At 61.3% G+C, this 57500-nt stretch carries 53 protein-coding genes (2 of these 53 only partly in view); 19 read left to right on the forward strand and 34 right to left on the reverse strand.

The features are described from left to right. The 5 genes in view from L2D14_13250 to L2D14_13270 are tightly spaced (at most 9 nt apart) and all read right to left on the reverse strand, a layout consistent with a single transcriptional unit that may run on beyond the window. Positions 1-1271, reverse strand: partial view of an MFS transporter gene (locus tag L2D14_13250; protein ID WNJ98832.1) — the 5' portion only. Its footprint begins 19 nt before the window's first position; the window shows 1271 of its 1290 coding nt (coding positions 1-1271); it begins with the start codon at positions 1269-1271; its stop codon lies beyond the left edge, outside the window. Then, positions 1268-2476: an MFS transporter gene (locus L2D14_13255; GenBank protein ID WNJ98833.1), complete on the reverse strand. Its 1209-nt coding sequence runs from the start codon at positions 2474-2476 to the stop codon at positions 1268-1270. The genes L2D14_13250 and L2D14_13255 overlap by 4 nt, the downstream gene beginning before the upstream one ends. Further along, positions 2473-3723, reverse strand: a complete 1251-nt coding sequence (locus tag L2D14_13260; GenBank protein ID WNJ98834.1) for an alkaline phosphatase family protein — start codon at positions 3721-3723, stop codon at positions 2473-2475. Before L2D14_13260 ends, L2D14_13255 begins: the two co-directional genes overlap by 4 nt. Before the next feature lie 9 nt (positions 3724-3732). Further along, complete coding sequence (locus tag L2D14_13265; protein ID WNJ98835.1) at positions 3733-5787, reverse strand: acetate--CoA ligase family protein; 2055 nt, start codon at positions 5785-5787, stop codon at positions 3733-3735. Further along, positions 5784-6956 (reverse strand): acyl-CoA dehydrogenase family protein, encoded by a 1173-nt coding sequence (locus tag L2D14_13270; GenBank protein WNJ98836.1) that lies wholly within the window; start codon positions 6954-6956, stop codon positions 5784-5786. Before L2D14_13270 ends, L2D14_13265 begins: the two co-directional genes overlap by 4 nt. A gap of 192 nt (positions 6957-7148) precedes the next feature. Between L2D14_13270 and hemA the strand changes: the two genes are divergently transcribed. The 3 genes from hemA to L2D14_13285 are packed head-to-tail and all read left to right on the forward strand — an operon-like array spanning position 7149 to position 9516. Further along, positions 7149-8360 carry a 5-aminolevulinate synthase gene (hemA, locus tag L2D14_13275; GenBank protein WNJ98837.1) on the forward strand — a complete coding sequence of 404 codons (1212 nt, stop codon included), beginning with the start codon at positions 7149-7151 and terminating at the stop codon, positions 8358-8360. A gap of 26 nt (positions 8361-8386) precedes the next feature. Continuing rightward, positions 8387-9193 carry an enoyl-CoA hydratase-related protein gene (locus L2D14_13280; GenBank protein ID WNJ98838.1) on the forward strand — a complete coding sequence of 269 codons (807 nt, stop codon included), beginning with the start codon at positions 8387-8389 and terminating at the stop codon, positions 9191-9193. 2 nt (positions 9194-9195) lie between these two features. Further along, positions 9196-9516, forward strand: a complete 321-nt coding sequence (locus tag L2D14_13285) for an antibiotic biosynthesis monooxygenase (GenBank protein ID WNJ98839.1) — start codon at positions 9196-9198, stop codon at positions 9514-9516. A gap of 22 nt (positions 9517-9538) precedes the next feature. On the opposite strand, the gene L2D14_13290 is transcribed toward L2D14_13285, so the two are convergent. The 6 genes from L2D14_13290 to L2D14_13315 form a co-directional block, all read right to left on the reverse strand. Next, on the reverse strand, positions 9539-9988 hold the full coding sequence (locus L2D14_13290; protein WNJ98840.1) for a CBS domain-containing protein: 450 nt from the start codon (positions 9986-9988) through the stop codon (positions 9539-9541). Further along, positions 9985-12135 carry an ATP-binding protein gene (locus L2D14_13295; GenBank protein WNJ98841.1) on the reverse strand — a complete coding sequence of 717 codons (2151 nt, stop codon included), beginning with the start codon at positions 12133-12135 and terminating at the stop codon, positions 9985-9987. Before L2D14_13295 ends, L2D14_13290 begins: the two co-directional genes overlap by 4 nt. A gap of 139 nt (positions 12136-12274) precedes the next feature. Beyond that, the gene (locus tag L2D14_13300) at positions 12275-13393 is read right to left on the reverse strand and encodes an FAD-binding oxidoreductase (protein WNJ98842.1); all 1119 of its coding nucleotides are present in this window, start codon (positions 13391-13393) and stop codon (positions 12275-12277) included. Next, positions 13390-14022, reverse strand: a complete 633-nt coding sequence (locus L2D14_13305; protein ID WNJ98843.1) for an aldolase — start codon at positions 14020-14022, stop codon at positions 13390-13392. The genes L2D14_13300 and L2D14_13305 overlap by 4 nt, the downstream gene beginning before the upstream one ends. Next, a complete protein-coding gene (locus tag L2D14_13310; GenBank protein WNJ98844.1) occupies positions 14019-15278 on the reverse strand; it encodes a four-carbon acid sugar kinase family protein in 1260 nt (419 codons plus the stop codon). The genes L2D14_13305 and L2D14_13310 overlap by 4 nt, the downstream gene beginning before the upstream one ends. Before the next feature lie 36 nt (positions 15279-15314). After that, entirely contained in the window at positions 15315-15767 is a 453-nt protein-coding gene (locus tag L2D14_13315) for a MarR family transcriptional regulator (protein WNJ98845.1), read from the reverse strand. 120 nt (positions 15768-15887) lie between these two features. On the opposite strand from L2D14_13315, the gene L2D14_13320 reads away from it, so the two are divergent. Continuing rightward, positions 15888-16577, forward strand: a complete 690-nt coding sequence (locus L2D14_13320) for a tetratricopeptide repeat protein (protein ID WNJ98846.1) — start codon at positions 15888-15890, stop codon at positions 16575-16577. A gap of 8 nt (positions 16578-16585) precedes the next feature. On the opposite strand, the gene L2D14_13325 is transcribed toward L2D14_13320, so the two are convergent. From L2D14_13325 to L2D14_13365, 9 genes are all read right to left on the reverse strand, one after another. Further along, positions 16586-17572 carry a type II secretion system F family protein gene (locus tag L2D14_13325; GenBank protein WNJ98847.1) on the reverse strand — a complete coding sequence of 329 codons (987 nt, stop codon included), beginning with the start codon at positions 17570-17572 and terminating at the stop codon, positions 16586-16588. 10 nt (positions 17573-17582) lie between these two features. Then, positions 17583-18584 (reverse strand): type II secretion system F family protein, encoded by a 1002-nt coding sequence (locus tag L2D14_13330; protein ID WNJ98848.1) that lies wholly within the window; start codon positions 18582-18584, stop codon positions 17583-17585. Next, on the reverse strand, positions 18581-20221 hold the full coding sequence (locus L2D14_13335) for a CpaF family protein (GenBank protein ID WNJ98849.1): 1641 nt from the start codon (positions 20219-20221) through the stop codon (positions 18581-18583). Before L2D14_13335 ends, L2D14_13330 begins: the two co-directional genes overlap by 4 nt. Continuing rightward, entirely contained in the window at positions 20211-21482 is a 1272-nt protein-coding gene (locus L2D14_13340; protein ID WNJ98850.1) for a P-loop NTPase, read from the reverse strand. Before L2D14_13340 ends, L2D14_13335 begins: the two co-directional genes overlap by 11 nt. Continuing rightward, entirely contained in the window at positions 21479-22213 is a 735-nt protein-coding gene (locus L2D14_13345; protein ID WNJ98851.1) for a CpaD family pilus assembly lipoprotein, read from the reverse strand. Before L2D14_13345 ends, L2D14_13340 begins: the two co-directional genes overlap by 4 nt. Beyond that, positions 22210-23631 (reverse strand): type II and III secretion system protein family protein, encoded by a 1422-nt coding sequence (locus L2D14_13350; GenBank protein WNJ98852.1) that lies wholly within the window; start codon positions 23629-23631, stop codon positions 22210-22212. The genes L2D14_13345 and L2D14_13350 overlap by 4 nt, the downstream gene beginning before the upstream one ends. Positions 23632-23642: 11 nt before the next feature. Continuing rightward, positions 23643-24587, reverse strand: coding sequence for a Flp pilus assembly protein CpaB (gene cpaB, locus L2D14_13355; protein ID WNJ98853.1), 945 nt, complete (start codon positions 24585-24587; stop codon positions 23643-23645). Positions 24588-24600: 13 nt separating this feature from the next. Beyond that, a complete protein-coding gene (locus L2D14_13360) occupies positions 24601-25107 on the reverse strand; it encodes a prepilin peptidase (GenBank protein ID WNJ98854.1) in 507 nt (168 codons plus the stop codon). Between the two features lie 263 nt (positions 25108-25370). After that, complete coding sequence (locus L2D14_13365; protein WNJ98855.1) at positions 25371-25553, reverse strand: Flp family type IVb pilin; 183 nt, start codon at positions 25551-25553, stop codon at positions 25371-25373. Between the two features lie 269 nt (positions 25554-25822). Between L2D14_13365 and L2D14_13370 the strand changes: the two genes are divergently transcribed. Both L2D14_13370 and L2D14_13375 read left to right on the forward strand, forming a co-directional pair. Next, positions 25823-26413 (forward strand): pilus assembly protein, encoded by a 591-nt coding sequence (locus L2D14_13370; GenBank protein WNJ98856.1) that lies wholly within the window; start codon positions 25823-25825, stop codon positions 26411-26413. Beyond that, entirely contained in the window at positions 26413-26988 is a 576-nt protein-coding gene (locus L2D14_13375; GenBank protein ID WNJ98857.1) for a pilus assembly protein, read from the forward strand. Before L2D14_13370 ends, L2D14_13375 begins: the two co-directional genes overlap by 1 nt. Positions 26989-27116: 128 nt before the next feature. Here L2D14_13375 and L2D14_13380 read toward each other — a convergent pair whose 3' ends face one another. Further along, positions 27117-28583, reverse strand: a complete 1467-nt coding sequence (locus L2D14_13380) for a pilus assembly protein TadG-related protein (protein ID WNJ98858.1) — start codon at positions 28581-28583, stop codon at positions 27117-27119. 134 nt (positions 28584-28717) lie between these two features. Next, entirely contained in the window at positions 28718-29218 is a 501-nt protein-coding gene (locus tag L2D14_13385; protein WNJ98859.1) for a hypothetical protein, read from the reverse strand. 189 nt (positions 29219-29407) lie between these two features. Between L2D14_13385 and L2D14_13390 the strand changes: the two genes are divergently transcribed. The 7 genes from L2D14_13390 to L2D14_13420 all read left to right on the forward strand — a co-directional run bounded on the left by L2D14_13390 (position 29408) and on the right by L2D14_13420 (position 38667). Beyond that, positions 29408-29959 carry a VOC family protein gene (locus tag L2D14_13390; GenBank protein ID WNJ98860.1) on the forward strand — a complete coding sequence of 184 codons (552 nt, stop codon included), beginning with the start codon at positions 29408-29410 and terminating at the stop codon, positions 29957-29959. A gap of 83 nt (positions 29960-30042) precedes the next feature. Continuing rightward, complete coding sequence (gene gabT / locus L2D14_13395) at positions 30043-31359, forward strand: 4-aminobutyrate--2-oxoglutarate transaminase (GenBank protein ID WNJ98861.1); 1317 nt, start codon at positions 30043-30045, stop codon at positions 31357-31359. Between the two features lie 108 nt (positions 31360-31467). Continuing rightward, on the forward strand, positions 31468-32424 hold the full coding sequence (locus L2D14_13400; protein ID WNJ98862.1) for a carbon-nitrogen hydrolase family protein: 957 nt from the start codon (positions 31468-31470) through the stop codon (positions 32422-32424). A gap of 33 nt (positions 32425-32457) precedes the next feature. Further along, a complete protein-coding gene (locus tag L2D14_13405) occupies positions 32458-35202 on the forward strand; it encodes an ornithine decarboxylase (protein ID WNJ98863.1) in 2745 nt (914 codons plus the stop codon). Positions 35203-35258: 56 nt separating this feature from the next. Next, positions 35259-36914 (forward strand): biotin carboxylase, encoded by a 1656-nt coding sequence (locus L2D14_13410; GenBank protein ID WNJ98864.1) that lies wholly within the window; start codon positions 35259-35261, stop codon positions 36912-36914. Positions 36915-36945: 31 nt separating this feature from the next. Next, a complete protein-coding gene (locus L2D14_13415) occupies positions 36946-37935 on the forward strand; it encodes a C45 family peptidase (GenBank protein WNJ98865.1) in 990 nt (329 codons plus the stop codon). Between the two features lie 78 nt (positions 37936-38013). Next, positions 38014-38667 (forward strand): hypothetical protein, encoded by a 654-nt coding sequence (locus L2D14_13420; GenBank protein WNJ98866.1) that lies wholly within the window; start codon positions 38014-38016, stop codon positions 38665-38667. A 60-nt stretch (positions 38668-38727) separates the two neighbouring features. Here the strand turns inward: L2D14_13420 and L2D14_13425 are convergent, their stop codons facing one another. After that, complete coding sequence (locus tag L2D14_13425; protein WNJ98867.1) at positions 38728-40116, reverse strand: aminotransferase; 1389 nt, start codon at positions 40114-40116, stop codon at positions 38728-38730. Positions 40117-40270: 154 nt separating this feature from the next. Here L2D14_13425 and L2D14_13430 point away from each other — a divergent pair, with 154 nt between their 5' ends. Further along, positions 40271-41014, forward strand: a complete 744-nt coding sequence (locus L2D14_13430; GenBank protein ID WNJ98868.1) for an SDR family oxidoreductase — start codon at positions 40271-40273, stop codon at positions 41012-41014. Positions 41015-41068: 54 nt separating this feature from the next. Here the strand turns inward: L2D14_13430 and L2D14_13435 are convergent, their stop codons facing one another. Beyond that, positions 41069-41902: a TauD/TfdA family dioxygenase gene (locus L2D14_13435; GenBank protein ID WNJ98869.1), complete on the reverse strand. Its 834-nt coding sequence runs from the start codon at positions 41900-41902 to the stop codon at positions 41069-41071. Positions 41903-42234: 332 nt separating this feature from the next. Between L2D14_13435 and L2D14_13440 the strand changes: the two genes are divergently transcribed. Continuing rightward, positions 42235-42663 carry a hemerythrin family protein gene (locus L2D14_13440; protein WNJ98870.1) on the forward strand — a complete coding sequence of 143 codons (429 nt, stop codon included), beginning with the start codon at positions 42235-42237 and terminating at the stop codon, positions 42661-42663. 6 nt (positions 42664-42669) lie between these two features. On the opposite strand, the gene L2D14_13445 is transcribed toward L2D14_13440, so the two are convergent. Further along, entirely contained in the window at positions 42670-44052 is a 1383-nt protein-coding gene (locus L2D14_13445) for an L-serine ammonia-lyase (GenBank protein ID WNJ98871.1), read from the reverse strand. Between the two features lie 206 nt (positions 44053-44258). Here L2D14_13445 and L2D14_13450 point away from each other — a divergent pair, with 206 nt between their 5' ends. The 3 genes from L2D14_13450 (at position 44259) to L2D14_13460 (ending at position 46956) form a co-directional block, all read left to right on the forward strand. Then, positions 44259-45224 carry a fumarate hydratase gene (locus L2D14_13450; GenBank protein WNJ98872.1) on the forward strand — a complete coding sequence of 322 codons (966 nt, stop codon included), beginning with the start codon at positions 44259-44261 and terminating at the stop codon, positions 45222-45224. After that, on the forward strand, positions 45185-45865 hold the full coding sequence (locus L2D14_13455; GenBank protein WNJ98873.1) for a fumarate hydratase C-terminal domain-containing protein: 681 nt from the start codon (positions 45185-45187) through the stop codon (positions 45863-45865). Before L2D14_13450 ends, L2D14_13455 begins: the two co-directional genes overlap by 40 nt. Before the next feature lie 74 nt (positions 45866-45939). Then, positions 45940-46956: a peptidoglycan DD-metalloendopeptidase family protein gene (locus L2D14_13460; protein ID WNJ98874.1), complete on the forward strand. Its 1017-nt coding sequence runs from the start codon at positions 45940-45942 to the stop codon at positions 46954-46956. A 3-nt stretch (positions 46957-46959) separates the two neighbouring features. Here the strand turns inward: L2D14_13460 and L2D14_13465 are convergent, their stop codons facing one another. Together L2D14_13465 and L2D14_13470 are read right to left on the reverse strand one after the other, a co-directional pair. Continuing rightward, the gene (locus L2D14_13465; protein ID WNJ98875.1) at positions 46960-47583 is read right to left on the reverse strand and encodes a trimeric intracellular cation channel family protein; all 624 of its coding nucleotides are present in this window, start codon (positions 47581-47583) and stop codon (positions 46960-46962) included. 110 nt (positions 47584-47693) lie between these two features. Then, entirely contained in the window at positions 47694-49733 is a 2040-nt protein-coding gene (locus L2D14_13470) for an NADH:flavin oxidoreductase (protein ID WNJ98876.1), read from the reverse strand. Positions 49734-50024: 291 nt separating this feature from the next. On the opposite strand from L2D14_13470, the gene L2D14_13475 reads away from it, so the two are divergent. Continuing rightward, positions 50025-50216 (forward strand): hypothetical protein, encoded by a 192-nt coding sequence (locus tag L2D14_13475; GenBank protein ID WNJ98877.1) that lies wholly within the window; start codon positions 50025-50027, stop codon positions 50214-50216. A gap of 94 nt (positions 50217-50310) precedes the next feature. Here the strand turns inward: L2D14_13475 and tcuB are convergent, their stop codons facing one another. From tcuB to ectB, 7 genes are all read right to left on the reverse strand, one after another. Beyond that, on the reverse strand, positions 50311-51405 hold the full coding sequence (gene tcuB / locus L2D14_13480; GenBank protein ID WNJ98878.1) for a tricarballylate utilization 4Fe-4S protein TcuB: 1095 nt from the start codon (positions 51403-51405) through the stop codon (positions 50311-50313). Then, positions 51392-52795, reverse strand: a complete 1404-nt coding sequence (tcuA, locus tag L2D14_13485) for an FAD-dependent tricarballylate dehydrogenase TcuA (GenBank protein WNJ98879.1) — start codon at positions 52793-52795, stop codon at positions 51392-51394. Before tcuA ends, tcuB begins: the two co-directional genes overlap by 14 nt. A 182-nt stretch (positions 52796-52977) precedes the next feature. Then, positions 52978-53559 carry a carboxymuconolactone decarboxylase family protein gene (locus L2D14_13490; protein WNJ98880.1) on the reverse strand — a complete coding sequence of 194 codons (582 nt, stop codon included), beginning with the start codon at positions 53557-53559 and terminating at the stop codon, positions 52978-52980. Then, positions 53556-54695 (reverse strand): NADH:flavin oxidoreductase/NADH oxidase, encoded by a 1140-nt coding sequence (locus L2D14_13495; protein WNJ98881.1) that lies wholly within the window; start codon positions 54693-54695, stop codon positions 53556-53558. The genes L2D14_13490 and L2D14_13495 overlap by 4 nt, the downstream gene beginning before the upstream one ends. Before the next feature lie 92 nt (positions 54696-54787). Beyond that, positions 54788-56272: an aspartate kinase gene (locus L2D14_13500; GenBank protein ID WNJ98882.1), complete on the reverse strand. Its 1485-nt coding sequence runs from the start codon at positions 56270-56272 to the stop codon at positions 54788-54790. Beyond that, positions 56265-56669, reverse strand: a complete 405-nt coding sequence (locus L2D14_13505) for an ectoine synthase (GenBank protein ID WNJ98883.1) — start codon at positions 56667-56669, stop codon at positions 56265-56267. The genes L2D14_13500 and L2D14_13505 overlap by 8 nt, the downstream gene beginning before the upstream one ends. A 56-nt stretch (positions 56670-56725) precedes the next feature. After that, positions 56726-57500: the 3' portion of a diaminobutyrate--2-oxoglutarate transaminase gene (gene ectB, locus L2D14_13510; GenBank protein ID WNJ98884.1), read on the reverse strand. The gene runs 506 nt beyond the window's last position; 775 of the gene's 1281 nt are visible here — the last part of the coding sequence; its start codon lies beyond the right edge, outside the window; it ends in the stop codon at positions 56726-56728.

Raw genomic sequence — 57500 nt, forward strand, 5'->3', positions numbered from 1 at the left:
TTCCGCCACATCACCATGGCGCCCGCGAACATCACGGCGCCGATGACGACCCAGGCGAGGCCGTAGTTCATTTCGCTGTGATCGAGGATCAGACCAAATATCGGCGGCCCGGCCGCGCCGCCGATGGACCACGCGACGGCGTTGTAGCCGATGCCGGAACCGATCAGCTCGGAAGGTACCGTCTCGGCGGTCATCGACAGCACCAGCGCCGCATAGGATGCCATCGCCAGGCCCATGACGGCGGCCAACGCCATCAGCCCCCAGTACGGCCAGCCGGGATTGACGAACAGCGTCACGGCGCAAACGCCAAGGCACGACGAGACGATCGCCACCGTGATGCCCTTGCGCCGCCCGCCCAGAAAAACATCCGAGATATAGGGGAAGCCGACCCTGCCGATGGCGCTCGTGCCTTGTGCAAACGCGACGCCGAGCGCGGCGATGGGCTGGCTGGCCTGTGCCGCATCTTTCAGGAACAACGCCATGTAGGTAAACAGGCTCGATTGGCCGGTATTGAACAATATCGCCGAGACACAAATGACGTTCATGTTGCGGTTGGTGATGACCGTCTTGAGATCGGCAATGATCTGCCGCATGCCGCCTGTCCCCGCATGCGGCTTGCGCGTCAGCGGCAGCCACGCAAGCGCCGCGACAAAGGTCATGCCGACCGCGATCCACAGCACGCTACGCCAGTCCATGAAGGCCGCCATCACGCCGCCACCGGCACCGAGCAAGCCGCCGAGCGGCACGCCGAGTTGCTTCATGCCCATCGCCGTTCCGGTCCACGCCGGCGGGAACCAGCGCATGACGCCCTTGGCGGTCGCCGGATTGACGAACGAATAACCGAGACCGATCAGGAACGATGCCGCCAGCGCCGGCAGGAACGTGTCGGCCAGGGCGAACAGCACTGTCCCCGCCGACATGGTCATCATCGAACCGAACAGCGTCCAGCCGACACCGAGGCGGTCGGTGACGGCGCCGCTGGGTAACGCGGATAAAAGCTGCGCGCCGAACACACAGGACATGAAAAGCCCGAATTGCGCCGCGGAAATGCCGAGGTCCTCGCGGATCACCGGCCCCATGGCCATGATCGACAGATAGCATGACGTGCCGACCGTATGCGCGAGACCGAGCAGGAAGATGCGAGCGCGCCAGGGATTAAACCCGGCCGGCGGGCCGGAGGGATTAAACCCGGCCGGCGGGCCGGAGGGATTGAAGCCTTGCGGCAACGGGTTCGGCACGGGCGCGGGTTGGCCGTCGGCGCTGTCACTCACTGGGTGCGTTCCTTGAAGACGAACACCAAAAGCACCAGCCCGACGCAGACGATCCCCGCCGTCACCAGCCATGCGGCATCGAAGCCGCCCCAGTTGTCGACGACCCAGCCGAACATAACCGGTCCCAGCATACCGCCGATATGCACGCCGACCATGTTGACGCCCATCGCCGAGCCGGCCAGGCGCGGCTCGACCGCTTCGACGACGATGGCCTGCGCCACCGGCGCGAAGGATGCGATGGTGATGCCGAGCGCAACGGCAAGCCCGAGGCCCATGTAAAGGCCCGGCCCCGGCCCGACGAACGCCATCGCCGCCAGGAACACCGCCGACGCGCCGCAGATCCATGCCACCAGTTGCCCGCGCTTGCCGACGAAATATTTGTCCGACACCACGCCCCAGCCGATCCGCGCCGCCGCACTGGCCGTCTGCGCCAGCCCGATGGACAGACCGGCGACTTCCTGCGACGCCTTGGCGACGGAGGTCAGAAACAGCGTCAGGAATCCGAAGAAGTTGGTCTGTCCGACATTCAACAGGCCGTTGAGGATCGCATAGACGTTGAAGTTCCAGTCCTTCAGCACGTCGCCCATGTTGGCGACGATGCTGCGGCGCTGATCGATCGGCAGCGGCACGTGATATCGCACCAGCACCAGACAATAAATGCCGTTAAGCACCATCGCTGCGGCAACGCCCCACATGATCAACTGCCAGTTCACATACGCCGCCAGCGCGCCGTTGCCCGCCGCGATCACGCCGCCGATCGGCACGCCGACCTGTTTCAGGCCCATCGCCGTGCCGCGCCGTTCGCGCGGGAACCAGTCGAGCACGCCGCGCGCCGTCGACGGGTTGGTCATGCAATACCCGAAGCCCATCAGGAACATCGCGCCGAGGCACTGCACATAGCCGTCGGCAATCGCCAGCGTCACGGCGGCAATCGCCATCAGGCAATGCGCGAACACCAGCGTCCGCCCGACGCCGAAACGGTCGGTGATCGCGCCCGCCGGCATCGAGCCTGTCGCCTGCGCCGCGTAATAGGTGGAGACGAACGCGCCGAACTCGGCGGCGCTGAGATCGAGATCAGCAGAGATCACCGGCGCCATGGCCATGACCGAAACCACATTCATGGTCCCGACCACATGCGAGAAGATCAGTGCCGGCAGTCGGCCGAACCAGGGATTTCCGCCACCGTGCAAGGAGGTGTCGCTCAAGACTGCAACGCCCGCCCGTCCATGTCATCGGCTTCAAGACCCAGATGCCGCATCGCCGTCGGCGCGATATCGATGGCCGAGGTTTTCGCGTCGATCGCATTCCCGGCGGCGAACCCTGCCCCGGCGCAGATCAGGAACGGACTTTGCTCGTATTTGCCGAGCCCGCCGTGCTGGCCACAGCCGACATTGTTGGAGATTTTCAGATCGCCCTGAAACGCCGTGCCGCAACCGGGCAGACCGCCCGCACCCGGTGCTTCCGTCGCGGCGCCGACAACGACGATATCGATCCCGTCATCGGGGTCGAGTCCGAGCGCCGCCATCTCATCGCCGGCATAAACGGCGCCGATGCGGTCGTCCGCGCGCAGATGATCGACGAGGGCATCCCGGCGGTCCTTGGCATCTTCGGAAAGATAGATCGTTGCGCTCATGCCCTGCGGCGCAATGGCGACATCGCCGGAGCCGGGCGCGTCCTTGAGGCCGGCCGCGATCAGGACGTCCTCCAGATCGACGATTTCCGAAATCGTCTCGTGCCCGTGATCGGACGCGACCATGAACAGCACGTCGCCACGGTCGATTTCGGCGCGGATATTATCGAACACCCGTCCGGCCTGCGCATCGGCGGCGCGCACCACGTCGATATGCGCCGGCGAGCCGAGCGCCACGCCATGCTGCGTGTGATCCGGTTCGCACATCCACATCAAGGACAGCGCCGGTTTGCGATCATGCAGCACCTCGTCGATGAAGCGTTGCGTCAGTGCCGCATCCCCCGCCGCATCGTGACTTGTGCCGTGCGGCTCAAGGGTGACCCTGCCCGGCCCGAAACCGACATCGCGATGGATCATGTGACCAAAGCCGTCCGGGTCGAGAAACATCCCGGCCCCCGGCGAGGCATTGGCATAGATCACGGCGCCGCCTGCGTCCTTCACGCGCTCAGACATGGTCGGCACCTTGAGCGTGCGGCCCTTGGCGTCGAACATCAGGTCGCGGAAGGCCGGCGGGCCGACGGAATAGACTTTCAGCCCGTCGCCATGGTCGAGCGCGACGGCATTGCCCTGCAGCCCGTTGCGCGCGGGAAGGCACCCGGTGGCAATCGCCGCCGCCGTGGTCCGCGTCGTCGACGGGAAGACACCCGAATGCGCCGTGCAGTGCACGCCCGCTTCGGCGATGCGCATCAGGTTCGGCGTGTATTCAGATCCGACCATGTCGGCTCGAAGCCCGTCGCAAATGACAATAACGACCCGTTTCATTTTCGTCCTCTATTTCCCCTCGATCACCAGTCCGTCGACGGCGCAGACACCCGCACCTTCGGCACCGACAATCATCGGATTGATTTCCGCATCCAACGGCGGTTCGGCCAACGTGGCAAGCGAAGAGATTTTGACGATGGCGCCGGCCAATGCCGCCAGATCGCCTTTCGGCAGACTACGGTAGCCACGCATCGGCGCCAGCCCCTTGACCTCGGCGATCATGTCGCGGGCGGTGGCAAGGCTGACCGGCGCGGCGCGGATGGCGCTGTCGGCATAGACCTCGGCCAAAATGCCGCCCGGCGACAGCACGACGACGGGGCCGACCTGCGGGTCGAGGCGGAAACCGACCAGCACTTCGCCGACGCCGGACACCATTTCCTCGACCAGAAAGCGGTCCAGCTTCAGGCCCGGTTTATGAGCCGCCACGTTGGCCCGGATATCGGCAATGGCCTCGGCCAGTTCGTCCGCGGAGGCGATGCCGAGCTTCACCGCCCCGGCTTCGGTCTTGTGCGGCAGGTCCGCCGACAATGCCTTGACCGCCAGCGGATAGGTCAATCCGTGCGCTTCGTTTCCATCGGCGATGACCGCGTGCGGCGCGACCGGAATACCGAGCGACGCGAATACAGCGAGAGACTCGGCTTCATCCTTCGAGACGGGTGAGCGCGCCCCGTCCGCCGTCTTGGCAACGGCACCTTCGCTCGGCACCTGCCACTGGAAGAACGCGCGCATGGCATCGGCGCAGGCCTCAGGCGTGCGGAACGCGGCAATCCCCGCGTCCGCCAGCAATCGAAGCGACGCATCGGCCTGCGGCACCATGAAGGCCGAGACGGGTTTCGACGCCTTGGCCCCGACCTCGACGATCGGCGACACCGCCAGTTCCGGATGGAACTGCGCCGACGAACCGACCACGCAGACCACCGCGTCGCAGGCATCGCTTTCCAGCAACGCCGTCAACGCCGCGCCGTAAACACCGTCGCGGGTGCCGGCCATGGTCAGATCGATCAGCGGCCCGCGCCCGATTGTCAGATCGAAATCCTTGAGCCGTTCATGCACCGCGTCGGGTGCCGGTATGACGTCGAGACCGACCGCGCCCAAGCGGTCGACAACCGTCGATGCGCCGCCGCCGGTCGTCGTCATCACGCCGACCCGTTTGCCACGGGGCGGCTTTTGGCCCCGCAGCAACGGCGGCATCTCGAACAGCGTTTCCAGCGTCTCGACACGAACGATCCCGTGCGCACGGAAAAATGCATCGACGGCCTTGTCCTCGCCCGCCAGCGCGCCGGAATGCGACAGTGCCACAGCCTGTCCCGCCTGCGAGCGGCCAAGCTTGTAGACGATCACCGGTTTCCCGGCATCGAAAGCGCGCCGGGCGGCACGCGCCAGCGTCGGCGCATCGCGCAGCGCTTCCAGAAACAGCAGGATGGCATCGGTTTCGGGATCGTCGACCAACACATCGACCAGTTCGCCGACACCGATATCGGCTTCGTTGCCAACCGACAGCATGCGCGAAAAACCGATCCCCCGCGCCGCGCCGCGCGACAGCAAGGTGCCGAGAATGGTGCCCGACTGCGAGACAAGTCCCATGCGTCCGATGGGTACGTCGCCCATTTCCAGCACCGCGTTGACCGACAGCGTCAGATGGCTGGCCGGACAGATCACGCCCATACTGTTGGGGCCGAGCACACGCACCCCCGCTTCGGCGGCGACGCGCAGCAACTCGTCCTGCTTCGCCTGACCGGCGGGACCGGTTTCGGCAAAGCCGTCGGAATAGATCGTCGCCACCTTGACGCCGATCTCGCCGCACTGGCGCACCGCATCGATGACGTGACCGGCAGGGACCATGATGAACGCCTGATCGCATGGGCCGTCGATGTCGCCGACACTTTTATAGGCGCTCAGACCCTGCACCTCGTCACGGCCCGGGTTGACCGGATAGATCGCCCCCGTGAAGCCGTGCGCGCCCAGATAACGCTGCGGGCGGCCGGTGTTTTTCTTTGGATCCGCCGACGCGCCGACAAGGGCCACGCCGCGCGGCGTCAACAAAGCTTCGACAAGGCCGCTCATGACGCTTGCTTGTCGGTCTTCGGCGGGCGCTGCGAAAAGCGGCGTTCGAAGATGCCTTCGGCGATGCGGTTCATCATCACCTCCGACGAGCCGCCGGCGATCATCCAGCCGCGCGTGCGGCGGAAACAGTATTCGATCAGGCAGTCCTGCGAATATCCGGCTGCCCCCATGATCTGCATTGCTTCGCTCGAAACCTCATGACCGGCCCGGTTACAGGCCAGCTTGGCAAGCGCCGTATCGTCCGCGGACGGAAAGCCCTGATCGGCCTTTGTCGCGGCGCGCATTAACAGCAACTGCGCCGATTCAAGCTTCAGTTTCATCTCTGCGAATTTCCACTGCAGCCCCTGAAACTCGCACAGTGGACGCCCGAACTGGTGCCGTTCCATGGCGTGTTTGCGGGCCATCTCATAGGCAAAACGGCCCAGCGCCACGGCACGTGACGAATTGCCCAGCCGCTCGACGTTGAATCCGGCGATCTGGCGTTTGAAGCCGCCTTCGCGCAGCAGGATGTTCTCCGGCGGAATGTAGGCATTCTCGAAATAGATCTGACACCATTCCTCGCCGCCCAGATACATCACCGGCTGGCCGCGTGTGACGCCTTCGGTGTCGGGTTCGACCAGCACCGATCCGATCCCGTTAACACCGGGGCCATAGCGGCAATAGACCAAAAACAGATCGGCTTCCGGGCTGTGCGTCGAAAAGACCTTGGTGCCGTTCAGATGCACACCGTCATCGCCGGCTGGCGTCGCCGTGGTCTTGAGATCGGTCAGGGCCGAGCCGGCTTCGGGTTCCGACATGGCCACGGAGATGACCTTTTCACCGGCCAGGATCGGTCTCAGATAACGCGCTTTCTGGTCATCCGTGCCATACTCGGCGAGCACGCGCACGGCACCGAAATTGCCGGCCTGTACGACGTCAGCGCTTCTTGGGCAGTGCTTGGCAATGGTCTGGATGGCGATCACCGCATCGGTCAGCGAGCCGCCCTGGCCGCCGTCCTCTTCACGCATGGTGATACCGAGCAGCCCCTGTTCGGACATCATCTTCGCGACATCCTTGGGGAAGCCCCTGGCATGCGCGCGCGCCAGTGCATCGGCGGCAAGGTGGCGCTCAGCAAAGCCGTCAACGGCGTCCATGAACATCCGTTGTTCTTCTGATAGTTCAAAATCCATTATTTCCTCCGTGTGGGACGATGAGATTACATCCGTCCCCACGAAATTCAACGCACCGTATGAAGGTTTCACGTACTTGTCGCGGTTACACACGACGACTAAAGTGCCTTTGACATATGTCATGGCATTTTGGCCTTTGATGGCCGATATTCCGTTGCAAATATTACACGAAAAAGGCTGGAGATATTACTGATGGACTACGAGCAGCGTTTCCGTGCCGTCGTCGACGATGTTCGCAAAGATGGACGCTACCGGGTTTTCGCCGACCTGAAGCGCGAAGCCGGAAACTTTCCGCACGCCGTCAATTACCGTGACGGGACGGAACATCCGGTCGTCATCTGGTGCTCCAACGATTACCTTGGCATGGGGCAGAACCCGGCCGCCATCGATGCCGCCGGCACGGCCGCCAGAACCTATGGCGTAGGCTCGGGCGGGACTCGGAATATCTCCGGTACCACGCATCTACTGGTCGAGTTGGAAAACGAACTGGCCGGCCTGCACAACAAGGAAGCGGCCCTGCTGTTCACGTCCGGGTTCGTATCAAACGACGCGACCATATCCGGGGTCGCTAAAATGCTGCCGGGCTGCATCATTTTTTCGGATGCCATGAATCACGCCTCGATGATCGACGGTGTCCGCCATTCGGGTGCGGAAAAGCGGGTTTTCCGGCATAACGATCTGGCGCATCTGGAAGAACTTCTGGCCGCAGCCCCGATGGGCGCGCCGAAGCTGATCGTCTTCGAAAGCGTGTATTCCATGGATGGCGACGTTTCGCCGATCGGCAAGATTTGCGATCTCGCCGAAACTTATGGGGCGATGACATATCTCGACGAGGTGCACGCGGTCGGTCTTTACGGCGAAACCGGCGGCGGCATTTCGGAGCGCGACGGCGTTGCTGAGCGCGTCGATATCATCGAAGGCACCCTGGCCAAGGCGTTCGGCACCATGGGCGGTTATGTGACCGGCTCGGCGACTTTGATCGATGCGATCCGGCTCACCGCCAGCGGTTTCATCTTCACCACCACCATCGCGCCGCCGGTCGCCGCCGCGGCCCTGACCAACGTCCGCCATGTACGCGCCCACAACGACCTCAGGGTCCGTCATCAGGAACGCGCCGCCAATCTGAAGCAACGCCTCATCAAGGCCGGGCTGCCGGTCATGCCGTCGGACACGCATATCGTGCCGCTGTTCGTCGGTGACCCGGTGCTGTGCAAGGAAGCGACCGACATCCTGCTTGAGGATCACGGCATCTACATTCAACCGATCAACTACCCGACGGTCCCCAAGGGGACGGAGCGGCTGCGCATCACACCGACACCGCTGCACAACGATCAGTTGATGGACCAGTTGGTCACGGCTCTCGGTGCTGTATGGAAGCGCCTGCGGCTGGAAATCGCCGCCTGACCGAGACTATGACTTTGGAGACCGCCGTGACGCAGGTTGAAAGTATTCATTTCGAGACTCTCGATATTTTCCGTTCCGCCGATCACGTGCTGGTCGTGACCCTGAACCGTCCCGAGGTGCGCAACGCCTTCAACACGCAAATGGGCGCAGAGCTTCTGGCGCTTTGGAGTGCGCTTTACGTCGACCCCGGTCAGTGCCGCGCCATCGTCCTGACCGGCGGCGGCGACAAGGCGTTCTGTGCCGGCGCCGACCTCAAGGAACGTAACGGCATGAGCGACGACGCCTGGCGCCAGCAGCATGCCCTGTTCGAACAAATGATCCGCGCCATGATGGATTGCCCGGTCCCGATCATCGGGGCCATCAACGGCGCGGCCTATGCCGGCGGGCTCGAAGTCGCACTGAATGCCGACTTCCTTTATGCAGTGCCGCACGCGCGCTTTGCCTTCACCGAAGTCACCATCGGCATCATGCCCGGTGCCTCCGGGACACAGCACCTGCCCCGCGCCATCGGCGTACGCCGCGCCAAGGAAGTGATCCTGACGGGCAGGCCGTTCGGCGCCGAGCAGGCGCTGGAGTGGGGGCTGGTCAACCGGCTCTGCGAACCGCAAAAACTCATGGACGAAGCTCTGGAAACCGCCGCCGCGATCGCCGCCAACGCGCCGATCGCGATCCGCCAGGCCAACAAGGCGATGCAGGCCTCGCAATCGACGGACCTGAAGACCGGTTATGACGTCGAAATCGCGTGCTATCAGAAGGTCATCGATACCGAGGACCGGCTGGAAGGCGTTCTCGCCTTCAACGAAAAACGCAAACCCGCCTTCAAGGGGAAATAACGATGCTCGCCGTCATCTTCGAAGTTTGGCCCGCCAAAGGTCACGCAGACGATTATTTCGGCCTCGCCATGTCCCTCAAATCCGAGCTTGAAAAGGCCGACGGTTTTATCTCCGTCGAGCGCTTCGAAAGCGTCACCGCGCCCGGCAAGTTTCTGTCGCTATCGTTCTGGCGCGACGAGGATGCGGTCAAAGCCTGGTATACGCACGCAGGCCACGGCAATGCCCAGCAGCAGGGCCGCGACGGCATCTTCCGCGATTACCGCATTCGCGTGGCGAGCGTGATCCGCGATTACGACATGGCTGCAGGCCGCCCTGAAGTTTAACCCCTTAGCGCTTTATCCGCCGTCACATGTCAAGATTATAGCGGTCGTCGAACAGATACGTCTGGGTTTTGGCGAGCAGGCTCCGCGACTCCCGGTTAACGACGGCATACAGATCGCGGATCGAGACGATGCCGAGCGGCTTTCCGTCCCCGCCGACAACCGGCAGATGCCGGAAATTGCGCAGCTCCATCAATTCCAGCGCGGCAAACGCGGAATCGTCCGGTGACAGGGTCTCGACGTCCCGGGTCATGATGTCGCCGGCCGTGGTCTTTTCCGCATCGACTCCTTCGACGGCAAAGCGGCGGGTGAAATCGCGCTCCGTGACGATACCGATCAGCTTCCCCGCCTCATCGAGCACAAGGATCGACGAAACCTGACGCTGTACCATGGCTTTTGCCACATGGCGGGCATTGTCTTCGGGCCGGGCGACGAGAAGATTCTGATCGTGAATGACATCGGGCATTATTTTCATTTATCGGCCCTTTTATGATGCTCGATACCCTCGGCGACGCTTTCGAGATTCTTGAGAAAATCGGCGACACTGATGATTTCCGCCGGATCGTCCGTCGGGATTTCCGGCGTCTCGTCCTCCGTCGGCAGGGCATAGCCGCTGCGCGCGACCTCCGCCTCGCTCAACGGCACATGGATTTCCTCGTGAAGAACCTTGTTGATCGTTTCGACCAGGGCCGAGCGGTCAATCGGTTTGGTCACGCAATCATCCATGCCGGCCGCGAGATAGCCGCGGATGTGTTCTTCCATGGCGTCGGCGGTCAGGGCAATGATCGGTATCTTCGCCAAATGGTCATGGCGCGCACGGATCACCCGGGTGGCGTCCGGTCCGCTCATTTCCGGCATACGGATATCCATCAAGATCAAATCATACGCCGCCTTGTCGACCTGATGGACGGCCTGCTCGCCATCCTCGACGACCGTCGAGTGATGACCGAACTTGTCCAGCGTCGCAACGATGATGCGTTGATTGAGTTTATTATCTTCGGCGACCAGAATACGCAGCGGCCTGGTCGTCTTGAAATGCTCGGCGACAAAGTGGCGCGACACTTTGCTCACATCGCTCTTCGCCTTGTGGAACGGAAGCGTAAAACAGAACGAACTGCCGACCCCCTCCTCGCTCTCGACCCAGATTTTGCCGCCCATCAGTTCTACCAGACGCTTGGAGATCGCCAGCCCGAGGCCGGTGCCTTCATAGTGCCGGGAAATCGATGCGTCGGCCTGGGAAAAATCGGAAAACAGTTTCTTGCAGTTTTCCTGCGATATGCCGATTCCGGTATCGATAACGCGGAACTCGACAGTCTGCGCCGGCGCGTCGCCGAACAGACGGGCCTTGATCGTTACACTGCCGGCATGAGTGAACTTCACCGCATTGCCGACGAGATTGATAAGGATCTGCCGGAACCGCATCGGGTCGCCATGCATGCCGACGGCCATGCCATCGCCGAAGTCGAAATTCAGTTCCAGTTTCTTGAAACGCGCCCGCTCGCGGACAAGGTCGAGAATCTCCTCGACCGTGGATTTCAGATTGAAATCGAGAAACTCGATATTGAGACGCCCGGCATCGAGCTTCGACAAATCCAGAATGTCGTTGATGATCGTCAGCAGCGATTGCGTCGCGCCCTTGATCTTGATGACTTTTTCCCGGTCTTCCGGGGCCAGATTGCTGTCCAGAAGCATATCGGCAAAGCCCATGACGCCGGTCATCGGCGTTCTGATTTCATGGCTCATGGATGCCAGAAATTCCGATTTGGACCGCTCCGACGCCTCGGCACGGTCCTTTTCGATGGCATATCTCTCGGCTAACTCCGCCATTTTAGCGGTGCTCTCCTCAAGGTCCTGACGTGACATTTCCAGTTGATCGACGTTACGGTGCAGCCTCGCTTCGCTCTCGCGCAACTTGCGCTGTGCAGCTTCCTCGTCCGTAACATCGCGGCCCGTGCCGCGATAACCGCAAAACACACCTTCCTTATCGAAGATCGGTTTCCCACTGATGGAAACGTACTCTTCAACACCTTTTCTGCCTTTGATGCTGTAGCGGAAATCATGAAACGCCCGGTGCTCATGGATATCCTGTAGGTGCCTGCGCCAACTTTCGTCGTTACCGATGCCGATAATGCCTACCGCTTCCTCGCGGGTCTTATACAGGAAATCTTCTTTTTTCAGTCCGGTCACCTGCTCGAAACGCTCGGAAAAATACGAGAAGCGCAGATCACTGTCCATTTCCCAGAACCAGTCCGCCGAGACGTCGGCCATGTCACGCAGGCGCTGTTCGCTCTCCTCAAGCGCCCGGGTGCGTTCCTGGACGAGCTCGCTGACGCGGCGTTCGTAATTCATCAAAGACAGGACATAGCCGAAGACCATGGAGGTCAAAATCAGACCGATGGCAAATGCCAGCGCCGCCGTGATATACGGCGCATTAACAGGGTCGGTGAAATGACTTTGCAATGTTTCGGGGTGGTCGTGCGATACGGCATTCATGGCAATGGCGGACAGAACGGTACTGATGGCGAGACCGGTCAAACCGATGCCCCATAGGATAAAACCATGGCGGCCGGTCTTTACATGCAACGTGTCGTCCGCCGCGCCCTCAATTTTCTTATCTACCATCGCCGAAATTCCTAAGCTTCTCGCGGTTATCTGATCTGGTGCCGTGGATAATGAAAAATAACCACATATTCTTTATAGCTTTTAAATCATCCCGGCGCCATTTCAGGTTTGCAACGAAATGTAGCTCAAGCCCCCCGCATCAAGCGCCTTGAAAACGGCCGACATCGAAAGCGTCGATCGGCAAATTGCTCCGGCCATCGACGATCAGCTCGGCCATGATCCGCCCGACCACAGGCCCCAGTTGAAAACCGTGCGCCGAAAACCCGAAGGCGTGAAAGGCATTGTCGGCTGCCGTGCTCGGTCCGATCACCGGTAACTGGTCGGGTGTCACCCCTTCAAGCCCGGCCCAGCATCTGGCGACACGAACGTTGCGGATCAGCGGGAAGGCATCCGTCACGGTCTGCGCGGATATCGCCATCTTCACGGGATCGGGCTCGGCCACGCCCTTGTCACGGTCGGCATAACCCAGATGCGCGCCGCCGATCAGCAGCGTGCCCGTTGACGTCTGCTTGAACGACAGCTTGCGGGACGCCAGGCCGCATACAGGTTTCAGGAACGGTTTCACCCGCTCGCTCACCATCATCGTCAGCGCATGCGCCTGCAACGGCACCGCATCGCCCATCATCGCGGCGATCACATCGCCCCAGGCGCCGGCGCAATTGAGAATATGCGTACTGTCGAGCGCCCCCTTATCGGTTTCGATCCGCCAACGGCCATCGTGGCGGCTCATGCCCGTCACCTTTTCGCCAAGCCGGAACGACACGCCCAGGGATTTTGCCTTGTTGTAAAACGCTTTCGTCGTGCGCATCGGGTCGGCGGCGCCGTCGCCCTCGCACCACAACCCGCCCGTGGCGCGCGGGTGCACGTCTGGCACGAGTTGTTTCAGCTTTTCGCGGCCGATGGTCTTTTCATGATCGTAGCCGAGTTCGCGAACCTGCCGGGCGCGGTCTTCGAGCTTGGCCATATCGGCATCTGATTCGGCGATCTTCAGCTGGCCGCAGACATGGAAATCACAATCGTCATCGACGAGGGACGAAATGTCGTTCCAGATTTCCAGCGATGCCTCGGCCAGTGGAATTTCCGCCGGGTTCCGTCCCAGTCGGCGCACCCCACCGGCATTCACCCCGGATGCAAACCGGCCCGGATGATACGGCTCGATAACCACTACGGATTGGCCGCGCATCGCCAGGTGCAGCGCGGCGGAGCAGCCGTGCAGACCGCCGCCGATGACGGCGACATCGGCGGGCCGGTTACTCACGACGGAAATTTATCCCTGAGCGCCGCAACCTGTTCGTCCGTCAGATAGCGGGTTCTGGCATCTTTAAGAATCAGGAACAGCTTTGCCGTTTCTTCCAGTTCTTCGGTCGCGTAAACGGCATCGGCAAGGGATTTGCCGGCTACCACCGGGCCGTGGTTGGCGAGCAGCACGGCATGATGATCGGAGGCCATTTCCCGGACCGCGCGTGCCAGATCCAGGTCGCCCGGCGGAAAATACGGGACCAGCGGCAAAGTCCCGATCTTCATCACGTAATACGCCGTGATCGGCGGCAGCACATTTTTCGGGTCGACATCGGCCAGGCAGCTAACGGCAACGGAATGCGTCGAATGCAGGTGCACGACGGCGCCCGCGGACGCACGCTCCTCGTACATCGCGGTATGCAGGAATGTTTCCTTGGTCGGCTTGTCGCCCGAGACGTGCACGCCGTTCAGATCGAGCTTGGCAATGCGCGCCGGGTCGATATCGCCCATCGACACGCCGGTCGGCGTCATCAGCCAGCCGTCGTCCAGCCTGACGCTGATGTTGCCGGAACTGCCGAACGTCAGGCCGCGCTCAAAGATCGACTTTGCGAAGCGGGCGATATCGTCACGGGCTTTCGTTTCATTCATGGCAGCATGCCCAGCGATTTCTCGAAAAAGTCCTCGGCGCCGAAATTCCCGGATTTGAGCGCCAGCGCCAGCGGCGTGCCGCCGATGGCTTCCGTCCACGGCACGCCGGGATCGATTTCCGGGCCGATACGCAGCGCATGTACGTCCAGCGCCTTGACGACGGCACCCGACGTTTCACCGCCGGCGACAACCAGCCGGTTCACACCCATCCCCAGAAGACCGCTAGCGATGAGGCCCATGGTATCCTCGACCATCGCGCCGGCGCGGTCGCGGCCGAATTCCTGCTGAATGGCCGCCACAACATCCGGATCGGCCGAGGAATAGATCAGCACCGGAGTGCTGTCCGGCTGCGACCCGGCCCAGTTCAGGACCTCCCCCGCCACATCCTTGCCGTCGGCGATGGCACGCGGATCGACGTTGAAGCTCGGCCATGCTTTTCGGGTATGCGCGATCTGTGCGCGCGTCATTTTCGAACAACTGCCGGCGATGACCGCGGCACGTCCCTTGATACCCGGCAGCGCGGGCGTGTAGCGCGCGACCATGAACCCCTGGCGGCGGAAATTTTCCGGCAAACCGAGGGCGATGCCGGAACCGCCGGTGATCAGGCCAAGACCCGCGGCGGCGTCGCCGATTGCAATCAGGTCCTGATCGGACGTCGCGTCGACGATGGCATGGCGGATACCGTCCATGCGCAATTCGTCGAACCGGGCGCGGATGGCCGCCGCGCCCCGATGCACCGTCGCGTAATCGACAAGGCCGACCTTGTTCGGCGTCTGTCGTTGCAGAACACGAACCAGATTGGCGTCCGTCATCGGGTTCAGCGGATGATTTTCCATCCCCGACTCGTTCAGCAGAACGTCGCCGACGAAAAGGTATCCCTTGTAAATGGACCGGCCGGCTTCGGGGAATGCCGGGCAGGCGATGGTGAAGTCCGTCTTCAGGGCGTCCGCCAGCGCATCGGCGACCGGGCCGATGTTGCCTTCGTCGGTGGAATCAAAGGTCGAACAGTACTTGAACAGAATCTGCTTTGCGCCCTTCGCACGCAGCCACGCCAGCGCCGCCAGCGATTCCGCCACTGCCTCGGCCGCCGGATTGGTCCGCGATTTGAGCGCGATGACAATGGCGTCGGTTTCGCCGACATCCATCGCCGGCCCCGGCACACCGATGCTCTGCACCGTATTCATGCCGCCCTTGACCAACGTATTGGCGAGATCGGTGGCGCCGGTAAAATCGTCGGCGATGCAGCCCAGAAGCATGTTTATTGTCCCTGAATAAAACCGCGGCGGCGGTTCTTATTCTCCGTATCTGATGTATTCATCCCAGGTCCGCTCAAGCTTGCGCAGCACCTTCGCCGCGTCTCCGACCCGATCGCCGTCGCCGATGATGTCCTGAAACTTGCCGCCGTTTTTCTTTTCCATGGCCCGGATGCCTTCGACGACCTTGTGTCCCTTGTCGGTCAGCTTGACCGTGATCGAGCGCTTGTCGTGCTGCGCACGCTCCTGTTCCAGGTATCCGTAGTCCGTCAGTTTCTTGATGTTGTAGGAAACATTGGAGCCTTGATAGTAGCCCCGCTCGATCAGGTCCCGGATGATGATTTCACCATCGCCGATATTGGTCAGCATCAACGCCTGCACGCCATTGATGTCGCGCACACCGATATTCTTCAACTCGATTCTGAGCACGTCGAGAAACCGACGGTGCAGCCGTTCGATCAACAATGTCAGCTCGATATAATCCTGTGACACGTGCGCCCTTTCCCCCTGTTCGCGATCCCTGTAGCCTATGGCCCAATGGGCATGCAACGAACGTTTTTATTCTGGTTATCCCCGATCATAACGGCCATTTCCGATACGTCGAGGGCCGCAATGATCGTTACCCTCGGTTTGGCTGTTTCCGGGCTTGGCGCCTGCAACGGCCAGGTGCCGACATCCTCGGAAATCAAGAAGGACAATCTCGAGAACCGCGCAGCACAGCTCGTGCGAGTCGCCGACACGACCCGCGCCGGCGGCGATATGGCGAACGCCATGCAGCTTTACAGCCGTGCCGCCGAAATGCGCACCGACTGGGCCGTGCCGCTGATGCGTCTTGGTGAAACGGCGCTGCAGGCGGGGTTGTATGCGCAGGCGCTCGGTGCCTTCGAACGCGCTCTCGCCCTGGCCCCCGACGACGGGGCCGCGATCAACGGCGCCGGGATCGCGCTCGATCTGACCGGCCGCCATGCGGAAGCACAGGAACGTTATATCTCGGGACTGGAAAAGGCACCGGACAACCTGGCGCTGAAGAACAACCTCGGCCTGTCGCTGGCGCTCAGCGGCGATTTCGACGAGGCGATCTCTCTGCTCGACGGCGCCGCCGGCAATCCCGCAGCCGCAACCCGCACGCGCCATAACCTGGCGCTGGTGTACGGGCTTGCCGGTGACGTGGAAAACGCGCGGCGCGTCGGGTTGATGGACCTGAGCGAGGCCGAGGTGGCAAACAATCTCGCCTTCTATACCCGGCTTCGCGCCATGGCACCGGACGCACGCAGCAAGGCCGTGTTCGGCGCGTTGCGCTGAGCGGACGGTCATTTCCCCATATTGATCAGATTGTCGAGCGTCGACAGCACCGCCGGCCCCAGCAGCACCACGAACAGCGACGGCAGGATGAACAGGATCAGCGGCACCGTCAGCGTCGCCGGCAGCTTGGCCGCTTTTTCTTCGGCCTTCATCATGCGCTCGTTTCTGAACTCGGCCGACAGCACGCGCAGCGACTGCGCCAGCGGCGTGCCGTATTTCTCGGTCTGGCTCAGGGTATTGACGACCCCGCGGATCGACGCCAGATCGGTCCGCTTGTTGAGGTTCTCGAGCGCCTTGCGGCGGTCCGGCAGGTAGCTCAGTTCGATCGCCGTCATCTGGAATTCGTCGGCGATTTCCGCCGCCCCCCGGGCGGTCTCGTCGGCGACCCGTTTCAGCGCTGCATCCAGCGACAACCCGGCTTCGGCGCAGATGACCAACAGATCGAGCGCATCCGGCAGCCCCTTGGTCAGCGCCAGCTTTCGCTTGGCCTGCTGGTTGCGGATCAGCATATCCGGCAGATACGCACCGGCCACCGTGAGCGCGAGCGCGATCAGCGCCTTGAGATTGAAATCCAGATCGATAACCGGCAGCACGAACAGCACGATCACGCTCAGAATACCCAGGCAGAACGGCAGCACGGTTTTCGCAAACAGATACAGCACGACGTGATCGCGCGAACGCCAGCCGGCCCGGGCCAGGGACAGTTGCACCCGGTCCGCATGCTTGGAGCGCAGCAGGTTCAGGCGCTCGACGATGCGGCGCACCCAGCCGCCCGACTCCAGCATCGCCCGGGCGCGGTTTTTTTTCGGCACCGCAAGCCCCGCCTGCAGGGCGCGGCGGTGTTTCATCAGGGATTTTGCCCGTGGCGCCATCGGATCACGCACCAGAAACGACGACCCGACCGCATACAGCACCAGCAACACTGCGGCGCCCGACAGCAGGGCTGCCTGCATTTCCGGCGCCAGGCCGGGGAACAGGTTCATCAGCCAGTTCATAGGATGCCTCTCATATCTCGAACCTGATCATCCTGCGCATCACCAGAATGCCCGAGCCCATCAGGCCGAGCGCCACGCCCAGCATGATGCGCCCGCGCATGTCCTCGAACAGGACCTGCTCGTAGTTCGGACTCATGAACCAGATGATGGCGAACATCACAAACGGCAATGAACCCAGGATCATGGCGCTGGCCTTGGCTTCCGAGGACATGGCCTTGATCTTCAGGCGCATCTGCTTTCTGGAACGCAGGATTTCCGAAAGATTGGACAGCGTTTCCGCCAGATTGCCGCCGGTTTCCTTCTGCACCGACAGGCTGATGACGAAGAACTTGAACTCCGCCGTATCGAGCCGGCGGGCGGTATCCCAGAGCGCGTCCTCCAGGGACTGGCCGAGCCTGACGGCATCGGAAATGCGGCGGAACTCCGGCCCCACCGGGTCGCTCATCTCGCGTCCGGCGGCGGTGATGGTTTCCGTGACCGGCAGCCCCGAGCGCAGGCCGCGTACCATCAGATCGATAGCGTCCGGAAACAGCGCCGTGAACCTGTTCAAACGCCGCGCCACCAGCCAGCCGACGATGAGGTGCGGCAGACCGATACCGGCGACGATCCCCGCCGCCGCAAGGGCGAACCACGGCAGTTGCATCGTCATGCGGCACAGCATTGCAACGGCAATGCCGATCCCCAGCGAGATCAGGAAATAACGGCCAAGCGACATTCGATACCCGGTGCGCTGCAATCTGAGGCGCAGTTCCTGCGGCCTGGGCAGCAAGCGTTTCGCCAATCCTTCCAGAAACGGCGACGAGGTCTGTGTCTTGCGTTTGAGCTGGCGGATCTGCCGTTCCTCGCTGCTCAGCGGCCGCGCGCGTTCGCCGATCCGCTCGACACGCGCGCTCAGCCGCCGTTGCCGACCGATGACCGTCAATGCCAGCCAGCCGACGATCATCATCACCGCCAGCGTGCCGGCGAAGATGACGACGAGATCGGTCAGCCCACCGGTCATCCCCCAGATCATCCCATCGCCTCCATCAGCGCCTTGTCGAGGCCGAAATATTTTGCACGGTCCATGAACGCGGGACGCAGGCCGGTCGACTTGAAGCTGCCGAAAAGATTGCCGTCCTTGTCTTCGCCTTCGAATTCGAACGTGAACAGGTCCTGTGTGGTGACGACCTCGCCCTCCATGCCGACGACTTCGGTGACATGCGTGATGCGGCGCTTGCCGTCGCGCATCCGCGAAATCTGCACGATCAGGTCGACGGCACCGGCAATCTGCGCACGCACCGCTTCGTTCGGCAGTTTGACCCCGGCCATGGCGACCATGTTCTCGAGCCGGGTCAGCGCTTCGCGCGGCCGGTTGGCGTGAATGGTGCCGAGCGACCCGTCGTGACCGGTATTCATCGCCTGCAGCATGTCGAGGGCCTCACCGGCGCGAATTTCGCCGAGGATGATGCGGTCGGGCCGCATCCTGAGCGCGTTTTTGACCAGTTCGCGCTGCGTGATCTCGCCGTCGCCTTCCAGGTTCGGCGGGCGCGTCTCGAGCCGCACCACATGCGGCTGCTGCAGTTGCAGTTCCGCCGCGTCCTCGATGGTGACGATCCGCTCGCCGGCATCGATCATCCGCGACAACGCATTCAGCAATGTCGTCTTGCCGGATCCGGTGCCGCCCGAAACCAGAATGTTGAGCCTGGAGCGCGACGCGATCTTGAGGACCGTGGCCATTTCGGGCGAGACGTTTTCCTGCCGCTGCATGACGTCCAGCGTGATTTTCTTTTTCGAGAACTTACGGATCGAGATCGACGGCCCGTCAATGGCCAGCGGCGGGATGATGATGTTGACGCGAGACCCGTCGGGCAGGCGCGCATCGCAGAGCGGCGAGGATTCATCGACCCGGCGTCCGACCCCCGACACGATCCTCGATGCAATCTGCATGACATGCCGGTTGTCGCGGAACGTGACGCCGGACAACGTCAGCTTGCCGTTCTTCTCGACGAACACCTGTTCGGGTCCGTTGACCATGATATCCGTCACCGCCTCGTCGGCGAGCAGCACCTCGAGCGGCCCGAAACCCAGCATATCGTTCAGCAGCATGGTAACGATTTCGCGCTGCTCCATCAGGTTGAGCTGAATTTTGTGATCGGTGAGGATTTCCGCGACCACGTCGCCGACTTCCTGCGCCAGTTGCTGGCGCGGCATATCGCCGGCTTCGGTAACGTCGATCCGGTCCATGAGGATCGGCTGCACCAGCGCCTTGGTCCGTTCGATCAGATTTTCCGGCGCCTCTTTCTTTTCGGCGACCCGCTTGTCGAGCAGGGTGTTGACGACCTCCGTCACGACATCGCGCCTTTCGCGTGCAGACAATCCGCCCGGCACCAGATCGCCGCTGATCGCGATTTCCATTGCCTTTGCCAGCTCGGCGCGCGGAATTGCCGCCGGGTCGTCATCGCCCAAAATCTCGTCGGCGCGTTCCAGCGTTTCACGTGCAACTTCGGCGATGATTTCCGGGCGGTACTGTTCATCCGCCCCCAACATCGCCGCGTGCATGAGCGCCGCACTGTTTTCATCGGCGGCCAGTTCACCGAGCGGCCGCACCGACGGGCGCTTCCTGTGCGCATTTATGGAAATGATATCCGTGCCTTGTCTTTTACCGAACATCCCGGCCTCCCGTGGCTTGCGCAGCCGTCTTCGGTGCGCGTCTGAATTTTGCGAACAAGCCACCCCCCGATTTACGTTCGGCACCCGTCATCAGTTCCGCAACCCCGACCAGCGCGCGGCCCAGCTTCGAGCGTCCCGCCGACTGCAAGATACATTTGCCGTCGGCCTCGCTCCGCATCGCGGATTTCGGATCGAAGGGAATACGCGCGCTCACCTTCAGCCCCGATCCTTCCTCGAAGGTTTTCACCGACAGTTCTTCGCGTGGCGCCATACCTTGGCGGCCGAGCACGACCGATACCTGCGCCGCCGGACTGACCGCACCGATCAAGCTCGCCAGACGGACGCTGTCGCGCATGGCGGCGAGGCTCGGTTCGGCAACGAGCACGATCCGCGAAAACGCTTCCAGCATACCGGGATGGGCGACGGCGGTAGCGCGCGGCATGTCGACGATCACCAGGTCGCAGGCATCGCGCACGAAATCGAGCAATTCCCCGAACGCCTGCGCATCGGCGAGGTCGCCTTTCGCCGGATCGGTTTCCGACGCCATCACGCGGAACCGCTCGCCGAGCGATACCAACGCCCGCTTGACGAACAACTCGTCCATACGGCCCGGCTCGCGCATGGCCTCGGCCAGCCCGCCGCCCGGATCGACATCGAGCATCAAGGCCTGCGTACCGAACGTCAGATCCATATCGATCAGCGTGACGTTCTTCTGCTGCTGCTCGGCGGCGAACCATGCCGCGTTGGCGGCGACGGTGCTGGCGCCGACACCGCCCCTGACGCCAATGACGCATACCGCATCCGTCTGCACCACGTCCGGTGCCATCTGCACCACTGCTTCCGCCACCTGAGGCGGGCGGGCGCGATGCAGGCACGCGGAAAATTCATGATAGGTGAAAGGCTTCGCCAGATAGTCCGTGACCCCTGCCGCCAGCACTTCGCGATAGACATGCAGGTCGTTGACCGCGCCCAATAGGATCACCTGCGCCCCGGCGTCGCACACCTCCGCCAAGCGGGCCACCTCTGTCATGATATCGCCGGACGCACCAAGATCGACGACGAGGGTCGACGGGGTCGGCATCGCCGCCAGGGACTCGATCGCCTCATCGAGCGTCGCCTCGATCACGCTTTCTGCGGGCAGGCCTTCGGCCTCGACACCCCGGCCAAGGGTCTCAGCCGTTTGCCGGTCGGCGGCGAAGGCCAGAAAGGCATGGCTCATCCCGGCATCATCCGGCGTTTCTTCTTTCCTGAGCGCGATCATTGTCCACCTCCGTTGCTGCCGCCGCCCGAGCTTCCCTTAACGCCATGGCTTTCGGCGGTGTTGGTGTCGTCGACGTCGAGCTTGCGGGTTGTGCCGGTGCGGTAACGCTGAATACCGAGAACCATGGCCTCGCCGTCGGCCAGGGTTTCGCCGCGGCCTTCCAGGATGTCGCGCGGCTCGGCGACCATGCGCCCGAGGTTGCTGGCCGTGGCGCAGCCCCAGTTCGAATGCGGGCGATTGTCGAACGTCCGTCCGGCGCGTGACGTGTAGTCCGGGCATCCCGGCAGCATCACCAGATACCGGCGGACCGTCAGGTTGACCTCGTCGTCGGCAATCCCGGCGATGTTCGAACGCACCCGGACGCGGGCCGGATCGATCCCGGCTTCGCCGACAACCCGGGCGATATTCTGACGGCGTTGCGTGGCCAGTGCCGAGGTATCGACGAACAGGCCGAAATCGACGAAGACCTCATCGGTCCGGGCAAGCTGGCGGCGCTGCAGGAAGGCGACGGCGGCGCGATGTTCGGCGTCGGTCATTGCCGCCCCGCCGCGGTCGAACTGCAACGCGAACGAGGTTTCGCTGGGAATGACCTGCACGTTCTTTTCGGCACGCGGCTGCATCTCGACCTGCATGTTCAGCGGGTCGTACCAGGGCCGGTCGGCATAGGTCTGGCAGCCGGAAAGAGCGGCGATTGAAAACAGCATCGCAGAGCTGAGTATTAAGGTTCTCATTGGCTGGCTCCTTTGGCTTCAGCAGGCTGCTCCAGCAAGAAACCAACGGGACCGATCAGGCTGTCGCCGTTGCGATCGATGGTGACAGGCTGACCGGCGGCGGGTTTCTGGCGGTGCGTGCCGCCGTTGGCGATGCGTTCGGCATCGTGCGGGTATTCAAGCCCGTCGGTCGGCTGGGCCAGCCGCTGGCGCGAAACCGGGCGCACCACATACGGCGTGACGATGATGACCAGTTCGCTTTCCTCGCGCTGGAAGCGGTCGGACTTGAACAGGCTGCCCAGCACCGGCACGTCGCCCAAACCCGGAAACTTGGAGATATCGTGCGTGACGTTGTTCTGGATCAGGCCGGCAATGGCGAACGACTGACCGGAGCCCAGTTCGACCGTGGTATCGGCGCGCCGTGTCGTCAACGACGGGATCTGGAAGTTGTTCAGCGTCACCGCATTGGTGGTCGAAAGCTGGCTGACTTCCGGGCGCACATGCAAATTGACGCGGTCGCGGCCCATCAGGGTCGGCGTGAAGCTGAGCGATACCCCGAACTTTTTGAATTCGATGGTCACGCGGCCGTCGGAATCCGGCACCAGGATCGGAAATTCGCCACCGGCCAGGAAGCTCGCCGACTCACCCGACAACGCTGTCAGGTTCGGCTCGGCGAGGACGGAAATCAGTCCCTCTTCCTCGAGTGCGTCGATCACCGCGTTCAGGTCGAAACCGCCGAAGCTCAGCCCGGATACGGAAAGCGTATGTTGCGTCACCGAGGCATTGAACGGATTGGCCGTCGCGACACCGAATGCGATCCCCGCCGCCGAGCCGGCAATCGACCAGTTGAACCCGAGCTGCTTGTCGACATCGCGCGAAACCTCGGCGATGCGGACGCGCAGATTGATCTGCGTCGGGGCATCGATGCCGATGCGCATCATCACCTTTTTCGGGTCGCCGACGGCACCGGCGGCAACGCGGCGAATGTTTTCGGCGGTCGACGCGCTGTCGACGATCCCGTCCAGCACCACCGAATCGCCGACGCTGCTGACCGTAATATCGGTTTCGGGGTGAAGCTGGCGGATGGATTCATGAATCCGGCCGACATTATGACTGACGTGAAGATCGACGCTGGCCAGCACATGTTCGGCACGGTCGACGGCGAACAGCGTGGTTTCCCCCGGGCCCTTGCCCAGCACATAAACCAGGGTCGGGCTTTTGATCTGCACGTCAGCGATTTCAGGATCGGCGACGAACACCGTCTGTGCCGGCGCGCGCAGCTTGAGGAGACGTCCCTTGTGCACTTCCAGGGACATTTCCTGATGCCCGCGCGAGACCACTTCGAGCGGCTTGCCCCAGGCATCGCCGACGGCAATCATCGTGATCGCCAGTATGGCGAGGATCGCAAGTATCTGCAGGATGTCCCAATTACGCAGCATGTCCCGGCTCCTTAAAAACTCTGGACCTGGGCATCACTGCCCCTGAGTACGTTGACTTCTCGGCTGTTACCACCGCCCGGAAACAGGCGCGGATCGCCCCACATGTTGTAAACGTCGGCATCGAGGGTGTAGCTGCGGCCTTCGTTGCGGACCATTTTCGGATCGAACGGCTTTGCCCCACCGAGCAGACGTTCCTTGTGCACGGTTTCGCTTTCTGCCTGGCTCAGGCTGTTAAGGCTCAGTGTCAGGCGGCCCATTTCAAGCGCGATGGTGACGCGCTCGGCTTCCTTCGGCGTCACCTCGATGGTGGCCGTCTTGGCGACGGCGGCGCTGCCGTCTTCCTTGTCGACGTGCTGGTCGATGGCCAGCACGCGCACGCGGCGCAGCACGGTCTGCGAGAAATAGCGCTGCTGCTTGGCTTCCTTGCGCTCGTCGCGGACCTTCATAGTCATCAGGATATCGACCCAGTCACCTGGGAAGATGAAACCGGCGATGCCCGTGGTCGCGTCGACCGGCAGCGAGACGGCGCGGAACCCCGGTTCCAGCACGGCGGCGAGGAACCCCCGCTCGCCCGGATGCACGACCCGGACCTTGGTGACCGGCTCGCCGGCACGAAGCTGAACGCGGACCACCGCGCCCTGCAGTTCATTGATCGGGTCCTTGGCATCATTGTCACGGTCTTCGGCTTTTGGGCGCACGATATGCGTCTTGTGCACGCCGTCTTCGGGCCACGGCTGCCATTCCAGGTTTTCCGGCTTCAGGAAGGTGCCGGGTTGCAGATCCATTCTTGCGACCAGCACCTCGGCAGCGGCGGTCTTGACCACCTGAATTTCGGTTTTCCGCTCGGTGGCGAGACGGGTGCGCTCGCTTTCCATCCATGACTTCACATAGATCGCGGTCCCCGATGCGAACACCAGTGCGACGAAGAGAAGCAGAATATTGCGAAGCGAGAACATGTCGGATCTCCTGTTACGCCAGTTGTAAAAGCGTCACGAGCCCGCCGGCGCTGATGGCGACGCCGTACGGGAGTTTGATCATCAGGGAATTTTGCTCTTCCCTGAGACCGTTCCTGAGGCCGGCGTGATCGAAGCCGAGCGCCGGCGCGATATGGAAGTGCGTGATATAAAGAAGCGACAACAGACCGCCCGATACCGCCATGGTGACGGCAAAATCGGCAATCAGCGCCGGACCGGCCCACAACGCCGCCGCGGCAATCAGTTTGACGTCACCGCCGCCCAGGCGGTTGAGGGCATAAAACGCAAAACCGACGGCAAACGCCGTGCCCCCGACAAGCAGCGAAGCCGTCAGGTTGATATCGAGCGGCGACAACCAGACGTGCACAGGATAAAGCGCCAGCAGCGCAAGCGTGCAGCCGTGCGGGATTGTGTAGCTGCGGACATCGCTGACGACGGCAACGATATACGGCGCCACGGCCATCAGCAGTATCAGTGTATGAAGTGAAAACTGGTCGGTCATCGGTCCTCCCACCCCTTCCGTTCTTGAGGACTTCGCCCTTCCGCTTCTCTCGAGCCTATCGGGTCATGTTCACCCTTGTTGTTTGTCTTGTTACCTGCTTGAGCGTTTTCGCTTTCCGGAGCCCCCGGCGTGCCCGACCCGCGAAGATCGGCCGAGGTGGTGTCGTCCAGAACGGAGGCAAACCGTCCACGGACCCGGCAAAGCCGGAGGATCCGGAAAACGGCCGGCCCGGTTTCATGCCGGACCGGCCGCTCATGTATGGATCAGGGTCCGGCAACCGCGCCGCTGAGGATCGTCGCGACACTGTTGAACATGGTGTCGAGCGAGGCGCCCATGGCCTGCAGGGCCAGAATCGCGGCAACGGAAACGAGCGCAGCAATAAGACCGTACTCGATTGCGGTGGCGCCGCTTTCGTCTTGGAAGAATTTCTTGAGGGTGGCTTTCATAATGGCCTCCTGTTCTTATCGTCCGGTCGTCCCACACCGTGTGATGACGACACCGGCGCACCAAAGTGCATGAGCCATTAATAGATTTTTTACTTTTAGGGTCAAAATTTATATTCGCGAATATATTCGTTTTACTTTAGTGTTATTTTTTAAATACATTTTGATAAAATTTTATCTAATTTATCGATACTATAAATGCATTCGTTTGTTTAGAAATAGCCCCCTGACTTCAGTATCATGTCATCCGGTGAAATAGCCGGAGACCCGTCATGCTGCGCGCATGCACAAAGACTTTCAGACGCTTTGCAAGGAACCGGGACGGGACGACCCTGATGGAGTTCGCCTTCGGCGCACCGATTCTTATCACGGTCATGCTGGCATCCATGGAGTTCGGCACGATCATGCTGACAAACACATTGATGGAAAGCTCGCTCAGGGAAGCGGCCCGCTTCGGCATCACCGGCCAGCAGCCGGACGGCGTGACGCGCCTTGAACGCATCATCGAGATCATCGACGAACGCACGCTCGGGCTGATCGATATGACCCAGGCCCAGGTCGATGTGCTTGTCTATCCGAGTTTCTCCGACGTCGGCCGCGGCGAGGATTACGTCGACGGCAACGCCAACGGCACATACGACCCAGGTGAAACCTTCACCGACGAAAATGCAAACGGCCAGTGGGATGCCGACATCGGCGCCGCCGGCAGCGGCCAGTCCGGCGACATCGTCGTCTATCGGCTCAAGTACGACTGGCACACGATGACCCCGTTCGCGCAACACTTCATCGGCAACGGCGGCGTGCTCGGCCTGACCGCCAGCATCGTCGTGCGCAACGAACCCTGGGACGGGCTGAACAACTGATGATGACCAGACTCCGAAATTGCCTGAGCAGGTTCCGCAGCGACAAGCGCGGCATTTCCGCCCTCGAAATTGCCATCGCGGTCCCGGTTGCGCTGGCACTAACGCTGAACGGGATCGAAATGACGCGCTATGTGCTTTTACACCAGAAAACCGAGCGCGCGACGATGACCGTCGCCGATCTGGTGTCGCAGGGCGAGGTGCTGACAGCGGGCGATCTCGACAATATCTTTCAGGCCGGCGCGCTGATCACCGAGCCGTTCGATTTCGGCGCCAACGCGGCGATGATCGTCTCCAGCGTCGTCGGCCAGGCGGCCGGGCCGATCGTCGAATGGCAGCGTGTCTATGGCGCCGACCCGCAGGCAAGCGGCCTCGGCGGCCAGGGCGGCCCCGCTTCCCTGCCGGCCGGCTTCGTCGTCGCCGAAAGCGAAAGCGTGATCATGGCCGAGATCCAGTACCGTTATACGCCGATGTTCCCGGACAATCCGATCCTCGGCGGCGCCATCGCGAACAACACGGTTTATAACTACGCCATCTTCCGGCCGCGCTATACCGTCAAGGTCCGGCTGGGGTCTTAATCATCGCATTCACACAGCAATCGTCGCCCTGAAATTGATTCAGGGCCCATGCTCTTTTTTGATTAACTTATGGATCCCAAATCAAGTTTGGGATGACGGCGGCGGCATGACGCCGTCACGCCGCAGCGTCACTTAGACAGCCTGAGTTGTGACAGGTCGTTGGCGATTTCGCGGAACACGGCGCGCAGCGCGGCATCGTCGGGCGCGTAGTGATAGAACGGCGACGCGGGACCGCTGGCGACGTCCTTGAGCAGGGCCTGCAACTCGGTGCCGTTGTTGGCGAACTGGATGACATACAGCACCACGCCCGAGCTTTTGATATTTGTCGCGAGCAGACGCAGCCGGTCATTCATGCCGTTGGCCCCGGCACCGCTGCCGAGACCGAACACGGCCTTGTAGCCGTCGCCGTTACCGCCGTAGTTCTCGCCGTCGGTCAGCAAAACGATGGCGCGCTGCAGTTCGTAATCGGGGTCGGCCACGGCTTCGGTGAACGGCGCGTCCGGCATCAGCACCCGCCATGCCCAGGCCAGCCCGGCGGGAATGTTGGTGTTGCCGCCGGGGTTCGTCAGCGCGTCGATAGCATTGGTGATGGTCAGCTTCTGGTTTTGCAAAGGCGTAATGCCATGCGACAGGCAGCGGGTGCATTCCCCGCCGTTCGTCGACATGCTGCAGGTACCGCCCGAGACCGGCTCGCCCTCGATGCCGACCGGCTCCCACGCCGGCCAGTCGGCGCCGTCCAATAGCTGCGGACCCATGAAGATATCGGCATCGTCATCATCGGCGGCATTGTCGAGATAGCGGTTAAAGACGCAGCCGCGCCAATTGGCGGGCGGTGCAGACAACAACGGCACCGGTGAATTGTTGACCTGAAAGACATCGCTTTGCCCGGTGGCTGTCAGCGGATTGACGAACCCGGCGACGGGAACGGTACTGGTCAACGATGAATCGTAGGCGCTGCCTTCGAGCATGACGTTGACCTTGGCGTTCCACGGCACGAGGCCGATGTTCAACAGGTCATTGCTGCCGTTGTCGCCGTACAGGATGTCGACCAGGTCCTTGGCCGCCTGACGGGCTGCGGAAATACGTGTGCCGGCACCGCTCGATGACGACATCGAACCGGACATATCCATGGCGATCACCACGTCGAGCGCCTGCATCTGCCGGGTGATTTCGGTTTCCGCCGTCACCGTCAGTGTATCGAAGCCGAGGACTTTCATCAGCGTCGTCGGGATCTGCGCTTCCGCCGTCAGCGTCAGCCGCTCGGCCAGTTCATCGTCGACGATATGCGGACCGGAGATGGTTGAATTCATATATCCGGGCGGGAAGTTGGCGTTGAAGAACATCACGATCTCGGCATCGCGGGTCGGCGAAAAGAAATGCCGCCCGCCAGCCAGTCCTGCCGCATCGAGCGCCGAAGACATGCGCGACTTCACAAGGTAGGCCCGTGCCGTGTCGGTCCCCATGCCGACGAACGCGACCATCGGCACGGTGGCGAGCGCGAACAATACGATCGCCGCCCCGGTGTCCTGACGCGCAAAGTCCCTGAACTTTCGCCTGAGTGCCGCAAGCCATGTTTTCATCGGCCATGTTTTCATCGGAGTGCATCCAGCTTTCCAAAAGAGGATGCATAAACGTGGCGTGAAAGGCCCTGTCCGGGCAAATCTATTATTTATCTAAGTCTTTGATATAAAATAGATAAAATTTTACCGAATGAAACGTCGGTGTGCGGTCAGGTGCCGCTTCCCTGCGGTTCGGGCGGGGTGGAGGGGAACATCGCCGGCGGCGTTGCGGCGGCCGGCGCCCGGTCTGCGTCTTCGCCGTCTTCGTCGCCACCGTCTACAGCAGCGGCTTCGGCGGGGGTGTCATCTTCTTCGCCCAGCGGTTCGAGATCGTTGCGCGTCCACCAGTACCAGAACCCCTGCGAGCGCAGCCATTTTTCCAGGCGGTCGAGGTTCGACCATTCACGGCCCGCCCCCCGCGCGGAATAAATCCGTGCGAGTTGCCCGTTCACATACACAAGCACGCCCCACGTTTGCGGATTTTTGCTCTGGTCGCCGAATCCGCCACCGGCCTGCTCGCGCCACACCCGATAGACCACGGCATATTCGCCGAGCGAACCGACAGCGCGCAGGTAGGGCAAATCCGCCTGCGTGACCGTCATCGTCACGCCGAGCGCAATATCCTGCTGGGCGGCATCTGGTGCGTAGAGGGGACCGACATCTTGTGACATGGTGATAGCTACATCTTGCTTCATGATGTTGACAGGATCGAACTTTTATCGTACACCATGGTACATGTTGTGGGCCGATTCGACCAGCTTTTATTGTCCCATCCCACAGCAACGACTTTCCAGGGCGTGATGCCCAACACAAATCCAGGGCGTGATGCCCGACACAACATAGATTTCAGGAGCTTAATCATGGCTAAAAAAGTTGCCCCGGTGCCGAAAGGCTATCGCACCATTACCCCGTATCTGGTCGTTCGCGGCGCCGATGCCGCGCTGGCCTACTACGCCGATGTGTTCGGCGCCGAAGTTCTGTCGCGCGTTTACGCCGAAGACGGTGTCACCGTTCTGCATGCCGAAATGAAGATCGGCAACTCGATGGTCATCGTTTCCGACGAAATGCCGGCGTTCGGCATCTATTCGCCGTTCGCCTATGGCGGTTCGGGCGCGACACAGCACCTGTACCTGGCGAACGTCGACGAGATCTGGGAAAAAGCCGTCGAAGCCGGCTGCACCGTGCTGGTGCCGCTCGCCGACACCTTCTATGGCGAACGTTTCGCCAAGGTCGTCGACCCGTTCGGTCACATCTGGTCGATGTCGAAGCGCATCCCGGCCCAGAAACCGGAAGACATCAAGGCCCAGACCCAGGCCGAGGGCTTCTCGATCTATGAGCCGGTCGGCAACCGTGAAGACCAGCCGTATCCGACGGCCGATGCCGATGTTTCCGGCAAAACAGAAGCCGCCTGAATATGATCCAGGAAAGGGCGGCCGGCGGTCGCCCTTTTCGTTTACGATGTTTGTTCCGTTTTCTGTCTACAGGGATTTAGGAAATGACCGATAACAAATCGCTCAACCAACGCCGTGAAGCCGCAACGCCGCGCGGCGTCGGTGTCGCTACGCAGGTTTATGCCGACCGTGCCGAAAACGCCGAACTGTGGGATGTCGAAGGCAAGCGTTATGTCGACTTCGCCGGCGGCATCGCCGTTCTCAACACCGGCCACCGCAACCCCACCGTGATGGCCGAAGTTCAGAAACAGCTCGAGCGTTTCACCCACACCGCTTATCAGGTCGTTCCCTACGAGCCCTATGTCGAACTTGCCGAAAAACTCAACGAGCTGGCGCCCGGCGACACGCCGAAGAAAACCCTGTTTGTGACGACCGGCGCCGAAGCCGTCGAGAACTCGATCAAGATCGCGCGCGCCCACACCGGCCGCTCGGCGGTGATTGCATTTTCCGGCGCGTTTCACGGCCGCACCATGATGACCATGGGGCTGACCGGCAAGGTCGATCCCTACAAGCGCGGCTTCGGTCCGATGCCGGCCGGCATTTATCACCTGCCGTTCCCGATGCCGATGCACGGCGTCAGCGCACAGGATTCCATCGATGCCCTGCACCGTCTGTTCAAGTCCGACCTGGAACCGGAACAGGTCGCGGCGATCATTCTCGAGCCGGTTCAGGGCGAAGGCGGTTTTTATATCGCGCCGAAGGAACTCGTTCAGGAACTGCGCGCCGTCTGCGACAAATACGGCATCTGCCTGATCGCCGATGAAGTCCAGACCGGGTTCGCGCGGACCGGCCGTCTGTTCGCATCCGAATACTGGGCCGCCGACTGGGGCGTGGAACCGGACATGATCACCACCGCCAAGTCGCTGGCCGGCGGCTTTCCGCTTTCCGGCGTTGTCGGCAAGGCGGACATCATGGATGCCCCCGCCCCCGGCGGTCTCGGCGGTACCTACGGCGGCAGCCCGATCGGCTGCGCGGCGGCGCTCGGTGTCCTCAAGGTCATCGAGGAAGAACAGCTTCTCGGCCGCAGCCGCATTCTCGGCGAACGCCTCATCGAACGCGTTCAGAAAATGAAGGCGCGTCCAGACACGCACCCGATCGGCGACATTCGCGGTCTCGGTGCCATGGTCGCGTTCGAGCTGGTAACGGAAAAAGGCACCAACACGCCGGACGCCGACGCCACCAAGGCACTGTGCGCCAAAGCGCTTGAACACGGCCTGATCCTGCTGTCGTGCGGCGTCTACGCCAACACGATCAGGATCCTGGTGCCGCTGACCGCATCCGACGCCATCGTCGACGAGGGCCTCGATATCATCGAGCGCTGCCTCGCCGAACTCGGCACCTCGGCGGCTGCCGCTGAATAAGAATACCCGGATTCCCCATGTGGGGATTCCGGGCCTAGCTTGACCTGAAGGTCGCAGCACGCGACCATTGTGGAGTAATTTTTTGATGGCCAAAAAGGTCTTTTGTATATGACGCCCTTCGCGATTGCCGGTGTGCAGATGCACGTATCTGCCACCCATGAAAACGTCACCGCGATGTCGCACCGTATCGATCATGTGATGGTGCGCTTTCCGTGGGTACAGATGATCGTTTTCAGCGAACTGGCGCCTTACGGGCCTCTGACCGGCAATCATCCCGAGAGTCTCGAACCGGCCATCGACGTATTCCGTGAAGCGGCAATACGCCATAACGTCTGGGTGCTGCCGGGGTCCATGTTCGAGCGTTCCGAAGCCGGGCTGCATAACGTTGCCACGGTCATCAATCCGCAAGGCGAGGTTGTTGCCAAATACGCCAAGATGTTTCCGTTCCAGCCGTACGAATCCGGTGTCGAGGGCGGCACCGAGTTCTGCGTCTTCGATGTCCCGGGCGCCGGACGTTTCGGGGTTTCGATCTGCTATGACATCTGGTTCCCGGAAACCACACGGACCCTGGTCTCGATGGGTGCGGAAGTCCTTCTGCACCCGGTGCTGACCGGCACCATCGACCGCGACATCGAGCTTTCCATCGCGCGTTCCACCGCCGCGATGTTCCAGACCTATATCTTCGATATCAACGGCCTCGGCCCGGGCGGCACGGGGCGCTCATGCGTCGTCGATCCGTCCGGCACGTTCCTTTATCAGGCCGCCGGCCAGGAAGAAGTGATCCCGGTCGAAGTCGATTTCGATCTGGTCCGCCGTCAGCGCGCCGTCGGGCTGCGCGGTCTCGGCCAGACACTGAAGAGTTTCCGCGACCGCAACGCCTATTTCGGGGTCTACGACCCGGCGATCCACGACCCGAGCTATCTGTACAGCCTGGGCCCGCTCGAGATGCCGACACAAGGCACGCAGGAAGGTCTGCACGCATCGTCCCCCGCCGACATCACAGGCCACCGCGGACACAGCAATATTATGGTGCTCGACACCCACAAAAGCGCGAAAGACGCATAAATAAAATGAAAAGCCACAGGGAGCTAAAAAATCATGCCGGACGAAGGAGCGCAGGCTAAGGGCGTATCGCTGGGTCGATACTACAACGCAACCCAGTTACGCATCGATACCTGGAACAAGCTGAAGAACATCACCCTGCGCCTCGTCGAGGGGCGCGAACGGGCGGATGATTACGCCAAAGCGCGCGCGTTGCTGGATGAACTGGCGCCGTTCGAGACCTATTGGGCGTTCCCGGGCCTGCAAGATTTCCGCCAGCTTTATCATCTTGTCGAAAGCCGTGACGCGCGGACCCTGGGCCGTGCCGTATCGCGCATCGTCGGCGCCATGATGAGCGGCACGTACCGGCGCAAGCACGTCAATCTGGGACTGCACGGCGATGAGGAGCATCTCGACGACGAAGAGATGGAGTCGCCCGAGGAACGCAACCGCCGCCGTCCCTATTTCGAGGTTCTGTTCGTCGACGACCTGAACTATGCGCAACAGCACCAGCAGCGCGAAGGCCTGACGGCCATGCGCCGCGAGGAAGACCCGTTCACCTATGAGCCGGTTTTCGTCTCGAGCTTCGAAGACGCAATCATTGCCTCGCTTTTCAATCACAACATTCAGGCGATCGTCATCCGCTTCGGCTTTCCGTTCAAATCCATGAACGACCTGCCGGTGCTGAGCCGCTATCTGAAACTGGCGCACGTCGATGACGTCGACTCCCTTGAGCCGCAGGACTACGGCGCCGTGCTGGCCGACGTGATTGCCCGCATCCGCCCCGAACTGGACCTTTATCTGGTCACCGACCAGAACGTCGAGGATGTCGCCGGACGCGTCGGCGATTGCTGCCGCCGGATTTTCTATAACCAGGAGGATTTCCTGGAACTGCATCTGAACATCCTGCGCGGCGTCGATCAGCGCTATCAGTCGCCGTTCTTCACGGCGCTCAGGAACTATGCCAAGCAGCCGACCGGCGTGTTCCATGCCCTGCCGATTTCGCGCGGCAAGTCGATTTCCAAATCGAACTGGATCCGCGACATGGGCGAGTTCTATGGCATGAACATCTTCCTTGCCGAAACGTCGGCGACATCGGGCGGGCTGGACTCGCTGCTGGAGCCGCACGGTCCGCTCAAGAAAGCACAGGAACTGGCGTCCAGGGCCTTCGGGTCGCGCAAGACGTTCTTCGCCACCAACGGCACCTCGACCTGCAACAAGATTGTCGTCCAGGCCATCGTGCGGCCCGGCGACATCGTGCTGGTCGACCGCGACTGTCACAAGTCGCACCACTACGGGATGGTGCTGTGCGGCGCCCACGTCGTCTATCTCGACAGCTATCCGCTCAGCGAATATTCCATGTACGGCGCCGTGCCGCTGCGTGAAATCAAGAAAGAGCTGCTGGAACTCAAGGCCGCCGGCAAGCTCGACAAGGTGCGCATGCTTTTGCTCACCAACTGCACCTTCGACGGACTTGTCTATAATGTCGAACGGGTCATGGAAGAATGTCTGGCGATCAAGCCGGACCTGGTCTTTTTATGGGATGAAGCATGGTTCGGCTTTGCCCGTTTCGGCCCGACCTATCGCCAGCGCACCGGCATGTACCAGGCCAAGCACTTGCGCGAAAAATTCAAGTCCGAGGAATACCGCGAAGAATATGCGGTCCATAAGGCCAAGCTGGACGAAGCCGGTGACGACATCGACACGCTGCTCGACATGCGCCTGATGCCGGACCCGAATCAGGCGCGGGTCCGCGTTTATTCCACGCAATCGACGCATAAGACCCTGACCTCGCTCCGCCAAGGATCGATGATCCATGTGCACGATCAGGATTATTCGTCGAAGGTCGAAGAACCGTTCCACGAAGCGTTCATGACGCATACCTCGACATCGCCGAACTACCAGATTCTGGCCTCGCTCGACGTCGGCCGGCGTCAGGTCGAACTGGAAGGGTTCGAACTGGTACAAAAGCAGGTCGAAATGGCCATGGTGCTGCGCCAGAAGGTCCGGACCCATCCGCTTTTGTCGAAATACTTCAAGATCCTCACCGTCGGCGACATGATCCCCGCGGCATACCGCCAGTCTGGCATCGAAAGCTATTACGAACCCGACAAGGGCTGGAACGATATCTGGGAAGCCTGGGCGGGGGACGAATTCGCCCTCGATGCGACACGGATTACGCTGCTCGTCGGCGGCACCGGTCTTGACGGCGACACCTTCAAGAATGACGAGTTGATGGACAAGTACGGCATCCAGATCAACAAGACGTCACGCAACACCGTACTGTTCATGACCAATATCGGCACGACCCGCTCGTCCATCGCGTATCTGATCGAGGTTCTGGTCAAGATCGCCACGGAACAGGACGAACGCCTCGAGGACATGAACGCGCCGGAGAAAAAGGCGCACGAGAAAAAGGTCAACGCGCTGCTCAACGAACTGCCGCCGCTGCCCGATTTCTCGCGTTTCCACAATGCATTCCGGCCCGACCCCAAGGGGGATACCCGCGAAGGCGTGATGCGCGATGCGTATTTCCTCTCCTACGACGAGGATTCCTGCGAATACCTGACGATGGAAGACGGCAGCATCGACGACGCCATGAACGCCGGCCGCGAGGTCGTCTCGGCGACGTTCATCATCCCCTACCCGCCCGGCTTCCCGATCCTCGTGCCGGGTCAGGTCGTCAGCAAGGAAATCATCGGATTTTTCCGCGCCCTCGACGTCAAGGAAATCCACGGCTACCGCCCGGACCTGGGGCTTCGCGTGTTTACCGAAGCCGCCCTCAAGGCACGCCTTAAATAATCAAAATCGCGGCAAAAATCGCCGCCGCTTAAAAGTTAAACAGGGAGAATAAAACAATGGCCAAAGCCACGACGAAAAAAACCGCCGCGAAGAAAGCCCCGGCTAAGAAAGCAGCCGCCAAGAAAGCGCCAGCAAAGAAAGCCGCTGCAAAAAAAGCAGCCGTTAAAAAGGCGCCCGCCAAAAAGACAACCGCCAGGAAAGCCCTGGCAAAGAAAGCCACGGCAAAGAAACCGGTGGCGAAAAAAGCAGCCGTGCGCCGTCCGCGCCAGAAGAAGCTCAAGAATATTTCGGAAATCCGCCGCTTCTTCCATCGCAACGAGGATCCGATCTTCTTCATCAGCGCGACGAACTTCAACCTGCTCGGCATTGACGAGTGGTGCCGGAACTTCAAGTACATCTGCTACATCGATTGCTACGACGGGCGTCACCCGAATGTCTTTGTACCGGACGAAGCGGCGCATCCTGAATTCGAATCGATCGAAGACATCGTCGCCTACCTGCTCGAGCACAAGGAAGTGATCGACTACGTCCGCTCCAAGGGCGGCAAGCCGAAAGCCGTGTTCCTGATGTTCGACAAGCGCGTCGAGAAAGTCTGCAAGGAACTGGGTCTGGAAATCTGGTTCCCGAAAGCAGCGCTTCGCGGCGCCATCGACGACAAGATCGAAACCGTGCGCATCGGGAACAAGGCCGGTGTGCCCTCCGTTCCCAACACGCTCGGCAAGATCGACAGCTGGGCCGACCTGCAGAAGCTTGCCAAGCCGCTCGGCAACGATCTGGTGCTGCAATCCGCGTTCGGCGACAGCGGCCACACCACGTTCTTCATCAAGAGCGAAAAAGACTATCGCCGCTACGAGCACGACATCGTCGGTCAGGGCGAAATCAAGGTCATGAAGCGGATCGACTGCCGCGGCTCGGCGATCGAGGCCTGCGCCACGTCGAAGGGGACCATCGTCGGCCCGTTGATGACGGAACTGGTCGGCTTCAAGGAACTGACGCCGTATCGTGGCGGCTGGTGCGGTAACGAAATCTTCCCCGAAGCCTTCGATGCCAAAATCCGCAAGAAAGCCCGCGAATACACGTTCCAGTTCGGGAACCAGCTGGTCAAGGAAGGCTACCGCGGCTATTTCGAATTGGACTTCCTGATCGATCAGAACGACGGCAACATCTATCTGGGCGAGTGCAACCCGCGTGTCACGGGCGCCAGCTCGATGACCAACCACGCCGCGTTCGCCCACGCCGATGCGCCGCTGTTCCTGTTCCACCTGCTGGAATTCTCCGGCGTGCCGTTCGACATCGACGTCAACGAATTGAACAACCGCTGGGCCGATGCCGACAATATCGACGGCTGGTGCCAGATGGTCATCAAACACACCGAGGACAACGTCGACATCATCACCGAAGCGCCGGAATCCGGTATCTGGAAACTCGCCAAGGACGGTAGTGTCAGCTATGACCGCTTCGACTACCACCGCCGCGCGGTGGAAAGCGAAAACGAGGCGTTCTTCCTGCGTATCTCCGACAAGGGAGATTACCGTTACGAGGGCGCTGATCTCGGCATCCTGATCACCCGCGGCCGGGCGATGGACGACAAGTTCAAGCTGACCAAGCGTTCCAAGCAGTGGATTGCCGGGATCAAGGCGAGCTACAAGGCGAAGCCGCTGCCCAAGGCACAGGCAGTGGAAATGTCGGATCCTGCGTTCAAGATTCTTTGACCGTTGCCCTGTTTGGGCGTAACGAGGATGCATGGATTTAGTTTTCGAAACGGTAAGTGAGGCCAAGGCCGGCCCCAAGTGGCAGTCTTTGTTCGCGACTCTGTGGCCCGCTTACCAGCAATGGTTCATGTCCGATGGCATCGAGGCCCGCCAGACGTATCTGGCGGGTCATCGGGCCTTCAAGAAATACATGCCCGAAATGCTGCCGATGTACGCGCATCTCTGCGAGCTTGCCGGCGGCGGCGATCTTGCGTCGCGGTTTCTCAGCTTTTACTGCCCGCCGGCCTATCTGTCGGGCTGCTCGCAGGCGATCTGGCCCGGTAACGAGCCGATGCTGGTGCGCAACTACGATTACGCGCCGGCGCTCTGTGACGGGCTGATCCTGCATTCAAAATGGCACGATCGCTGGGTCATGGGCATGTCGGACGGCCTGTTCGGGCTTGTCGACGGTATCAACGACCGCGGCCTTGCGGTGTCGCTGACCTTCGGCGGACGGACCATCGTCGGCGACGGCTTCGGCGTGCCGATCATCCTCAGATACATTCTGGAATTCTGCGACACCGCCGGGGACGCCATCGCCGCACTGCAACGCATCCCCTGCCACATGACCTATAACGTCACCGTGGTCGACAAGCAGGGCAAGTATGCGACCGTCTATCTGGCCCCGGATCGAAAGGCCATCGTGACCGACCAGCGCGTCGCCACCAATCACCAGGAACGCGTCGAATGGCACCGCCATGCCCGCGCCACGGCGACGGTCGAACGCGAGCGGTTTCTGTTGCAGCGCCTGACGCTGCACGACGAACCGGCCGACCGCTTCATCGGTGCTTTCCAGAAACCGCCGTTGTATTCGACCGCCTTCGGGCGCGGTTTCGGCACCGTTTATACGGCGATATACTGGCCCAAGCGCGGCATCGCCGAATATCGCTGGCCGGGCGTGCACTGGACACAACGCCTCAAGGCCCCGCTCGAAGGGCAACGGCACATCCGCTTCCCGATGTCCGATGAAGCGCTCGCGTAGTGTCATAAAACTTTGATGATTTCCCCGCTGTCCTGATTTGTTAAGGTGTGTCTTGGTTTAGCCGGACGGAAGCGATCATTGAAAAAAGTCTACAAGCGCATCTTCAAGGATTTCACGGCCAACGTCGTGCCGCTGGACTGTGGCGAGAAGTGCCGTCATCTGAACGACGGAATCCCGGTCTGCTGCGATATCGAACAGGCCGTGCCGATCATGGACAAGCGCGAGTTCAAGCTTTTGCGCGGACGTTCCGATCTGTGGCGCAAGTACCGGCCGCCGAACAAGCATGGCGAGGAACTGGTTGAATCCCTGCATCACGATTGCGTGGCGGCGGAATGCAAGGGGGCGCAATTCTGCGAGCGCGATAACCGCTCGCTGTCATGCCGGGCCTTTCCGTTCTTTCCCTACATCACCAGGGAAGGCGATTTCATCGGCATGGCGACGTATTGGACGTTCGAGGACCGCTGCTGGGTGATCAGTAACCTGAAAAAGGTCACGCGCGAATTCATTGCCGAATTCCATGACGTGTACGAACGCCTGTTCGAGAAGAAATCCGACGAATTCGAGGTCTTCAAGGACTACTCGGCGACCATGCGGCGCGTGTTCTCACGTAAGGGCCGGCCGATCCACATCATCGACCGCGACAAGAAATTCCATGCCATTCTGCCCAAGGGCGCAGGCATGCACCGGGTCAAGAAAAGCGAACTGCCGACGTTCGAGCCCTACGCGGAATAGGATTTCCCCCTCTCCCGGCGCGCAAGCACGCCACCCTCTCCCCAGGGAGAGGGGCTGGCCCTACTTCACCTCAGCGTAGACACTCTCCAGCGCCTTCGAGACGGCGCCGACGATTTCGTCGACCTCGCCCCTGGTGATGCAGAACGGCGGCGCGAAGCCCAGCATGTCGCCGTGCGGCATGGCGCGTGCGATGACGCCGTTTTCCAGCGCCGCTGCGGACATCTTCGCACCGACCTTGAGCGCCGGATCGAAGAACGTCTTTGTGTCCTTGTCGGCAACGAACTCGATTGCCGCCAGCAGACCCTCGCCCCTGACTTCGCCGACCATCGGGTGGTCTGCGAACGCGGCGCGCAGGCTTTCCTGAAAATAGGCCCCGGTTGAACGCACGTTGGCGATCATGTCCTCGTTCTCGATCAGAGTCAGGTTGGCGAGACCGGCGGCGGCCCCGATCGGGTGCGCCGAATAGGTCCAGCCGTGGCCGATCGGTCCGATATCTTCCGATCCCCGGTCGAGAATTTCACAGACGCGTTCGCTCAGGATCGACCCTGACAGCGGCGCATAGGCGCTGGTCAGGCCCTTGGCGATGGTGATGATGTCCGGCTTCATGCCGTAGTGTTCGGAACCGAACCACGACCCCAGACGGCCAAAGCCCGTCACCACTTCGTCGGCGATCAGCATCACGTCGTGCTTGTCGAGCACCTTCTGGATCGCCGGCCAGTAGCCCGCGGGCGGCGGGATCAGCCCGCCGGTTCCCATGAACGGTTCGCCGATGAAGGCCGCAACCGTATCCGGGCCTTCGGCGACGATCATCGCGTCGAGCTTGGCGGCGCAGTCGTCGACGAACGCCTGCTCGCTCATGCCGTCCGGGGCGAATTTCCAGTAATGCGGACATTGCGTGTGTAGCACCTTGTCCAGCGGCAGGTCGAATGCCTTGTGGAACAACGGCAGACCGGTGAGGCTGCCGGTCATCAGCCCGGAGCCGTGATAGCCGCGGTCGCGCGAGATGATCTTCTTTTTTTCCGGCCGGCCGAGCACGTTGTTCATGTACCAGACGAGCTTGATGTTGGTTTCGTTGGCATCCGATCCGGACAATCCGAAATAGACCCGGCTCATGTGATCAGGGGCCAGTTCGACGACTTTCGCGGCGAGGCGGATCGAGGCTTCGGTGCCGTGCCCGACATAGGCGTGATAGTACGCCAGCTTGTGCGCCTGTTCGGCGATGGCGTCGGCGACTTCGCTGCGCCCGTAACCGATATTGACGCAATAAAGACCGGCAAACGCATCGAGGCTCTTTTTCCCGTCACGGTCGGTGATGTAGACCCCCTTGCCGCTTTCGATGACACGGGTCGGCGTGGTGCCGTTGGCGTGTCCCTTGATGTCCGAAGACGCATGCACGAAATGCGCCCGGTCCAGGGTTTCAAGTTCGTCCATGTTGCGGCGCTCGGTCATAACAGCCTCCTCGGATAATTCGTTCACGCCGCTTGATAGCGGCTATGGCGCAGGACTTACAACCCCCCTGCCGCTGTTATTTATCCCGAGGGGCATCTATGGTTTAGTGAAGCCCACGACACCCCACCTATGGCCCCTCGACGGAGAAAAAATTATGGGAGACACACGCCGCACCGCCCTGATCACGGGCTCGGGACGCAATATCGGACGCGCATCCGCATTGGCACTGGCCAAGAACGGCATCAACGTGATCGTCAACGGATCAAGCAATCGGGCAAATTGCGACATCGTCGCCGACGAAGTCCGCGCCTTGGGCGTGGAGGCGCTGGTGTGCATGGCCGATGTCGGCAACCCGGCCGATCTTGAAAAGATGGTCACCGACGGCACCAAGGCCTTCGGGTGCATCGACATTCTCGTCAACAATGCCGCCGTGCGTCCGAACAGCCCGTTTCTGGAAACCGGCGAGGACGAGTGGGAACGCATCCTGAATATCGATTTCCATGCCGCGCGCAGGCTGGCCAGATTGTGCCTGCCGGGGATGCTGGAAAACGGCTGGGGGCGGATCGTCAATTTCGCCGGCATGAACGCCATTCACGGCTATAACGGCCGCGCCCCGGTCAGTGTCTCGAAGCATGCGTCCTGGGGCCTGACCAAATCGCTGGCCAAGGAATTCGGCAAGCAGGGCGTGACCACGAACATCATTTCCCCCGGCCCAATCGCGCCGGACGAAGCCGAGCCGGAAATGCGCGAACACATCGAAAGCATGGTCGGCCGTGTGCCGGTCGGACGTCTCGGCAGGAACGAGGAAATCGGCGCCATGGTGGCGCTGCTGGCGTCCGACGACGGCGCCTTCATCAACGGCCAGTTGCTGCAGGTCAACGGCGGCGCGGAGACTTAAGCTCCCCCCTCTCCCTGGAGGCGAGTATCGCGAGCCGGGAGAGAGGAAATCCCCTCAAGCCGCCGGGCGTTCCCCGGCCGCCGTGGTGCGGTGCATGCGGCGGTGATCGTCCGGCGCGTAATCGTACTCGGCGAAATGCATGGTGCAGCGGTTATCCCACATCAGGGCGTCGCCGGGCTGCCACTTGTGGCGGTAGATATTGTCTTCGCGGGTCGCCGATGCTTCGATCGCATCCATGACGTCGGCGTTCTCGGCCTCGCTCAGCCCCAGGATGCGGGTCGTGAAGAACTTGTTCACATAAAGCGCGCGGCGGCCGGTCTCGGCGTGGCGGCGCACCACCGGGTGGCGTTCCGGTGCAGGCACATCCATCTCGCGATTGCCGTCCGTCTCAGCCGACAGGTTGCGCCGGCGGATGGCCTCGCCGGAATGTTCCGCTTCGGCGGCATCCAGTTTCGCCTTCAACGCCGGGTCCAGATCGTCCCAGGCCCGGTACATGTTGCAGATCAACGTATCGCCGCGCCCGACGGGAACGGTGATGGCGTGCAGGAACGTCGCCGACGGCGGTCGCGCCACGCAACTGATATCGGAATGCCAGAAATCGTTTCTGGCACCGCGGCGCTGGGCATTGTTCTCGAGCACCAGAAGGTTCTCGTATTCGGGATGACCGGCGCGGGCACGTAGCGGATGCGGCTCGACGGCGCCGAAGCGTTCGGTGTAGGCGATCTGTTCGGCAGGGCTGATATCCTGATCGCGAAAAACCAGAACCAGATGATCAAGATACGCCTGCTTGATGACGGCGAAGTCTTCATCGCTGAGGTCCGGGCCGATCTTCACGCCCAGGACCTCTGCGCCGATATGCGGTGTCAGTTTTCTGATTTCGATGGTCATTTTTGGCCCTCCCAATCCGGGAGTTTAGACCTGAGAATTCAGGGGGCTCAAGTCCCCTCTTCCGGCTCGCCATGATCTTCCCCTCTCCCCAAGGAGAGGGTGAAGCCCGCGCACCAGTGCATGGGAGGGAGAGGGACCGGTGATTGAAATCAGCACCCTATGACGTCGTTAGTGAGGTCACCTTGACGGCGGTGTTCCCCTCATGAAAACATCAGACGTGGTATTAGCGAATTACGACAATCGATAAACGTGAATTGAATGTCCCTTAGCTTACATTACCGAACTTGCGATCCTAAACCGACCCGATAACGCCGATAAAAGTGGGAGACTTTATGAATACCCCTGCACCTTTTCGACTGCCCGAAGCGTTCAAAATCGGCATATCATCCATCGATGATGATCATCTAAATCTGGTCGAGTCCATCAATCGCAGTCTGCTCACTCAAGACGGCAACAACATCAAAGATTTCAAGAAGGTATTCGAAAGTTTTATTTCAGATCTGAAGCAGCATTTCGAAAACGAGGAAGAACTCATGCGCGAGGCCGGATATCCAGGCCTTGATGATCATGCAAATCATCACAAAGCCTGTTTGAATCAGCTCAACATGTCACTTGAAACCTGCAACAGACGCGGATATGCCGACCGCAAAGACATTACCGGATTGTTCCACAATCTTATCGGCATTATCGCAAAGGCGGACTTGAAATTCGTTGAATATCTGTGGAACGAAGACTTGGTCGACTCCTTCAAGGGCCGCTGACCCGGGTCAGCACTCCGTGACGTTGACGGCAAGACCGCCTTCGGACGTTTCCTTGTACTTCGAGAGCATGTCGACACCGGTCTGGCGCATGGTTTCGATGGCGCTGTCGAGCGGCACGAAATGCGTCCCGTCACCCAGCAGTGCCAGCGATGCCGCGTTGACTGCCTTGACCGCCCCCATGGCGTTGCGTTCGATGCACGGCACCTGCACCAGGCCACCGACCGGGTCGCAGGTCATACCCAGGTGATGTTCGATGGCGATTTCGGCGGCGTTTTCGATCTGCTCATTGGTGCCGCCGAGCACTGCGCACAGCCCCGCCGCCGCCATCGCCGCCGCCGAGCCGACCTCGCCCTGGCAGCCGACCTCGGCACCGGAAATCGAGGCCTTGGTCTTGATGATCCCGCCGATCGCCGCCGCTGTCAGCAGGAAGTCATCGACCGTGTCTTCGGATGCGTCCGGGCAGAATTCCAGATAATAGCGGATCGTCGCCGGGATGACGCCGGCGGCCCCGTTGGTCGGCGCCGTGACGATGCGCCCGCCAGCGGCGTTTTCCTCGTTCACGGCAATAGCGTACAAGCTGATCCAGTCCATCACCGAATGCGCATATTTGACGTTCCGGGTCTGATCCGCTTGCAGCGTGTTTGAAATCTGCCGTGCACGCCGTTTGACCCTGAGCCCGCCCGGCAACTGCCCGTCGGTGGCGATGCCCCGCTCCATGCAATCCTTCATGACCGCCCAGATGCGGTCCAGGCCGGTACGCACATCGTGCTCGGTGCGCAAAACGTTTTCATTCGCCAGCTTCATCTCGGCGATCGACATCTTTGCCGCCTTGCCCATCGCCAGCATCTCGGCGGCACTTTCGAAGGGATACGGGACGTCGGGATATTCGATACCGCTGTCGACATAATCCGCGAACTCGGAACGGGTGACGACGAACCCGCCGCCGACGGAAAAATAAGTATTGCTGTGCAGCGGATTGCCGGCGGCGTCATAGGTGACCGCGAGCATGCCGTTGGTGTGCTCGTCCAGCGGGGCGTCGAAATCGAAAATAATATCGTGATCGACGTCGAACGCATGCCCCGCCAGCGGCCCGGCATGCAAAGCCTTGTCGTCGATCACCCGGTCGACCAGGGCGCCGGCTGCCGCAGGATCGATGCTGTCGGGCTTTTCTCCCAAAAGACCCAACACCACGGCGCGGTCAGTGCCGTGCCCCTTGCCGGTATAGGCCAGCGAGCCGTACAACGTAACGACGATGCGCCGGACGTCAGCCGTCTTTGCGGCCGTTTCCAGTTCATCCAGAAAGCGGCCCATCGCGACCATCGGCCCGACCGTATGCGAGCTGGACGGCCCGATACCGATTTTAAACAAGTCAAATACGCTCAGAAACATGATCGATACTCCACAACGGCTGGACGGTACTTACTCGTCCTGAGTACGGCAAGCGATGCATCGACATGAAATATCGCCCGGGCGACGTCAGTACTGTAATTTTCGAGACAGATGAGAGGGTTACGTGATTGGACACACCCCCCGCCACTCTGTAAGTTTGACCCTACGAACGATCCGATGCCCTGCACCGTGTGGAGGAATTTCTGATGATACCGATGCCCGTCGTCAAGGAGACGGCGCTCACCCTCATGGACAAGGCGGCAATCGAAATCCCGGACGATTATCTGACGGGTCTCGAAAAAGCCGCCGACGCCGAAGATGGCGATCTGTCATCTTTCGTGCTGCATGCCATGCTCGACAACTACAAGGCCGCCAAGGAAGACCGCCGCGCCATGTGCGCCGACACCGGTGTGCCGCGCTGGTACGTGAAGATGGGCAACGAGGCCCGGCTGGAGGGCGGCCCGGTGGCGCTGGAGGAAGCGCTGCGCGGCGCCACGGCCGAGGCCACCAACGGCGTGCCGCTCAGGCCCAACCGCGTGCACCCGTTGTGGCGCACGGATCACAACAACAACGTCGGCCTGAATGCACCGGAAATCGAGTATTCGTTCGAGCCGGACGGCGACTGGATCGACATCATCACCGTGCACAAGGGCGGGCTGTTCGGGACCGACTACCGGATGCTGTTCCCGGGCGACGGGATCGAGGGTATCAAGCGCTTCTATCTGGATTGCCTCGTCGCCTTCGGCAAGCGCGGCCTTGCCTGTCAGCCGGCAATCATCGGCGTCGGGCTTGGCGGGTCGAAGGACATCTGCTCGGTACTCGGCAAGCAGGCGGCATGTCTCAGGACCGTCGGCGACCGCAATCCGGACCCACGCACGGCGGCACTGGAGCTGGAACTGATGGAGCTCGGCAATTCCATCGGTATGGGCGCCATGGGGTTCGTTGGCAAGTCGATGGTCATCGACTGTCATATCGAATGCGGCTACACGCACACCGGCGGCATGCCGATGAGCGTGCATGCCTTTTGCCTGTCATCGAGGCGCGCCGTGGCGCGTATCCATGCAGACGGCCGGGTCGAATTTCGTACCGACCCGAACTGGTTTACCCCTTACATGAGACGGGAGACGGTCGGATGGGAACCGAACACGGAAACCTTAAGACAGTCAGTCTGAACCTGCCGGTTACGACGGACGACCTGAAGGACATCGAAATCGGCACGGTGGTGTACCTCAACGGCGTCGTCTATACGGCGCGCGAAGGCGTGTACCAGAAAGTCATCGCCGACGGCGAACAACTGCCGGCGCATCTGGATGAAATCTCCAACGCTAATTTTCACTGCTCCCCTGCGGCGCGGCAAAACGATGACGGCAGTTTCACCATCGGCGCCATGACCGGCACCGCGTCGTTCCGCTTTTCCAAGTGGCTCGACAAATGGTTCACGGTGTCCGGCGCCAAGATCATCATCGGCAAGGGCGGCATGTCGTCGGCGGACTACAAGAAATATTTCGTGCCGCACGGCGCGATCTACCTGACCACGGTCGGCTACGGCACCGGCGCGTTGCTGGGACGCGGCATCAAGGGGATCCGCGACGTACACTGGTACGATCAGCTTGGCGTCGCGCAAGCGATGTGGATGGTCGAGGTGGAGAATTTCGGCCCCTTCATCGCCGACAGCGACCTTGAAGGGAATTCCCTGTTCGAACGCGAAAACGCCAAGACCAGAGCCGGCATCGACAAGCTGTATGAGGGCACGAAATCCCCCGCCCTGCATCGCTACGGCGAGACCGACGACCGCGGCGAAGAGGTGATCTGAACGCTGCAATTACGTGCGGTAATTTCGTTGCGGGTGTATAATCGGCGCTCCGCTTTCATGCAGGAGAGCCCACGATGTTCAAATATACCATCTGCTTCGTTATTGCTCTGAGCGCATTCATTTCTGCGGCGCCCCGTGAAGCCACCGCGCAAATGACACCGGAGAGATTCATCAAGAAATTCGATGCCGACAAGGACGGCAACGTCTCGAAGGAGGAATATACCGGCAGACGGCGCCCGTTCAGTTTTTTCGATGCCGACGGCAACGACATTGCGACAGGTGATGAAATCAATGCCGCCCTCGGTGGCGTGGCAAGCAAGTTGAAACAGAAGCCGATGCTTGACGGGCAGGTGCCGCCCGACACGATCGACGCCCGGACCCGCTGTGGGCTCGGCCGCTTCAAACACGACTGCTCGATCAAGGTCGCTATTGAAAAAGGCCTGTTCGAGACGGGCCTGAAACCGAAGTTCCCGGATGGGCTCGGCTGCCGGCGCATCGACGAGGCATGGGCGATATCTTATTCCGCGAAACGCGATCAGGAACAGTATCATGGCGGCATCGACATGCCGGCCCCCTTCGGCACACCGATGCTGGCCGCCGCGGACGGCACGGTCGTCTCAAAAACCGCGGATCCCATGAGCTACCGGGGTATCGAGCTGATCTTGCGGCACAGCCCCGAAGAAACCGGCCTGCCGGTCTGGACCTATACGCAGTACGCCCATTTCAACGAACCCCCCACGGTCAATGTCGGGGACCGGGTCCGCATGGGACAGAACCTCGGCCCGACCGGCAATTCCGGTTTTCAGAAATCCCAGGGCTCCAGGTCAAGGCCACGCCGCCCTGCGATCCACTTCGCGGTGTGGTTTTCGGACAAGCCCGGATTTGCCGCCGACCACAACCGCATCATCCCCGTCGACGGCTGGTGGATGGACCCCAACGCCATGTACCGGTTGAAGCCGCCGTTCGATTCCGCGTCCCTGAAGGCGCTGCCGGATGCGGAAAAGGACGTCGCCATTCCGGTGATGCTGGAAAGCGGCGAGACGGTCCCGGCGAACACCAAGCTGATCTGGCCGTATGCCTGCCGGCGTTGAGGCCTAATAATCCCGCCCCGGCCTGGCCTTGTAGGATGGTAGCGACAACCCTTTGACGATGCCCAGCGCGCGCAGTGCAAAGCCCGCGCCGAACCCGGCCGCCGCAGACATTTCGAACGTCACGCCCATCTGGTTCAACAGTATATGCGTCGCCGCTGCCAGTGCGGCACAGGTGGCGTAGACTTCCTTTCTGAGGATCAACGGCGTCTCCGCACAGACAACATCCCTGAGCAGCCCGCCGAACGTCGCCGTCATCATACCCATGACGATGGCGACCAGCGGCCCGGCGCCGCTGCGGCGCGCCAGTTCGGCGCCCATGACGCCATACAGCGCAATCCCCAGCGCATCCGCCCACAGCAACACCGGATAGCGCCGCTGCACCCGGTGCGCCGTGAAGAACAGCAACACGGCAATCGCCAGACAAATCCAGATAGCCAGCGGATCGGCGATCCAGAACACGGTCCGGTCGAGCAGGACATCCCTGAGCGTACCGCCGCCGACACCTGTCAGGCACGCCATCAGGCCGAAGCCGATCAGGTCCATTTCCTTGCGGCTGGCGACCAGCGCGCCCGACGCCGCAAAGACGATGACCCCCATGATATCGAGAACGGAAATGATTGTGTGCATGCCTGGCGCTCCTCCCCCGTCATCCTGAATTTAATTCAGGATCCATATATACGCACGCAAATGGTGCCGGGGCTTATGGGTCCTTAATCAAGTTCAGGACGACGAACCCGCTAAATCACCATGCACAGTCTGAGCGCGTCATAGATGGCGGCGTGGATATTGCGGCTGGCGACCGCATCGCCGATACGGAACAACTGGAACGCACCGTCCTTGTTGGGCGACAGAATCTGCGGCCGGCCGGCGACGAAAGCATCCATGTCGACGGCGCCGAGATTGCGGCTCAACGGCTTAAGGGCGAAATAGAGATCGTCCAGGGGCAGTGTGCCGTGCTCGATCACCACCTGGTCGACGCGGCGCCGTTCCCGGCGGTCGGAATAATCCGAACCGATCACCGCCGTCAGCGTATTGCCATCCTTTTCAATCGCCATCAGCCGTTTGTTGATGGTCAGCGTGACGCCGTGCGCATCGAAGCATTCGGCGTACTTGACGTGGTTGAGGCCACCGATCTCGACGGCGAAGAAACGCTCCGGCGTGACGATCTCCAGCTCGCTGCCCGAAAGCGCAATCATCTCGGCCGCCGCCAATCCCGGATGCGCCGCGTTATCATCGAACAGCAACACCCGTTCCGCCGGCTTCACGTCGCCGGACAGGATATCCCAGCCCGATATGGCATGCTGGGCGCCGGACACGATGTCGGTGTTCGGCAGACCGCCCGTGGCGACGATCACCACGTCGGGGTCAAGCGCCTCCACATCGGCCACCTCCGCGAACGTGTTGAAGCGGAACGTGACGCCCGCCTTTTCGCACTGTGCCATGCGCCAGTCGACAATGCCGATCAGTTCCGACCGCCGTTTGACGCGCGCCGCAAGTTGCACCTGTCCGCCCGGCTGATCGGCGGCTTCGAGCACAGTAACCTTGTGTCCGCGCGCGGCCAGCACCCGCGCCGCCTCCAAACCCGCCGGGCCGGCGCCGACGACGACACAGAACTTGTGCGCGCCCGTGCTCGCCGGTACGAGGTGCGGGATCGTTCCCTCGCGCCCCGTCGCCGGGTTGTGGATACAAAGCGCCTCGTTCCCTTCGTAGATCCGGTCCAGGCAATAGGTCGCGCCGACGCAGGGGCGGATATCGTCCTCCGTTCCCGCCGCGACCTTGTTGGCGATGTGCGGGTCGGCGATATGGGCCCGGGTCATGCCGACCATATCCAGCTTGCCCTCGGCGACGGCGTGACGGGCCGTCGCCACGTCCGAGATACGCGCCGCATGGAACACCGGGAATTTCGTCCGCGCCCGAACCTCGCCGCAAAAATCCAGATGCGGCGCCGACGGCATGCCGCCGACGGGAATGACCTTGGTCAGTGCGGCGTCGGTCTCGATGTGGCCGCGGATGAGGTTGAGGAAGTCGATCTTGCCGGTGGCGACGAGGCATTCGGCGATTTTTACCCCCTCTTCCTTGCTGATCCCGGCATCCCAGTCTTCGTCAGCGACCATACGGATACCGACAATGAAATCGGGGCCGACGCGGTCGCGGACGGCATCGATCACGCGCCTGGAAAACCGCATGCGGTTTTCCAGGCTACCGCCCCATTCGTCGTCGCGCATGTTCGTGGCGGGCGACCAGAACTGATCCATCAGATGGCCGGAGGCTTCGATCTCGATCCCATCGAGACCGCCCGTCTTCATCCGCTCCGCGGCATCGGCGTATTCGCCGATGATACGTTCGATTTCCCAATCTTCGATTGTTTTCGGGAAGGCCCGGTGCGCCGCCTCGCGGACCGGGCTCGGCGCCAGCACCGGCAGCCAGTCGGAATGGTTCCAGTTTGTGCGCCTTCCCAGGTGCGTGATCTGCATCATGACCGCCGCGCCGTGCCCGTGGCACGCATCGGACAACTCGCGCAGCCACGGCACGATCTCGTCCTTGTAGGCGTGCAGGTTGCCGAATGCGGGCGGGCTGTCCGGGGACACCACGGCGGAGCCTGCGGTCATGGTGAGCGCAATGCCGCCTTTGGCCTTTTCCTCGTGATACAGCCGGTAGCGCGCTTTCGGCATGCCGTCCTCGGAATATGCCGGCTCGTGCGCCGTCGACATGATGCGATTGCGAAGCGTCAGATGCTTCAGCCGGTAGGGCTGAAGAAGCGGGTCATTTGCGGACATATGCACTCTCGTATCAGTAACAGGCATCTTCCATTTTGCGCTACTTCCGGTCAATAAGTCTCGGAATGCTTGATCGACATGGCGGGAGGTTCATACGTCTCGTGCCGCTCTTGCCAAAGTGCATTGGCACGCTTCTGGACGGGCCAGTTGTATTGTGAGCACCGCACTCGGCTGGCGGCATTTGGTCAAAGGGCTGGTCGAGTTTGTGCAAAAGTGAAATTTTAATCAACTTGTGGTATAGTTCCATTGCACGACGTGATTATCCGTACACATAACCTCAAGGAGTTGCACATGGGTAAGTATCACGACAAAGCACAGCAGGACTATTCATCCTCAAACGGTCGGCGCCCCGAAGCGCCGAGCATTACAAGCAGCTTCGGCAGTTCTGAGCAATTGGAACGTGAAGTTGCGGACCGCAAAGATTATGAGGATGGTTGGCGAAATGCCGATAAGCAGGACAGGAAGAACAAAAAGGGCTGGTAAACTTCTACCACCGATAATTCCTGCCCGTCTGACTTGGTGAAGGCGGATTCAACTGTAAATGTACGCATTCACTTCCTAGCGGATAGAAAATACTCTATTCGCGCCGTTCGTGCGCGAACTTGATCAGCGCGCCGAGGCGATAGACGGCATGCACCATCTTGCCATACGGGAAGGTCGCGAACATCGCCAGCACGATCCCAAGGTGCACGGCCAAGAGCGTACCCATGGCCGACGTTTCGCGCAGCCCCAGCAGCGCCAACCCCGTGACACCGGTAAGGATCAGCAGCCACAGAAAGGCGATGTCCATACCTGTGCGTTTCGTGTCCTGCGGCGCGGGGTCGGCTTTCTTCTTGATCATCAACAGGCCGACCGGGCCGATGACGATGCCGATACCGCCGAGCGTCCCCAGGATCACCGGGATCGAAAGATAGTCATACGGCGCTTCCCAGCCGAACGCGTAATGATAGAGCGTCGCCACGGAGGTCGCCGCGAAGCACAGCATGAAGCCCCACATGGTCATCTGGTGCGCATGGCGCCGGGCCATGGAGAAGTTGTCGTCGGGATAATTGCAGCCATGCCCGCCGCCGGCCATGTACTTCATCTGCCCGGCGTCCTTGAGCGCCTGCGCGAGCGCCCCCGGATGCACCAGATCGGCGGGCCTGGCGCCGATATCGCGCCAGAACTTCAGCAACCCGATCAGGAACGCGAGCCCCGCAAACGCGAACGGCACGATCGCCAGATAGACAATGACGTTGTGCGGGATGACGTTATAGAACGCCCCCGGTCCCGTATGCACGCCGCCCAGCACGTCCGCGCCCTGCACCAGATAGACACCGGCCAACACCGCAACCGCCAGCACAGCGGTGATCAGCGCGATCCACTTCGCATTACCCTCGAACAGGCCCTTGAAGATACCGGGCCAGGCGTAATCGCGGTAGGTCTCTGCCCGTAGCTCGGCGAAAACCTTCGGCACGTTGACCGCGAACTCGTGCGGCGGAGCGTACTGGCAGGCGTAATAGCAGCCCTGGCAGCCGTGGCACAGGTTGGCCAGATACGTCACGTCCCCTTCCGAAAACGTGAGCCGCTTGTTCATTGCCGGGAACACGGCGCAATAGCCCTCGCAGTATCTGCAGGCGTTGCAGATCTGCATGACGCGCTTGGCTTCTTCCAATGTCTCAGTTGCGGGCATGGCGTGCGGCCTCCTCACCGGCGATGCGGCCGAACACGTTGCCGATGGCCATGCCGGTACCGCCGGCATAGCCCTGACCGAGAATGTTCCCGGCCATGATCTCGCCGGCCGCCCATATATTGTCGGCGGGCTTGCCGTCGTTCATGAAAACCTGTGCGCTTTTGTTCACCTCGAGCCCCAGATACGTAAAGGTAATGCCCATCTTCACCGGATAGCCGTAATAAGGCGGCGTATCGATCTTTCGCGCCCAGTTGGATTTCTTCGGTTCCAGCCCCTCGGTATGGCAGCCATCCGGCTCCGTCGCGTTGAATTCACCCGGCTGCACCGCAGCGTTGAAGTCGGCGATGGTCTTTTCCATGGTCGGCGCATCGACGCCCAACTGTTCGGCAAGGTCGCCCAGCGTATCGGCCTGAAACGGCGCGTAGACCGTCGGCATGAACAGCCCCATGGATTTGCTGTCGATGATCGCATAGGCGACCTGATCGGGCTGCTTGGCGACGAGGCGGCCCCAGATGGCATAACGCTTGGGCCAGATGTCCTCGCCCTCGTCATAGAACCGTTCGCCGTTCTTGTTCACCACGGCGGAGAAAATGACGCAATCGATGCGCGTCGAGATACCGCCGTCGAACTTCGGTGCACGGCCATCGATGGCAACGGCGTGGCACTGATCGGGCGCGCCGATTGGCTTGGCGCCATTGTCCAGCATCGATCTGAGCACCTTGCCGGTGTTCATCGGCGAGCCGCGCACCAGAAAATTCTCGGCGATCTCGCCCCAGCCTTCCTTGAGCCATTCGATGTTGGCCTCGAAGCCGCCCGACGCCAGTACGACCGTGCGCGCTTCGACCCGGTGCAGTTCGCCCCCGTGGCGGACCATGGCGGCCTTGAACGTGCTGCCGTCCAGCTCCATTTCCTCGACCTCGGCCTCGTAGACGATGTCTATTCCGGCTTTTTCGGCGGCTTTGAAATAACTGTTCATCATCGCTCTGCCGCCGCCCAGGAAGAAAGCGTTGGTGCGGGCCAGGCCGAGCGTGCCGGAAAGCGGCGGCTGGAACTTGATGCCCTGCGCCAGCATCCAGTCGGCGCAGTCTTCGGACGCGTCGATCATGAAGCGCATCAGCTCTTCGTTGGTGTTGCCGTCGGTGACACGCATCAAATCCTTGAAGTATTCGTCGGCGTCGTAGCGCCCGGTGACGTAATCCGTCGCGGCGTTGTGGGTATAGCGGATGTTGCGAACATGGCGGCTGTTGCCGCCGCGCAGGTCCTTGTTCGCGCTTTCGATCATCAAAACGCTGGCGCCCCGCGCGCGCGCCGTCAGCGCCGCCGACATCGCAGCGTTTCCAGCGCCGAGCACAAGCACGTCATGCGGCTGCAAAAATTCTTTGGGGGGCAAGATCAACTCCCGGAAACGTCAAAAGGGGCGAATATTCGGTGTCATCAAACATAGCCGCCGGGATCGGGGGCGGCAAAAGAATTCAGCTTAACGGGCAATACCGGACAGGTGTTTCTCGCCGCGATTCACACACACCTCACGTCACCCTGAACTTGATTGGGGGTCCATGCTTCGAGACGCTCTCAGTCGAACGCCGGCTCCACGCCCGACGGCAGGCCGACCTCGAAGGCGTTCAGGATGTGCGAGATGGTCGCATAGTATCCGGCGAGGAATACAAGCTCCGTAAGGCCTTGTTCGCCCAGAAGCTCGAACGTTTCGGCATAAAGAGAATCGTCGACGCGTGTCTCTGTCTGCAGATCCGAAACAAACCGGTAGACAATCGCCTCGGCCGCATCCACCGGCACCAACCCGTTCATCACACGCTCGATGGTATCGTCGGAAAGCCCTTCCTTCTTGCCCACCTTGACGTGCGCCCACCATTCGTATTCGGCATTGAAATGCCGGCCGACAGTGATGATCGCAAGCTCGCGAAGCGGCGCCGGTATAACCGTCTCGTAACGAAGCTTGCCGCCCAGTTGCTGCAGCAGATCGCCCATTTCCGGCGAATACAGCATGGCATTGAAGGGACCGCGAAGTGCCCCTTCCTCGTTCAGAAACTCCGCCGGATCGCCCTTGGCGCGGGGGCCGCCGGTAATACCGTCAAAAACGCGGCGCTGCGCGTCGCTCATCGTGTCGGTGGGGATCGGTCCTAGTCTGCTCATCATTTACCTGCCGCTTTTGCTACCTGTTCGGGGGAAGGCGGATTGCCGGGCACCGGCTCGCCGGACAAAGCCGGATGCGAGCGCTGATACTGCGGCGGGAAAGCCGCATTGGCGCGGAGCACCTCGGCGGCATGCCAGGCCCAGTGCGGATCATACAGCATGCCCCGGGCCAGGGCGACCATATCGGCCTGCCCGGACTTGACGATGTGCTCGGCCTGGACCGGATCGGTGATCTTGCCTACCGCCATCACCGGAATTTCGCTCTCGCGGCGGATATCGGCGGCGAAATGCGTTTGATAACCCGGTCCGACGGGAATTTCCTGCTTCGGCGAATTGCCGCCCGAAGACACGTCGATGAAGTCACAACCCGCGGCCTTGAGCAGCTTCGTATAGGCGATGCTGCCGGCGATATCCCAGCCGCCTTCGACCCAGTCGGATGCCGAGATCCTAACGCCGACGGCGATGTCGTCGGGCACGACGGCGCGAACCGCCTCGAAGATTTCCAGGGGATAGCGCATCCGCCCTTCCAATGAGCCGCCGTAGGCATCGTTGCGCTTGTTCGACAGCGGCGAGAGGAACTGATGCAGCAGATAGCCGTGCGCGTTGTGCAACTCGATCACGCGAAATCCCATTCGCACGGCCCGCTTGGCGGCTTCGACAAAGCTGACGCGCACCCGCTCCAGGGTCTCGTCCGTCATCGCCTCGGGTGTATGCCAGCCATCGGCATAGGGTTCCGCCGACGGGCCGACCGTCTGCCAGGCGCCGTCATCCGCCCCGAGCGGCGTGCCGCCCTTCCAAGGCACCTTGCACGATGCCTTGCGCCCGGCATGCGCGAGCTGGATGCCGAGCGGGGAATTGCCGTACGCATTGCAGAAATCGAGTACCCGCTTGAGCGCCGCTTCGTTCTCATCGGAATACAGGCCGACACAGCCGGGCGTGATGCGGCCTTCGGCTTCGGTCGCCGTCGCCTCGACGAACAGCAGGCCGACACCGGAAACGGCGAACTGGCCCAGATGCATGATGTGCCAGTCGCCGACGGTGCCGTCCGCGGCCGAATACTGGCACATCGGGGCGACGACAATGCGGTTGGGCATTTCCAGACCGCGCAAGTGAATGGGCGTGAAGAGTTCGCTGCTCATGTTTCCCCCGGGAATAAACACTGGATGGTAGGTGCACCCTATGTTGGCACGCCACGCCCGTGCGTCAATAACCGGAGGGGGTCAGACAAGTATTATGCCGCGGCCGAGTGCAGCCCGGCGGCGTGGTTGCCGCCTTCGTCCGCCTTTTCAACCAGTACCTGGTGCAGGATCTTGACCGCATCGCCGTATGAGCCGTCGGCGAACACGAACTGGATATCCACACCGCGCCCCGATGCATGCGTGGCAATCAGCTCCAACGGGCTGTCGGCCAGTGCCGACAGCGCTGTATCGAGAAACCGTTTGTCGCGCATGTTGGTGCCGATGGCCGATACGATGTCGACCTTGCGGGTCTGAATCGCGGCTTCCGGCTGTCGCTTCTGAATGAGTTCGATCACCCGGCGCACCTGTTTCAGCGGCGCCGAAACATAGAACGACATGGTGTTGGCGTTCAGGCTCCAGTTGACCAGCGGCAGCTTGAAGCGGCGGAACGCGGCCAGTGCGTCCTCGCCGGCACCCGGAATCCCGACCATGTCCTGATCGAAGACCTCGACCTCGATGGCATTTTCAAGACCGGTAACGATTTCGATGCGCGGCTCATCGGTGCTCCAGCTCTCGTCGATAACGGTGCCGGGGTGCTCGGGCTCGAAGGTGTTGACGATCCTGAGCGGGATACCCTGCTTGCGCAGCCCTTTGGCGGCGCGGGGATGAATGGCCTCCATTCCCATGTTGGAAAGCTGATCGGCAACGTCGTAATTGGTGTGGCCGATGGGCGCAACCTTGTCGATGCCGACGATATTCGGGTCGGCGCTGGACAGGTGAAATTCCTTGTGAATGACCGCTTCCCTGGCGTTGGTGACGCAGGCGACGGCCGAAAACGTGACTTCCGAATAGCCGCGCCCGTATATCCCCATCAGGCCGTCCGCCGCCTGCGTATAGCCGGTGACGATCGGCAGCACGTTCGCGACGTCGATTTCGGCGAAGCCCTCGCGGATACGCTCCTCAAGGCTTAGGCTTTCGCTTTCGCGCCAGCCCGACAGGTCGACGAATTCCGCGTTCACGCCGCGCCGGCGCAACAGCAGCATGGTATTGTGCGCGCTGTGCGCCTCACCGATTCCGCTGATCATTTCACGCACCGTCATCAGGTGCTCTTCGAGCTTGAAGTGGCCATAGCCGCAGATCCGCTGCAGGTCGATCAGGCAATTGCGCACACCTTCGATGCGTTCCTGCACGAAACGGTCCGCGAGTTTGCGGTCCGCCTCGTCATCGAAGGCCTTGGCGTTCAGGTCCAGCATGTGGTCCTGCACCTTCGACAGGGCATCGCCCCACGCCCAGTCGTTTTCCGAACCGGCATAAAGCGCATACACACCCTGTTCGCCGGTCTTCTTGTTTTCCAGCAGCATGTCGGTGATCCCGCCATAGGCGGAAACGACAAAGATGCGGTTATACAGGTCTGGACCGCTTCTGGAACCGATCAGGATATTGTCGAAGACGGCGTCGATTTCCGTCATCGACGTGCCGCCGATCTTGTGAACGGTGTGATTTCCGCCCGCTGTTCCTTCAGCTCTTTCTTCAGGCATCTGCAAGGGCCTCTTCGTTCAGTTTGTAGGCGCCGTCCGCGTCATGCACTTCGCGGCCGTTCAGTGCCGGGTTGAAGGCACAGGCCAGATGCATGTCTTCGGTGCCGCCGCGCAGAATATGCTGGTCGTTCTTATCAAGGATATAAACCGTGCCGGGCTCGATCTTGTAGACTTTGCCGTCGGCGACGGTTTCGACCTCGCCGTTGCCGGACATGCAGTAAACGGTCTCAAGATGGTTCTTGTACCAGATCGGCGTTTCCGTACCGGCATAGATGGTGGTGATGTGGAACGAGAACCCCATCCCGTCATCGGCCAGCGACAGGCGCACGCTTTTCCAGGTGTCGGTTTTGACGGTGCGGTTGGAATCTTCACACGCGGCAAGGGTGCGGACGATCATCGGTGTATCTCCTGGTTCGTTGATTTCTGTTATGCGTCTGTCGGCTTCAGGCAGGCTTATTCAGCCGCGACCTGTGCAGCCGTCATATCGCAGATCGCCGCATCGAAAGCCTGACCCAGGATATCGATCCCGCGCTTCAGTTCATCCTCGGTGATGGTCAGCGAGGCCAGGCACTTCACGACCTCGTCGTGTGCGCCGGAGGTTTCGATGACCAGCCCGCGTTTGAAGGACTCTGCGACGATACGCCCGGCCAGTTCGCCGGATTCGACGACGATGCCCTGCATCATGCCCCGGCCGCGCAGTTCAACGACGCTATCGCCGTATTTGTCCTGCAAGGCCTTGAAGCCGTCACGCAGCAGATCGCCCTTGGCCCGGACAGACGCGGCAAAGGCGTCGTCTTTCCAGAATTTCTCGATCGCCACCGTGGCGGTGACGAATGCATGGTTGTTGCCGCGGAAGGTGCCGTTGTGCTCGCCCGGTCCCCAGACATCAAGATCACGCTTGATCAACGTCACCGCGAACGGCAGGCCGAAGCCCGAAAGCGATTTCGACAGGGTCACGATATCCGGCTTGATGCCCGCCGGCTCGAAGCTGAAGAATGAGCCGGTCCGACCGCAGCCGGCCTGAATGTCATCGACGATCAGCATCACGTTATACTTGCGGCAGACCTTTTCGAGATTTTTGAGCCAATCCGTACGGGCCGCGGTCAGGCCGCCCTCGCCCTGCACGCACTCGACGATGACGGCCGCCGGCATATCGACACCGCTCGACGGGTCGCCAAGCACGCGGTCCAGATATTCGGTGCTGTCGGTGTCTTGGCCGAGATAGCCG

Source organism: Thalassospiraceae bacterium LMO-JJ14 (genome assembly GCA_021555105.2).
Classification (GTDB): domain Bacteria; phylum Pseudomonadota; class Alphaproteobacteria; order Rhodospirillales; family Casp-alpha2; genus UBA4479.

What these genes read in the sequence shown, in the direction of transcription:
- L2D14_13260 (WNJ98834.1), bottom strand. Translation starts at nt 3,723, where the DNA reads ATGAAACGGGTCGTTATTGTCATTTGCGACGGGCTTCGAGCCGACATG.
- L2D14_13265 (WNJ98835.1), bottom strand. Translation starts at nt 5,787, where the DNA reads ATGAGCGGCCTTGTCGAAGCTTTGTTGACGCCGCGCGGCGTGGCCCTT.
- L2D14_13270 (WNJ98836.1), bottom strand. Translation starts at nt 6,956, where the DNA reads ATGGATTTTGAACTATCAGAAGAACAACGGATGTTCATGGACGCCGTT.
- hemA (WNJ98837.1), top strand. Translation starts at nt 7,149, where the DNA reads ATGGACTACGAGCAGCGTTTCCGTGCCGTCGTCGACGATGTTCGCAAA.
- L2D14_13285 (WNJ98839.1), top strand. Translation starts at nt 9,196, where the DNA reads ATGCTCGCCGTCATCTTCGAAGTTTGGCCCGCCAAAGGTCACGCAGAC.
- L2D14_13290 (WNJ98840.1), bottom strand. Translation starts at nt 9,988, where the DNA reads ATGAAAATAATGCCCGATGTCATTCACGATCAGAATCTTCTCGTCGCC.
- L2D14_13295 (WNJ98841.1), bottom strand. Translation starts at nt 12,135, where the DNA reads ATGGTAGATAAGAAAATTGAGGGCGCGGCGGACGACACGTTGCATGTA.
- L2D14_13305 (WNJ98843.1), bottom strand. Translation starts at nt 14,022, where the DNA reads ATGAATGAAACGAAAGCCCGTGACGATATCGCCCGCTTCGCAAAGTCG.
- L2D14_13310 (WNJ98844.1), bottom strand. Translation starts at nt 15,278, where the DNA reads ATGCTTCTGGGCTGCATCGCCGACGATTTTACCGGCGCCACCGATCTC.
- L2D14_13320 (WNJ98846.1), top strand. Translation starts at nt 15,888, where the DNA reads ATGATCGTTACCCTCGGTTTGGCTGTTTCCGGGCTTGGCGCCTGCAAC.
- L2D14_13325 (WNJ98847.1), bottom strand. Translation starts at nt 17,572, where the DNA reads ATGAACTGGCTGATGAACCTGTTCCCCGGCCTGGCGCCGGAAATGCAG.
- L2D14_13330 (WNJ98848.1), bottom strand. Translation starts at nt 18,584, where the DNA reads ATGATCTGGGGGATGACCGGTGGGCTGACCGATCTCGTCGTCATCTTC.
- L2D14_13335 (WNJ98849.1), bottom strand. Translation starts at nt 20,221, where the DNA reads ATGTTCGGTAAAAGACAAGGCACGGATATCATTTCCATAAATGCGCAC.
- L2D14_13340 (WNJ98850.1), bottom strand. Translation starts at nt 21,482, where the DNA reads ATGATCGCGCTCAGGAAAGAAGAAACGCCGGATGATGCCGGGATGAGC.
- L2D14_13345 (WNJ98851.1), bottom strand. Translation starts at nt 22,213, where the DNA reads ATGAGAACCTTAATACTCAGCTCTGCGATGCTGTTTTCAATCGCCGCT.
- L2D14_13350 (WNJ98852.1), bottom strand. Translation starts at nt 23,631, where the DNA reads ATGCTGCGTAATTGGGACATCCTGCAGATACTTGCGATCCTCGCCATA.
- cpaB (WNJ98853.1), bottom strand. Translation starts at nt 24,587, where the DNA reads ATGTTCTCGCTTCGCAATATTCTGCTTCTCTTCGTCGCACTGGTGTTC.
- L2D14_13360 (WNJ98854.1), bottom strand. Translation starts at nt 25,107, where the DNA reads ATGACCGACCAGTTTTCACTTCATACACTGATACTGCTGATGGCCGTG.
- L2D14_13365 (WNJ98855.1), bottom strand. Translation starts at nt 25,553, where the DNA reads ATGAAAGCCACCCTCAAGAAATTCTTCCAAGACGAAAGCGGCGCCACC.
- L2D14_13370 (WNJ98856.1), top strand. Translation starts at nt 25,823, where the DNA reads ATGCTGCGCGCATGCACAAAGACTTTCAGACGCTTTGCAAGGAACCGG.
- L2D14_13375 (WNJ98857.1), top strand. Translation starts at nt 26,413, where the DNA reads ATGATGACCAGACTCCGAAATTGCCTGAGCAGGTTCCGCAGCGACAAG.
- L2D14_13380 (WNJ98858.1), bottom strand. Translation starts at nt 28,583, where the DNA reads ATGAAAACATGGCCGATGAAAACATGGCTTGCGGCACTCAGGCGAAAG.
- L2D14_13385 (WNJ98859.1), bottom strand. Translation starts at nt 29,218, where the DNA reads ATGTCACAAGATGTCGGTCCCCTCTACGCACCAGATGCCGCCCAGCAG.
- L2D14_13390 (WNJ98860.1), top strand. Translation starts at nt 29,408, where the DNA reads ATGGCTAAAAAAGTTGCCCCGGTGCCGAAAGGCTATCGCACCATTACC.
- gabT (WNJ98861.1), top strand. Translation starts at nt 30,043, where the DNA reads ATGACCGATAACAAATCGCTCAACCAACGCCGTGAAGCCGCAACGCCG.
- L2D14_13400 (WNJ98862.1), top strand. Translation starts at nt 31,468, where the DNA reads ATGACGCCCTTCGCGATTGCCGGTGTGCAGATGCACGTATCTGCCACC.
- L2D14_13405 (WNJ98863.1), top strand. Translation starts at nt 32,458, where the DNA reads ATGCCGGACGAAGGAGCGCAGGCTAAGGGCGTATCGCTGGGTCGATAC.
- L2D14_13410 (WNJ98864.1), top strand. Translation starts at nt 35,259, where the DNA reads ATGGCCAAAGCCACGACGAAAAAAACCGCCGCGAAGAAAGCCCCGGCT.
- L2D14_13415 (WNJ98865.1), top strand. Translation starts at nt 36,946, where the DNA reads ATGGATTTAGTTTTCGAAACGGTAAGTGAGGCCAAGGCCGGCCCCAAG.
- L2D14_13425 (WNJ98867.1), bottom strand. Translation starts at nt 40,116, where the DNA reads ATGACCGAGCGCCGCAACATGGACGAACTTGAAACCCTGGACCGGGCG.
- L2D14_13430 (WNJ98868.1), top strand. Translation starts at nt 40,271, where the DNA reads ATGGGAGACACACGCCGCACCGCCCTGATCACGGGCTCGGGACGCAAT.
- L2D14_13435 (WNJ98869.1), bottom strand. Translation starts at nt 41,902, where the DNA reads ATGACCATCGAAATCAGAAAACTGACACCGCATATCGGCGCAGAGGTC.
- L2D14_13440 (WNJ98870.1), top strand. Translation starts at nt 42,235, where the DNA reads ATGAATACCCCTGCACCTTTTCGACTGCCCGAAGCGTTCAAAATCGGC.
- L2D14_13445 (WNJ98871.1), bottom strand. Translation starts at nt 44,052, where the DNA reads ATGTTTCTGAGCGTATTTGACTTGTTTAAAATCGGTATCGGGCCGTCC.
- L2D14_13450 (WNJ98872.1), top strand. Translation starts at nt 44,259, where the DNA reads ATGATACCGATGCCCGTCGTCAAGGAGACGGCGCTCACCCTCATGGAC.
- L2D14_13455 (WNJ98873.1), top strand. Translation starts at nt 45,185, where the DNA reads ATGGGAACCGAACACGGAAACCTTAAGACAGTCAGTCTGAACCTGCCG.
- L2D14_13460 (WNJ98874.1), top strand. Translation starts at nt 45,940, where the DNA reads ATGTTCAAATATACCATCTGCTTCGTTATTGCTCTGAGCGCATTCATT.
- L2D14_13465 (WNJ98875.1), bottom strand. Translation starts at nt 47,583, where the DNA reads ATGCACACAATCATTTCCGTTCTCGATATCATGGGGGTCATCGTCTTT.
- L2D14_13470 (WNJ98876.1), bottom strand. Translation starts at nt 49,733, where the DNA reads ATGTCCGCAAATGACCCGCTTCTTCAGCCCTACCGGCTGAAGCATCTG.
- L2D14_13475 (WNJ98877.1), top strand. Translation starts at nt 50,025, where the DNA reads ATGGGTAAGTATCACGACAAAGCACAGCAGGACTATTCATCCTCAAAC.
- tcuB (WNJ98878.1), bottom strand. Translation starts at nt 51,405, where the DNA reads ATGCCCGCAACTGAGACATTGGAAGAAGCCAAGCGCGTCATGCAGATC.
- L2D14_13490 (WNJ98880.1), bottom strand. Translation starts at nt 53,559, where the DNA reads ATGATGAGCAGACTAGGACCGATCCCCACCGACACGATGAGCGACGCG.
- L2D14_13495 (WNJ98881.1), bottom strand. Translation starts at nt 54,695, where the DNA reads ATGAGCAGCGAACTCTTCACGCCCATTCACTTGCGCGGTCTGGAAATG.
- L2D14_13500 (WNJ98882.1), bottom strand. Translation starts at nt 56,272, where the DNA reads ATGCCTGAAGAAAGAGCTGAAGGAACAGCGGGCGGAAATCACACCGTT.
- L2D14_13505 (WNJ98883.1), bottom strand. Translation starts at nt 56,669, where the DNA reads ATGATCGTCCGCACCCTTGCCGCGTGTGAAGATTCCAACCGCACCGTC.